General features: G+C 64.4%; 49 protein-coding genes and 3 tRNA genes (1 of these 52 cut by a window edge). 22 read left to right on the top strand and 30 right to left on the bottom strand.

Annotated features, from left to right (window positions below; genetic code table 11):
• A protein-coding gene (locus tag ACI1US_RS10400; protein WP_059060518.1) for a CoA-acylating methylmalonate-semialdehyde dehydrogenase crosses the window boundary here: on the bottom strand, window positions 1-418 show its start. Its footprint begins 1067 nt before the window's first position; only the first 418 of its 1485 coding nucleotides appear in the window; it begins with the start codon at window positions 416-418; the stop codon falls past the left edge of the window.
• 143 nt (window positions 419-561) lie between these two features.
• Between ACI1US_RS10400 and ACI1US_RS10395 the strand changes: the two genes are divergently transcribed.
• Window positions 562-2259 carry a PucR family transcriptional regulator gene (locus ACI1US_RS10395; RefSeq protein ID WP_461640238.1) on the top strand — a complete coding sequence of 566 codons (1698 nt, stop codon included), beginning with the start codon at window positions 562-564 and terminating at the stop codon, window positions 2257-2259.
• A 3-nt stretch (window positions 2260-2262) separates the two neighbouring features.
• Here ACI1US_RS10395 and ACI1US_RS10390 read toward each other — a convergent pair whose 3' ends face one another.
• Window positions 2263-2952 carry a Maf family protein gene (locus ACI1US_RS10390; RefSeq protein WP_461640236.1) on the bottom strand — a complete coding sequence of 230 codons (690 nt, stop codon included), beginning with the start codon at window positions 2950-2952 and terminating at the stop codon, window positions 2263-2265.
• A 67-nt stretch (window positions 2953-3019) separates the two neighbouring features.
• Between ACI1US_RS10390 and ACI1US_RS10385 the strand changes: the two genes are divergently transcribed.
• Both ACI1US_RS10385 and ACI1US_RS10380 read left to right on the top strand, forming a co-directional pair.
• Window positions 3020-3826 (top strand): hypothetical protein, encoded by an 807-nt coding sequence (locus ACI1US_RS10385; RefSeq protein ID WP_461640234.1) that lies wholly within the window; start codon window positions 3020-3022, stop codon window positions 3824-3826.
• 52 nt (window positions 3827-3878) lie between these two features.
• Window positions 3879-5204 (top strand): class I SAM-dependent RNA methyltransferase, encoded by a 1326-nt coding sequence (locus tag ACI1US_RS10380; protein ID WP_461640232.1) that lies wholly within the window; start codon window positions 3879-3881, stop codon window positions 5202-5204.
• 579 nt (window positions 5205-5783) lie between these two features.
• Here ACI1US_RS10380 and ACI1US_RS10375 read toward each other — a convergent pair.
• From ACI1US_RS10375 to ACI1US_RS10365, 3 genes are read right to left on the bottom strand one after another with little or no spacing between them, the layout of a single operon-like run.
• Window positions 5784-6602, bottom strand: a complete 819-nt coding sequence (locus tag ACI1US_RS10375; RefSeq protein ID WP_461640230.1) for a hypothetical protein — start codon at window positions 6600-6602, stop codon at window positions 5784-5786.
• Window positions 6599-7318, bottom strand: coding sequence for an ABC transporter ATP-binding protein (locus tag ACI1US_RS10370; protein WP_461640228.1), 720 nt, complete (start codon window positions 7316-7318; stop codon window positions 6599-6601). The genes ACI1US_RS10375 and ACI1US_RS10370 overlap by 4 nt, the downstream gene beginning before the upstream one ends.
• Window positions 7318-7716, bottom strand: a complete 399-nt coding sequence (locus ACI1US_RS10365; RefSeq protein WP_059060545.1) for a GntR family transcriptional regulator — start codon at window positions 7714-7716, stop codon at window positions 7318-7320. The genes ACI1US_RS10370 and ACI1US_RS10365 overlap by 1 nt, the downstream gene beginning before the upstream one ends.
• Before the next feature lie 104 nt (window positions 7717-7820).
• On the opposite strand from ACI1US_RS10365, the gene ACI1US_RS10360 reads away from it, so the two are divergent.
• Both ACI1US_RS10360 and ACI1US_RS10355 read left to right on the top strand, forming a co-directional pair.
• Window positions 7821-8225: a YchJ family protein gene (locus ACI1US_RS10360; RefSeq protein ID WP_461640225.1), complete on the top strand. Its 405-nt coding sequence runs from the start codon at window positions 7821-7823 to the stop codon at window positions 8223-8225.
• Between the two features lie 68 nt (window positions 8226-8293).
• On the top strand, window positions 8294-9766 hold the full coding sequence (locus ACI1US_RS10355; RefSeq protein ID WP_461640223.1) for an alanine/glycine:cation symporter family protein: 1473 nt from the start codon (window positions 8294-8296) through the stop codon (window positions 9764-9766).
• Window positions 9767-9874: 108 nt separating this feature from the next.
• Here the strand turns inward: ACI1US_RS10355 and ACI1US_RS10350 are convergent, their stop codons facing one another.
• Both ACI1US_RS10350 and ACI1US_RS10345 read right to left on the bottom strand, forming a co-directional pair.
• Window positions 9875-10324, bottom strand: coding sequence for a MarR family winged helix-turn-helix transcriptional regulator (locus ACI1US_RS10350; protein ID WP_461640219.1), 450 nt, complete (start codon window positions 10322-10324; stop codon window positions 9875-9877).
• A 106-nt stretch (window positions 10325-10430) separates the two neighbouring features.
• The gene (locus ACI1US_RS10345) at window positions 10431-12641 is read right to left on the bottom strand and encodes a heavy metal translocating P-type ATPase (RefSeq protein WP_461640217.1); all 2211 of its coding nucleotides are present in this window, start codon (window positions 12639-12641) and stop codon (window positions 10431-10433) included.
• 124 nt (window positions 12642-12765) lie between these two features.
• On the opposite strand from ACI1US_RS10345, the gene ACI1US_RS10340 reads away from it, so the two are divergent.
• Window positions 12766-13434, top strand: a complete 669-nt coding sequence (locus tag ACI1US_RS10340; protein ID WP_461640215.1) for an HAD hydrolase-like protein — start codon at window positions 12766-12768, stop codon at window positions 13432-13434.
• Between the two features lie 90 nt (window positions 13435-13524).
• On the opposite strand, the gene ACI1US_RS10335 is transcribed toward ACI1US_RS10340, so the two are convergent.
• Together ACI1US_RS10335 and ACI1US_RS10330 are read right to left on the bottom strand one after the other, a co-directional pair.
• The gene (locus tag ACI1US_RS10335) at window positions 13525-14184 is read right to left on the bottom strand and encodes a pentapeptide repeat-containing protein (protein WP_461640213.1); all 660 of its coding nucleotides are present in this window, start codon (window positions 14182-14184) and stop codon (window positions 13525-13527) included.
• A 229-nt stretch (window positions 14185-14413) separates the two neighbouring features.
• Window positions 14414-19516: an SdrD B-like domain-containing protein gene (locus ACI1US_RS10330; RefSeq protein ID WP_461640211.1), complete on the bottom strand. Its 5103-nt coding sequence runs from the start codon at window positions 19514-19516 to the stop codon at window positions 14414-14416.
• 364 nt (window positions 19517-19880) lie between these two features.
• On the opposite strand from ACI1US_RS10330, the gene nrdI reads away from it, so the two are divergent.
• The 3 genes from nrdI to nrdF are packed head-to-tail and all read left to right on the top strand — an operon-like array spanning window position 19881 to window position 23649.
• Window positions 19881-20381, top strand: a complete 501-nt coding sequence (gene nrdI, locus ACI1US_RS10325; RefSeq protein ID WP_461640209.1) for a class Ib ribonucleoside-diphosphate reductase assembly flavoprotein NrdI — start codon at window positions 19881-19883, stop codon at window positions 20379-20381.
• Window positions 20378-22552: a class 1b ribonucleoside-diphosphate reductase subunit alpha gene (gene nrdE / locus ACI1US_RS10320; RefSeq protein ID WP_461640207.1), complete on the top strand. Its 2175-nt coding sequence runs from the start codon at window positions 20378-20380 to the stop codon at window positions 22550-22552. Before nrdI ends, nrdE begins: the two co-directional genes overlap by 4 nt.
• Before the next feature lie 56 nt (window positions 22553-22608).
• Window positions 22609-23649 carry a class 1b ribonucleoside-diphosphate reductase subunit beta gene (gene nrdF, locus ACI1US_RS10315; protein WP_416550001.1) on the top strand — a complete coding sequence of 347 codons (1041 nt, stop codon included), beginning with the start codon at window positions 22609-22611 and terminating at the stop codon, window positions 23647-23649.
• A gap of 122 nt (window positions 23650-23771) precedes the next feature.
• Here nrdF and ACI1US_RS10310 read toward each other — a convergent pair.
• A tRNA-Leu gene (locus tag ACI1US_RS10310) sits at window positions 23772-23854 on the bottom strand.
• Window positions 23855-24024: 170 nt separating this feature from the next.
• On the opposite strand from ACI1US_RS10310, the gene ACI1US_RS10305 reads away from it, so the two are divergent.
• The 7 genes from ACI1US_RS10305 to pknB all read left to right on the top strand — a co-directional run bounded on the left by ACI1US_RS10305 (window position 24025) and on the right by pknB (window position 33109).
• Complete coding sequence (locus tag ACI1US_RS10305) at window positions 24025-24774, top strand: FhaA domain-containing protein (protein WP_416550000.1); 750 nt, start codon at window positions 24025-24027, stop codon at window positions 24772-24774.
• The gene (locus ACI1US_RS10300; RefSeq protein ID WP_416549999.1) at window positions 24771-25334 is read left to right on the top strand and encodes an FHA domain-containing protein FhaB/FipA; all 564 of its coding nucleotides are present in this window, start codon (window positions 24771-24773) and stop codon (window positions 25332-25334) included. The genes ACI1US_RS10305 and ACI1US_RS10300 overlap by 4 nt, the downstream gene beginning before the upstream one ends.
• Before the next feature lie 44 nt (window positions 25335-25378).
• Window positions 25379-26710: a PP2C family protein-serine/threonine phosphatase gene (locus ACI1US_RS10295; protein ID WP_416550002.1), complete on the top strand. Its 1332-nt coding sequence runs from the start codon at window positions 25379-25381 to the stop codon at window positions 26708-26710.
• Entirely contained in the window at window positions 26703-28109 is a 1407-nt protein-coding gene (locus ACI1US_RS10290) for an FtsW/RodA/SpoVE family cell cycle protein (RefSeq protein WP_416549998.1), read from the top strand. The genes ACI1US_RS10295 and ACI1US_RS10290 overlap by 8 nt, the downstream gene beginning before the upstream one ends.
• Window positions 28106-29593, top strand: a complete 1488-nt coding sequence (locus ACI1US_RS10285; RefSeq protein ID WP_416549997.1) for a peptidoglycan D,D-transpeptidase FtsI family protein — start codon at window positions 28106-28108, stop codon at window positions 29591-29593. The genes ACI1US_RS10290 and ACI1US_RS10285 overlap by 4 nt, the downstream gene beginning before the upstream one ends.
• Window positions 29590-31326, top strand: a complete 1737-nt coding sequence (locus tag ACI1US_RS10280) for a Stk1 family PASTA domain-containing Ser/Thr kinase (protein WP_461640203.1) — start codon at window positions 29590-29592, stop codon at window positions 31324-31326. The genes ACI1US_RS10285 and ACI1US_RS10280 overlap by 4 nt, the downstream gene beginning before the upstream one ends.
• Window positions 31327-31402: 76 nt before the next feature.
• Entirely contained in the window at window positions 31403-33109 is a 1707-nt protein-coding gene (pknB, locus tag ACI1US_RS10275) for a Stk1 family PASTA domain-containing Ser/Thr kinase (RefSeq protein WP_461640201.1), read from the top strand.
• Window positions 33110-33161: 52 nt separating this feature from the next.
• On the opposite strand, the gene ACI1US_RS10270 is transcribed toward pknB, so the two are convergent.
• From ACI1US_RS10270 to ACI1US_RS10260, 3 genes are read right to left on the bottom strand one after another with little or no spacing between them, the layout of a single operon-like run.
• Window positions 33162-33803, bottom strand: a complete 642-nt coding sequence (locus ACI1US_RS10270; protein WP_461640199.1) for an anthranilate synthase component II — start codon at window positions 33801-33803, stop codon at window positions 33162-33164.
• The gene (locus ACI1US_RS10265; protein WP_461640197.1) at window positions 33800-33958 is read right to left on the bottom strand and encodes a hypothetical protein; all 159 of its coding nucleotides are present in this window, start codon (window positions 33956-33958) and stop codon (window positions 33800-33802) included. Before ACI1US_RS10265 ends, ACI1US_RS10270 begins: the two co-directional genes overlap by 4 nt.
• Window positions 33958-34722, bottom strand: a complete 765-nt coding sequence (locus tag ACI1US_RS10260; RefSeq protein ID WP_461640195.1) for a class E sortase — start codon at window positions 34720-34722, stop codon at window positions 33958-33960. Before ACI1US_RS10260 ends, ACI1US_RS10265 begins: the two co-directional genes overlap by 1 nt.
• 60 nt (window positions 34723-34782) lie before the next feature.
• On the opposite strand from ACI1US_RS10260, the gene ACI1US_RS10255 reads away from it, so the two are divergent.
• Window positions 34783-35058 carry a cell division protein CrgA gene (locus tag ACI1US_RS10255; protein WP_461640193.1) on the top strand — a complete coding sequence of 92 codons (276 nt, stop codon included), beginning with the start codon at window positions 34783-34785 and terminating at the stop codon, window positions 35056-35058.
• Between the two features lie 258 nt (window positions 35059-35316).
• Here the strand turns inward: ACI1US_RS10255 and ACI1US_RS10250 are convergent, their stop codons facing one another.
• Together ACI1US_RS10250 and ACI1US_RS10245 are read right to left on the bottom strand one after the other, a co-directional pair.
• A complete protein-coding gene (locus ACI1US_RS10250) occupies window positions 35317-36126 on the bottom strand; it encodes a rhomboid family intramembrane serine protease (RefSeq protein WP_461640191.1) in 810 nt (269 codons plus the stop codon).
• A 170-nt stretch (window positions 36127-36296) separates the two neighbouring features.
• Window positions 36297-36806 carry a peptidylprolyl isomerase gene (locus ACI1US_RS10245; protein WP_416549994.1) on the bottom strand — a complete coding sequence of 170 codons (510 nt, stop codon included), beginning with the start codon at window positions 36804-36806 and terminating at the stop codon, window positions 36297-36299.
• Window positions 36807-36875: 69 nt separating this feature from the next.
• Here ACI1US_RS10245 and ACI1US_RS10240 point away from each other — a divergent pair, with 69 nt between their 5' ends.
• Window positions 36876-37376: a DUF5324 family protein gene (locus ACI1US_RS10240; RefSeq protein ID WP_416549993.1), complete on the top strand. Its 501-nt coding sequence runs from the start codon at window positions 36876-36878 to the stop codon at window positions 37374-37376.
• Here the strand turns inward: ACI1US_RS10240 and ACI1US_RS10235 are convergent.
• From ACI1US_RS10235 to ACI1US_RS10225, 3 genes are all read right to left on the bottom strand, one after another.
• Window positions 37373-38068 carry an NUDIX hydrolase gene (locus ACI1US_RS10235; RefSeq protein WP_461640188.1) on the bottom strand — a complete coding sequence of 232 codons (696 nt, stop codon included), beginning with the start codon at window positions 38066-38068 and terminating at the stop codon, window positions 37373-37375. The two genes, ACI1US_RS10240 and ACI1US_RS10235, sit on opposite strands and share 4 nt — an antisense overlap.
• A 21-nt stretch (window positions 38069-38089) precedes the next feature.
• The gene (locus ACI1US_RS10230) at window positions 38090-39154 is read right to left on the bottom strand and encodes an alpha/beta hydrolase (protein WP_461640186.1); all 1065 of its coding nucleotides are present in this window, start codon (window positions 39152-39154) and stop codon (window positions 38090-38092) included.
• A gap of 62 nt (window positions 39155-39216) precedes the next feature.
• Window positions 39217-40113 (bottom strand): EamA family transporter, encoded by an 897-nt coding sequence (locus ACI1US_RS10225; RefSeq protein WP_461640184.1) that lies wholly within the window; start codon window positions 40111-40113, stop codon window positions 39217-39219.
• A 68-nt stretch (window positions 40114-40181) separates the two neighbouring features.
• On the opposite strand from ACI1US_RS10225, the gene ACI1US_RS10220 reads away from it, so the two are divergent.
• Entirely contained in the window at window positions 40182-41051 is an 870-nt protein-coding gene (locus tag ACI1US_RS10220; RefSeq protein ID WP_461640182.1) for a LysR family transcriptional regulator, read from the top strand.
• A gap of 16 nt (window positions 41052-41067) precedes the next feature.
• On the opposite strand, the gene mmsB is transcribed toward ACI1US_RS10220, so the two are convergent.
• The 3 genes from mmsB to ACI1US_RS10205 are packed head-to-tail and all read right to left on the bottom strand — an operon-like array spanning window position 41068 to window position 44699.
• Window positions 41068-41973 carry a 3-hydroxyisobutyrate dehydrogenase gene (gene mmsB / locus ACI1US_RS10215; RefSeq protein WP_461640180.1) on the bottom strand — a complete coding sequence of 302 codons (906 nt, stop codon included), beginning with the start codon at window positions 41971-41973 and terminating at the stop codon, window positions 41068-41070.
• Between the two features lie 36 nt (window positions 41974-42009).
• The gene (locus ACI1US_RS10210) at window positions 42010-43161 is read right to left on the bottom strand and encodes an acyl-CoA dehydrogenase family protein (RefSeq protein WP_461640178.1); all 1152 of its coding nucleotides are present in this window, start codon (window positions 43159-43161) and stop codon (window positions 42010-42012) included.
• Between the two features lie 5 nt (window positions 43162-43166).
• Window positions 43167-44699: a CoA-acylating methylmalonate-semialdehyde dehydrogenase gene (locus ACI1US_RS10205; RefSeq protein ID WP_461640176.1), complete on the bottom strand. Its 1533-nt coding sequence runs from the start codon at window positions 44697-44699 to the stop codon at window positions 43167-43169.
• Window positions 44700-44950: 251 nt separating this feature from the next.
• On the opposite strand from ACI1US_RS10205, the gene ACI1US_RS10200 reads away from it, so the two are divergent.
• Window positions 44951-46138 (top strand): thiolase family protein, encoded by a 1188-nt coding sequence (locus ACI1US_RS10200; protein ID WP_461640174.1) that lies wholly within the window; start codon window positions 44951-44953, stop codon window positions 46136-46138.
• Between the two features lie 346 nt (window positions 46139-46484).
• Here ACI1US_RS10200 and ACI1US_RS10195 read toward each other — a convergent pair.
• From ACI1US_RS10195 to dnaA, 9 genes are all read right to left on the bottom strand, one after another.
• A tRNA-Ala gene (locus ACI1US_RS10195) sits at window positions 46485-46557 on the bottom strand.
• Between the two features lie 47 nt (window positions 46558-46604).
• Window positions 46605-46678: transfer RNA gene (locus tag ACI1US_RS10190), tRNA-Ile, on the bottom strand.
• 64 nt (window positions 46679-46742) lie between these two features.
• Window positions 46743-47150 (bottom strand): DUF3566 domain-containing protein, encoded by a 408-nt coding sequence (locus ACI1US_RS10185; RefSeq protein ID WP_416549991.1) that lies wholly within the window; start codon window positions 47148-47150, stop codon window positions 46743-46745.
• The gene (gene gyrA, locus ACI1US_RS10180; RefSeq protein WP_416549992.1) at window positions 47143-49659 is read right to left on the bottom strand and encodes a DNA gyrase subunit A; all 2517 of its coding nucleotides are present in this window, start codon (window positions 49657-49659) and stop codon (window positions 47143-47145) included. The genes ACI1US_RS10185 and gyrA overlap by 8 nt, the downstream gene beginning before the upstream one ends.
• Window positions 49660-49708: 49 nt before the next feature.
• A complete protein-coding gene (gyrB, locus tag ACI1US_RS10175) occupies window positions 49709-51700 on the bottom strand; it encodes a DNA topoisomerase (ATP-hydrolyzing) subunit B (protein WP_416549990.1) in 1992 nt (663 codons plus the stop codon).
• Window positions 51701-51873: 173 nt separating this feature from the next.
• Complete coding sequence (locus tag ACI1US_RS10170) at window positions 51874-52203, bottom strand: DciA family protein (RefSeq protein WP_461640171.1); 330 nt, start codon at window positions 52201-52203, stop codon at window positions 51874-51876.
• A gap of 151 nt (window positions 52204-52354) precedes the next feature.
• Entirely contained in the window at window positions 52355-53536 is a 1182-nt protein-coding gene (gene recF / locus ACI1US_RS10165) for a DNA replication/repair protein RecF (RefSeq protein WP_461640169.1), read from the bottom strand.
• Between the two features lie 3 nt (window positions 53537-53539).
• Window positions 53540-54682 carry a DNA polymerase III subunit beta gene (gene dnaN, locus ACI1US_RS10160; protein ID WP_461640167.1) on the bottom strand — a complete coding sequence of 381 codons (1143 nt, stop codon included), beginning with the start codon at window positions 54680-54682 and terminating at the stop codon, window positions 53540-53542.
• A 346-nt stretch (window positions 54683-55028) separates the two neighbouring features.
• Window positions 55029-56447 (bottom strand): chromosomal replication initiator protein DnaA, encoded by a 1419-nt coding sequence (gene dnaA, locus ACI1US_RS10155; protein ID WP_461640165.1) that lies wholly within the window; start codon window positions 56445-56447, stop codon window positions 55029-55031.
• Window positions 56448-56723: 276 nt separating this feature from the next.
• Between dnaA and rpmH the strand changes: the two genes are divergently transcribed.
• The gene (gene rpmH / locus ACI1US_RS10150; RefSeq protein ID WP_416549988.1) at window positions 56724-56861 is read left to right on the top strand and encodes a 50S ribosomal protein L34; all 138 of its coding nucleotides are present in this window, start codon (window positions 56724-56726) and stop codon (window positions 56859-56861) included.
• Between the two features lie 20 nt (window positions 56862-56881).
• Window positions 56882-57208 (top strand): ribonuclease P protein component (rnpA, locus tag ACI1US_RS10145; RefSeq protein WP_461640163.1); only part of this gene is annotated, 327 nt, incomplete at its 3' end.

Genomic DNA, 57208 nt, shown 5'->3' with positions numbered 1-57208 from the left:
CGACCGGCTGCTTCACCGAGTGCACATCAACGCCGGTCGAGACCTGCTCGTCGCGCTCACCCTTGAGGAGGTGCAGCAGGCCCGAGGCGAACTCGACGTTCTCGAGGCCACGGGCGATCTCGCCTGCCGCGTCCGAGAGCACCTTGCCGTGCTCGCTCGTGACGATTGCCGCGAGCTCGGGGGTGCGCTGCTTGAGCAGCTGACGAAGGTTGAAGAAGACATCCGCACGCTTAGTGAGGCTGGTCTTGCGCCACATCGGCAGCGCGGCCTGGGCCGCGGCTACTGCCCGCTCGACGGTCTCGACCGATGCGATACCGAGTTCGTGCTGCTGCTCGCCGGTCGCCGGGTTGAAGATGGGCTGGGTCCGCTCAGCGGCCTCAATCTTTTCGCCGCCGATGACATGGGGAATGTGCGCCATTGTTGCTCTGCCTCTCGAGTGGTGCGTATTCACGCAATATGTTCGAGCGTTTCAGCCCGTGATGTTCCCAGTATTTCAGCGGAGTTTGATCACAGCACCCGGCAAACTATCGCAACTTGCCGCATTCTCCGTACACTTTGTACGTGACCGAAACCCTCGAGCCGTACCCCAGCGTCAGCGATGTCCTCAGAATCCCAGAGCTCGCTGCCGGCGCCCCAGAACTCGTGACGGGCGACACCGGGCTCGAACGCCGCGTCAGATGGGCACACGTCGTCGCTGGGCGCGAGGCCCCCGGGCTCCTCGACGGCGGCGAGCTCGTGCTCACCACCGGGGCGGGCTGGCCGCCAGGCCACGGCGAGTCAGCCGAACTCGACGCGCTCATGCGTACCCTCGTCGTGGCAGATCCCGCCGGGATCGTGTTTGAACTCGGCACTCACTTCGACGCAACCCCGCCCGCGCTCACCGCGGCCTGCGTCGCTCACGGCATCCCGCTCATCGTGCTGCACCGTGTCGTCCGCTTCGTGCAGATCACCCAGCGGGTGCACCAACGAGTGCTCGCGGCACAAAACGAGGCGCTTGAGGCACGCGCCGAGGTGCACGCGATGCTCACCGAACTCGGGCTGAATCGCAGCCCGGTTGACTACGTGGTGGATCGCATCGCTGCCACCCTCGGATCCCCCGTCGTGCTCGAAGATGCCGGGCACCGCGTCGTCGCGTGGTCAGGCGGAGACGCCGGAGTGCTTAAGCACTGGGCGGCACCCGAGCGCCTGGTTCACGGCGCCGATCCTGATCTGCCTGCCGCCGCAACGCGGGTCCCCGTCGAGGCGCAGGGAACCCGCTGGGGGTGGCTCACCGCGCTGCCCGGCCCGCCGCACGCCGCCGGACGGGAGACGGTGCTCGAGCTCGGGGCCTTCGCGCTCGCGCTCGCGCGGCTCGCGGACGCCGACGGCGAGACGTGGCTGGATCTCGGCTCGAAGCGCCTCTTCGACGCCGTCTTGTCCGGCCGATACTCCGGTGAGCGCGAGCTCGCCAGCCAGCTCGCCGCGGGCGGGCTCCCGCTCGAGCACCGTGTGCTTCTCGGCGCGACGCTCACCGGAACGGGCGACTTCGGCGCCCACGAGTCACTCGAGGCCGCGATCCTCCAGACCGCGCTGCGCAGGGCGGTCGCGCCGGAGGCACGGGTGATCCTCGCACCCGCGCCGGAATCGCTGGGAGCTCCCCGCACCCTCCTTGCGCTCATGTCGTTCCCGCCCGGGGATCCACGGCTTTCACACGCCGCAACGCCGCAACAGCATCCGCTCGCAGCGCGGCTCGCCCACGAAATCGGCATGATGCTGCCCGAGACCACGCCGCCGTCGTGGCGAGCCCACCTGAGCATCGGGGTGACCGCGACTCGGCCGCGCGCGCTCATTTCTTCGCTCGAGCGGGTCGCCGCGGCGGGCTCGCCCGCAGGATCCCCCGCTGGGGTCAGCGCCGCCACACGGGGAGCAACGCCCGCCAGGGTCACCGTGCAGCTGGCGGAAGAACGGCCGCTCGCGTACCTCGTGCGGGGCCTCGCCGCCGCCCCCGAGCTGCAGGAGTTCGCGAGCAGCCTGCTCGACCCCCTGTTCGAGCACGACCGCATGAGCGGCACCGGGCACAGCGGCGACCTCGTGACCGTGCTCGCGGCGTACCTCACGCACCCGACGAACCGCTCACTCGCGGCGCAGCAGGCACGAATGTCGCGGTCGGTCTTCTACCAGCGCATCGCGCTCATCGAGGAGCTCACCGGAGCGGAACTCGCCGACGGGGAGACGATCGCCGCGCTCACCGTCGCGCTGCTCGCGCGGGGCGAGCTGTAACCGCTAGGCGGTCGCGACCGGTGATCCGCCCGTCCACAGCTCCGGATAGTCGTGGCCGAGCTCGCGCACGAGACGGCGCAGCGCAGGCAGCGACAACCCAATCACGCAGCTCGGTGCGCCCTCGATCCGCTCGATGAACGCCCCCGCAAGCCCGTCAATCGCGAAGCCGCCCGCGAGCTGCAGCGGCTCCCCCGTCGCCACGTAGGCAGCGAGTTCGGCATCGGTGACATCCGCCGCAAGGGTGACCTTCGCGGTGTCGACGGATCCCGCTGCGGGGCAGCTTGCTGCGTCAGTCTTGCCGGCGGCGCCGTCCGTGCAGTCAATGAGCCAGTGCCCCGAGTGCAGCACGCCGGTCTTCCCGCGGTGCTGCTTCGAGCGCTCAAGCGCGACATCTGGCAGGTGCGGCTTGCCGAGCACCTCGCCGTCGAGCAGAAACATCGAGTCTCCGCCGAGCACGAGCCCGCCGCCGAGCTCAGCGATGTCGGCAGCGTGGCGACGCACGACGTCCTCGGCCTTCAACCGGCCCAGGTACTCGGTGAGCTCGGGAGCCGTGAGCGCCCGACCGATCTCGGTCTCGCGCGCACGCACCTCCGCATCCTCGTCGACTTCCGGGGCAAAGCACACTGGCTCGATGCCGGCTCCCCTGAGCACTGACAGTCGAGCGGGCGAGGTCGAGGCAAGGATCAAACGCATACTCGCAAGCCTATGCAATTTGTGCCGCGGGCTCGTGCTGTGGGCGCAGGTTCGTTACCGTTAGAGCATGAAGCTTTCACGTACAGCCTCCGTTACCGCCTCCCTTCTCCTCGCAGGTGGGCTCGTGCTCACCGGCTGCAGTTCCCCGGGCGCGACCAGTGAGGGCAACGCTGGCGGCTCATCATCGAACGTCGCAGAGGCGCAGGGACCCCTCACGAAGGACAACTTCGCTGACCGCATGTCCAAGGCACAGCTCGAAGCTGGTTCCGTGCACATCACGATGGACATGGGTGACTCCGTGGAAGGCACGATCGAGGCCGACATGGTCGTGAATGAGGATCCGCAGAAGGTGCAGATGCAGATGCAGATGAACGCGGGCGGCATGGACGCTGACGTTCGTCTCGTCGATGGCAAGATGTTCATGAACATGGGCGAGCTCTCGCAGGGCAAGTTCTTCGATCTCTCTAACATGCCCGGCGGCGCGGGTGACATTAGCGCGATGCTCGACCAGATGAACCCGGGCGCTCAGGTCGCCGGGTTCGGCGATGCGCTCACCGATTTCAAGGCGGATCCCAAGGGGCCGGAGATAGACGGCGTTACGACCACACAGCTCACGCTGACACTCGACACGAAGAAGATGTTCGAAGCCCAGCCGCAGGAGGGTGTCAACATCGACGACATCGTCGCCGCGCTCGGCGAGACCACCGTCTACGACATGTTCGTCGGCCCGGATGACCTGCCACGTCGCATCGTTATGCCGAACGTCGGCGGGGTGGGCACCCTCTCGCAGGAGTTCACTGCGTGGGGCGAACCCGTCACCGTGACGGCACCCGCGGCGGACGAGATCGCCGACGCTTCCACGTTGCAGGGATAACCACAGTCTTTCTCTCACGGCTGCACAGCTCAGCCGTGGGAGAATAGTGGACATGTCTGAACAGCGCGAAAGCACGCCCCTCGAAATCGGCTCCGAGATCGAGCTCGAAATCACCGGTATGGCCCACGGCGGGGTGAGTGTTGCACGCCACGACGGACGTGTGGTGTTCGTCGCCGACGCGATCCCCGGCGAGCGCGTGCTTGCCCGCGTCACCGACCAGAAGAAGAAGTCATTCGCACGCGCAGCGGTCACCCGCGTGCTTGACGCCTCGGCCGACCGCCGCGACCACGTCTGGGACGAGGCGTCGGTCGAGCGCGATCCCGCCGAACGTGCGGGAGGCGCCGAATTCGGCCACATCGACCTGGCACGCCAGCGCGTGCTCAAGGCTGAGGTGCTCGTCGACTCGATGGCACGCTTCGGCGACATCGAGCTCGCAAGCGAGGAGGGCGAGGACTTCGCCGAAACCCTCGCCGAGCTCGTCGAGGCAGCCCCGGGTGACGACGAGGCGAACGGCCTCGGCTACCGCACTCGCGTACGCCTCCACGTCGATCCAGAGACCGGCGCGGCCGGGCCGTACGCTGCGCGCAGCCGCACCGTGATCCCCGTTTCCTCGCTGCCGCTCGCAACCGAGGGCGTGAACCAGATCGCGCCGCTGTTCGAAGCGATGCGCGGCCTGCAGACGATCGATCTCATCGACCCGTCGAACGACGACCCCCGCATGCTGTTCACCGAGGTCGGGGCGAAGGAGCGGCGCGGAGAGAAGGATCTCGTCGGCGAGCTCGTCGAGGATCGTGGCTTCATGGTGCGCGCCGGCGGCTTCTGGCAGGTGCACCGCGAGGCACCCTCGATGCTGTTCGGTGCGGTGCACGACGCGGTCGCAGAGCTCATCGAGGCCGGCCAGTTCGACCCGGCAGCTGCGAACCTCGATCTCTACGGCGGCGCAGGTCTCCTCGCAGCCGCCATGGCTGAGGCCGCGGGCCCCGGCCTGAAGATCACCTCGGTCGAGTCCGACCCGGCAGCGACCGACAATGCTGCTGAGAACCTGTCGGAGATCGTGGGCGCGCGCGCAATCACCGCCCGCGTGGATCGCCACCTGGCCGAGCTGCTCGACGCGGCGGCACCCGTGCGCGACCGACTGCGCCGCGGCACCGTCGTGCTTGATCCGCCCCGCTCGGGCGCTGGCGGAGATGTCACCGCGCAGCTCGCGCAGCTCTCCCCCGCGAACATTGTCTACGTCGCCTGCGACCCGGTGGCGCTCGCGCGCGACACGAAGTCGCTGCTCGACTCGGGCTACGACCTGCTCGAGCTGCGCGCGTTCGACATTTTCCCGCACACGCACCACTTCGAGTCGCTCGCGGTCTTCAGCCGCGGCGAGTAGGCGGCGGGCGGCGGGCGCTCTGCACTGCGCTGCGCACGCTTCACCGACGTATCGCGAATGCCCGTTCAGGATCCCCTGAGCGGGCATTCGCGTTCTCTTGCCCCGCCCTGCCTCCAGCGCCCAGCGCCCCAGTTCTGGCTTCCTCTCCGCCCCGATTAATTCAGACCGACTCTTGCGAGGGCCGAAAACGGGTCGGAATCGATAACACGGGGCGTTGGGATTCACGCGGGGGGTCTTCCGGGCGATTACCTTCGAAGGGGCTGGCGCGGGCGCTTCGCGCCCTTGCCGTCAAGGTCGGCGGGCCCGGGTTGAGCAGATTCCGCGGCTCCCGCGGCCGGATATATGCCTCGGCTGTGCGGGGCTTGCTGGAATTGCTCACTGGGTGCGCACACCGCCAGGCACGAGCTGATTGCTCAGGTGTGCACCCTCAATCATGAGGAGTTTCCCGGGCTCCGCCGTTGGCTCAGGTCATACCTTTTCGGCCAGGTCAGGGGTCTTCCGCGGTGGAAGAACCCTGACCTGGCTGAACACATACTGTTTCGGCGGTGGTGGGGGCGGGGCCGGCCGGGCCGGGCCGGGCTAGCGGAGCGAGGTGTGGCGATCCACCGAGCGCGCGCCCCACCACCAGAGCAGCACCGCCGCGATGAGCGGCATGATGACCACGCCGAGGCCGATCACATTGGGCGTCGCGTTCGGGTCGGCGAGCGCGGCCATGAAGTCCGTGAGCATCCCCTCGGCAACCAGGCTGCCCGCGTCGGGCCCCGTCAGGCGAACACCGAGCGGGATGAACAGCAGCCCCACAACGTTCACGATCTGCATCACGAAGTACAGAATGATGGTGCCGATCACCGGGGCACCGAAGCCCAGGTGGTTGAAGCGCCCCTCGGCTCCGACCGACATCATGGTCGCGCCAGCGATCACCGAGAACACGAGTTGCAGCACGAGCGCCCCGCCGATGAACCAGCCCATCCCCGGATCCAGCGTCGTGAGCGCCTCACGCAAGAAGTCAAAGGCCCCCTGGCCCTTCATGAGCGCGAAGGCGATCGCTGCGAGCGCGGCACAGCCGACGGTGATCGCGAGCGCCGCGAGGCTCACGACGATCCCGTGAAGCACCTTCGCCGCGTAGAGCGTGCGGCCGCGCACCGGCAGCGTCATCGTGAAGTAGCCCTCGGCGCCGTACATCGTGCGCCAGTAGTTTGAGACGAGCACGGCGAGCACGACCGGGGTGAACACGAGCGTCACACCGATCCCGAGTCCGAAGGCGAGGCCGTCAATGAACGGCACGCGGAGCGCCGCGGCGCCGAAGAACACGAGGATTGCGAGCAGCATGATGCCGACCGCGGGCAGCAGGGTGCGCCGGGTGGTGCGGAACTCCTGCGCGAAGAGCGTGCCGATCATGCTGCGTACACCTTTCGGAAGAGGGCATCGAGGCTGACGCCGTGTTCTGCTCGCAGGTCGTCTGCGTCGCCCTGCAGCAGCACCTGGCCGCCGCGGAGGAAGACGACTGAGTCGACGATCGACTCGACGTCTTGGATGAGGTGGGTGGAGACGAACATGAGTGCGTCGTCGGCGAAGTTCGAGATGATCCCGCGGAGGATCACGTCGCGCGATGCCGGGTCGACGCCCGAGATCGGCTCATCGAGGAGGTAGACGTGCGCGCGGCGGCTCATCGCGAGCGACACCTGGAGCTTCTCGCGCATGCCCTTCGACATCTCCTTCAGGCTGCGATCCCACGGCAGGCCAAAGAAGTCGACCATCTCGCGGGCCTTCGCCTCGTCGAAGTCCGTGAAGAACCTCGCGTACTGCGCGATCGAGTCCTGCGGCTTGTGGTAATCCGGCAGGAACGAGGCGTCGGGCAGGAACGACACGAGTGCCTTGGAATCGGCTCCCGGCACGTGGCCCGCGATGCGCGCCTCGCCCTCCCAGTCGGCGAGCACGCCGGCGAGGATCTTCAACAGCGTCGTCTTACCGGAGCCGTTGTCGCCCATGAGGCCGACGATCTGGCCCGCCGCGAGGCTGAGGTTGAGGTTATGCAGGGCCGGGCGGCCGCGATAGGCCTTCGTGAGGCCGCGCACCTCGATGGCTGGTGGCGCCAGCAGTTGCTGCTCGGTCATCAGGTGTCCTTTCGGTCTGCGCCGGGTGCGGTGTGCGCGGTCTGCGCCGCCCAGCGTGCTGCAAGTAGTTGGGTGGTTTCGGTGAGACTCATACCGAGCCCGCTCGCGGTGTCGACGAGAGTGTCGGCGGTGGCTGCGGCGAGCGCGACGCGTGCCGCCTCGATCGCGAGGAGGTCGCTCGTCACGAAGCGGCCGGCGGTGCGCTCGGGCACCGTGAGGCCGAGCCGGTCGACCTCGCCCAGCGCCTTCTGCACGGTGTTCGGGTTCACGCCGAGTTCAAGCGCGAGCTCGCGCACCGACGGCACCTTCAGGCCGCTGAGCCATTCGCCGGACGCGATCCGTCGCCGGAACTCGTCGACGAGCTGCGCCCAGATGGGCCGGGAATCGTCGAGCTGCATAGTGCGGTCCTTTCCTGCGGGGTGTGGATCACGAACCCCGTCATGTATCACTGTATTACGACAGTGATACAGTTTGCAAGTGGCAATGCGGATACGGTGGATCCGTGAGCAGCTCAAACCCCGACGCAACGATCCCCTGCCCCTGCGGGCTCGGGAGCCCCTACGCTGCGTGCTGCGGCCCGATCCACGACGGCAGGCCTGCCCCGACGGCGACCCAGCTCATGCGCTCCCGCTACAGCGCCTTCGCGCTCGGCCTGAGTGACCACCTGCTCCGCAGCTGGCACGCGAGCACGCGCCCGAGCGAACTCGCGCTCGACGCCGACACGAGGTGGCTGCGGCTCATCATCGAGTCCGCCGAGCAGGGCGGCCCGTTCGATACCGCCGGCACGGTCACGTTCGCCGCGATCGGCAGGACACCCGAGGGCAGATTCGAGCAGCGCGAGCGCAGCCGCTTCGTGCGCGAGGGCGGCAATTGGTTCTACGTTGACGGCGACGAGCCGCAGGCATAAGGCCACAAACCCTCAAGAAGCACACTGAGACCCTAGCCAGGCCCCATCGATCCACCTAGGCTCGTTCCATGGAAACGATCAGTGATCTCATTGCGACCTGGGGCGACACGTTCTGGACCTGGCTCGTTCTCCCCGTAGTAGTCCTGCTCGGCCTGTACCTCACCGTGCGCTCGGGAGTCGTGCAGTTCCGGCTCATCCCGGACATGTTCCGCACGCTCACCGACAAGACGCCGAAGGGTGAGGACGGTAAGCCGCAGTCGGTCTCCGCGTTCCAGGCGTTCACGATCTCCGCGGCCTCCCGCGTGGGCGTCGGCAACATCGCCGGCGTCGGCACCGCGATTGCCGTCGGCGGCCCCGGGGCCGTCTTCTGGATGTGGCTCATGGCCTTCATTGGCGGTGCCTCCTCCTTCGTCGAGTCCTCGCTCGCGCAGCTCTACAAGACCAAGGATGCGACGGGCTTCCGCGGCGGCCCCGCGTACTACATGGAGCGCGGCCTCGGCGCCCGCTGGATGGGCGTGCTCTTCTCGGCGGTCCTCATCGTCTGCTTCCCCATCGCGTTCTCCTCGCTCCAGGCCAACACGATCCAGGCGACGCTCTCAGGCAGCTTCGGCGGCGAGACCCCCTCCTGGCTGCCGCTGGTCACGGGCGCAACGCTCGCGATCCTCATGGCAGCCGTGATCTTCGGCGGCGTCAGGCGCATCGCCTCGGTGACCCAGACGCTCGTGCCGCTCATGGCCCTGCTCTACCTGCTGCTCGGCCTCATCATTGTTGGCCTGAACATTCAGGAGATCCCGGCCGTCTTCGCGACCATCTTCACGTCGGCGTTCGGCGCACAGCAGGTGACGGGGGCGGCGCTCGGCTACGTGATCCTCACCGGCATCAAGCGCGGTATGTTCTCGAACGAGGCTGGCCTCGGCTCGGCCCCGAACGCGGGTGCGTCTGCCGCGGTGACGCACCCGGTGAAACAGGGACTCGTGCAGACCCTCGGCGTCTACTTCGACACCTTCTTGATCTGCTCGATCACCGCGTTCATCGTGCTTGTCGGCACCCCCGACCTCGCGGGAGCAGCGAAGGGCATCGCGCTCACGCAGAACGCCATTTCCGGGGCACTCGGGCCGTGGGCGAACGTGCTCCTCACCGTGATTATCTTCCTGCTCGCGTTCTCGTCGATCCTCGGCAACTACTACTACGGCGAGTCAAACATCGAGTTCCTCAGCGCCGGCAAGCGCGTGCTCACCGGGTATCGCGTCTTCGCCGTTGCCGCGGTATTCGCCGGCGCGATCGTCTCGGCCGACATCGTCTGGAACCTCGCGGACGGCATCATGGGGGTCATGGCGCTCATCAACCTGATCGCGATCGCGTTGCTCTCGGGCGTCGCATTCAAACTGCTGCGCGACTACACGCAGCAGCGGCGCGAGGGGAAGGATCCCGTGTTCACCCGCGACAGGCTCCCGGAGCTGCGCGGTGTCGAGCAGTGGGCAGACGAGCGCTCGGTCACGGGCGTGATCAGGGTGCCGCAGGCCCCGGGCTCAACGCGCTAGCAGCGAGTTGGCAGTTGTTGTCGCTTGGCCGCCGGCGAAGCGACAACAACTGCCAACTCGAACCGGGCCGCCGGGGCCAGCAGGGCTGCGGGCCGGCGAGGGAAGCGCTCAGGCGCCGCTCACCGCTGAGCGGAGTTTACCGAGCAGCCCACACAGCTGCCCGAATTCTTCCTCGCTGATTCCCGTCGCGGTCTCGATATCGGAGGGGATCGCCTCGACCCGGGCCCGGAGCTCGCGGCCGGCGTCGGTGCAAAAAATCCGCACCTGGCGCCCGTCAGTTCCGATCCGCTCGCGCTGCAGGAGCCCCGCGGCCTCGAGCCGCGAGAGCAACGGCGAGAGCGTTCCTGAGTCGAGTTCAAGGCTCGCGCAAATCTCGGAGACTGTGCGGCCATCGCCTTCCCACACCGCGCGCAGCGTGAGGTACTGCGGGAAGCTCAGGTTGAAGGCCCGCAGCTCCCGCCGGTACGCACCCGCCATCGCCCGCGATGCCGCATACAGCTGAAAGCTCAGCCGGTCGGCGAGCGCGACACCGCCCTCGCCAAGTTCTCCGTCGGTCACGACGCTTCCCCCTCTTGTGAAGTGCGCGCTGCTCGCAGGTCCCCCGACCGCGCGCGGCACGCTGTGCGTATGCCACCGAGACTACCCGGCGGCATACGCCACAGTGTTACGCCCCCTTCAGCGCGTTCCGGGTCGTCACCTCGGGCCGCAGATCGAGCCGGCGCAGCAGCTGCGCGTTCAGCGCGACCACGACGGTCGATAGCGACATGAGGACGGCTCCCACCGACATCGGCAGCACGAAGCCGACCGGCGCGAGTACGCCCGCGGCCAGCGGCACGGCGAGCAGGTTGTAGCCCGCAGCCCACCACAGGTTCTGCCGCATCTTCCGGTAGGTCGCCTTCGAGAGTTCGATGACAGACACCACCGAGCGCGGGTCGTCGCTCGCGAGGATCACGCCCGCCGAGGCGATCGCCACGTCGGTTCCGGCGCCGATCGCAAGGCCCACATCCGCCTGCGCGAGCGCCGGGGCGTCGTTCACGCCGTCGCCGACCATCGCGACGCGTCGCCCCTCGGTCTGCAGCTTGAGCACCTCGGCTGCCTTGTCCTCAGGGCGCACGCCCGCGAGCACCCGGTCGATCCCGAGTTCTGCGGCCACGGTCTGCGCGACGGCCTCGGCGTCACCGGTGATCATGACGACCTCGACGCCAAGCGCGTGCAGCGCGCGGATCGAGTCTCGCGACTCCTCGCGGATCTCGTCGCTCAGGGCGAGCGCCCCGATAACCTCTCCGCTACGCAGCACGTGGAGGATGATGGCGCCGCGATCCCGCCACGCATCGGCAACGGCCAGCTCGGCGGCGCCCTCTTCCTCGAGCAGGTACGGGCCGCCGACGCGTACAATCGCGCCGCCAACGGTCGCCGTCACGCCCACGGCGGGTGACGAACTGAAATCGGTCGATGAGGGCACCGTCAGCCCGCGGTCGCCCGCGGCGCGCACGATGGCCTGCGCGAGCGGGTGTTCACTGTCCTGCTCAGCGGCCGCCGCGAGGGCGAGCACCTCGCCCTCCGTGTAATCGCCCGCGACGTCGACGTGCGTGACCACCGGCTCGCCCTTGGTGAGCGTTCCGGTCTTGTCAAAGAGCACCGAATCGACGAGGCGCATGCTCTCGAGCGCGAGGCGATCCTTCACGAGGATTCCTGCGCGCGCGGCGCGCTCCGTCGCAATCGAGACGACGAGCGGGATCGCGAGCCCCAGGGCGTGGGGGCAGGCGATGACGAGCACGGTGATGGTGCGCACGATCGCGTCATCCGGGTTGCCGATGAGCGTCCACACGACCGCGGTGATGGCGGCCGCACCGAGCGCGAACCAGAACAGCCAGCCGGCCGCGGTGTCTGCGAGCCGCTGCGCACGCGAGGAGGAGTTCTGGGCCTCGGTGACGAGGCGTTGGATGCCTGCCAGCGCCGTATCGTCGCCGATCGCCGTGACCTCGATGCGCACGCCCGAATCGGTCGCGACCGTGCCCGCCGAGACGGTGTCGCCCACCTCGCGGCCGACCGTGCGCGACTCTCCGGTCACCATGGATTCGTCGAAGGACGCGCGGCCGTCAACGACGCGACCGTCCGCGGGGACGCTACCACCCGGGCGCACGACGACGACGTCGCCAACGCGCAGCTCACTCAGGGAGACCTTCACGATCTCGCCGTGCTCCACACGCTCGGCCTCGTCGGGCAGCAGGGCCGCGAGTGAGTCGAGCGCCGAGGTGGTCTGCGCGAGCGAGCGCATCTCGATCCAGTGCCCGAGCAGCATGATCACAACGAGGAGCGCGAGCTCCCACCAGAAGTCGAGCTCGTGGGCGATCAGCCCGAGCGTCGCGGCCCACGACGCGAGAAACGCGACCGTGATCGCGAGCGCGATGAGCAGCATCATGCCCGGCTTGCGGGCCTTAATCTCGTCGACGGCGCCCTCAAGGAACGGCTTGCCGCCCCAGACGTACATGACCGTGCCGAGCACCGGAGAGACCCACTTCAGCCAGTCGATGTCGGGCAGCTGGTAACCAACGATCGAGGCGAACATGCCGGAGAGCAGCACGGTCGGGATCGCGAGCACGAGCATGATCCAGAACATTCGGCGGTACAGAGCGACGTGGCCCTCGTGGCCGCCGTGCCCCGTATGGTCGTCGTGGCCGCCACCGCCGTGGCCGGCATGAGCGTCGTGACCGGCATGCGCGTCGTGACCAGCGTGCGCGTCGTGACCGGCATGCGCGTCGTGACCAGCGTGCGCGTCGTGACCGGCGTGCGGATCGTGCGCAGCGTGGTCCGTATGATCAGTGTGCGCGTCCGGCGCCTCGTGATCAGAGTGCCGCCCGTGTTCGTTCGTCATACTTCCCCCTCGCAGTGAATCTGGGACACCTTCACAGTACCCCCTGGGGGTATCATTTGCCACAACCAGATCTCCCCCGAGGCTATTCCCATGTCACCGCTGCGGCTAGCCCTAGGATCGAAGTATGGAAACTTCTGCCTTTAGCTGCATTCTGTGGGACGTCGACGGCACGATCGCGAACGCCACCCGCGGCATGTCCGAACGACTCGCGACCGTACTTGAGTCGTTCGGCCGCACAGCACCTCCGGCGGATGAGCTCGCACTCTGGATGGGCCCGCCCCTGCTCGAGTCGTTCCAGGTTCGCGCGGGCATGGCGCCCGCAGAGGCCCAGGAGGCCATCATCGCCTACCGCAAGCTCTCCTCAGGGCCCGGCTACGCGAGCTCAGTCGACCTCTATCCCGACGTGCCCGAGGTTGTTCACGCGGTCGCCGCCGCAGGCCTACCGCAGGCCACCGCAAGCACGAAGCCCGAGGTCCAGGTGCACGCGATCCTCGAGCACTACGGCCTGCTTCCCGCATTCACCGCACTCTCCGGGGCGCGGTCGGGCCCGGAGGGCCAGCTCGACAACAAGACCTTCGTCGTCGCACGCGCGCTCGAGCGTCTCGAGGCTGCCGGGGTCGACATTTCGAGGCCAGTGCTCATCGGCGACCGCTACCACGACGTCGAGGGTGGCGACGCGCACGGGATCCCAGTGATCTTCGTCGACTGGGGCTTCGGCCACACCGACGAGGCCCAGGGTGCCGCCCACCACGTGATGACTCCCGCGGAGCTGCAGGCCCTGATCCTCGCCTAGCCAGCGGCGCCTGGCCCGCGCCTACCGCTCGCGTTCGAGGCGCCGGGCGGGAGCGGCCAGCGCAGGCGGCCGGACCGGCTAGCGGGCCAGTTAGTCCTGGATCGTCGCACCAAAGTGCCGCGCGAATGTCTCGGCGAGCAACGCTACCTGCTCGTGGCCGAGGATCGACCCCCGCAATCCCTCAAAGCCCTCGATTGCGCTGAACTCGAGCCCGCGCAGATCGAGGTGCTCCGATTTCGCGTGCGTCAGGGTGAGTTTCTCGGTGACGCAGTTCTCGAACGACACCCTGGCGACCTTCGCCCCGCCGAAATCGAGTTCGTCGAACGAGCAGTTGCGAAAGACGACGTCTTGAATGTTGGATCCCCGCAGGTTCACCCAGCCAAGCTTTGAACCGTCGATGACGACCCGACGCAGCTCCGCGTCGCTGAGCTCGATGGCGCCGATACGCGACTCGAGCAATTCAGCGTCGCGCCAGGTGCTGCCGTGGGCGGAGACTGTCGGGGCCGAGCATCGTGAAAGCCTGGTTTCCAGCATCCGCGCGCCGCGGAGCTCGAGGCGGTCGGTCACGAGCTCGGCGACTTCGCACTCAAGCAGCGTGATCCCCGCGAGCGAACGGGGAACCTCCGGCCGCTCGAAGCGCAGGCCGTCAAGATCGGCGCCGGCGACCAGATCTCCCGGCTCACCATCAATAAGGTTGTGCAGGTTCAGCGGATCGATTCTGGGGGCATTCTTGAGCTGTCGTGTCGCCATGCACTCACGCTAGCGGCTACCGCTGACACCCCAGGCGACGGGGGCGGAGCGCGCTCTGCTACCCGCTGCCTCGTGCGCCCCGGCCAGGGTGCGGCGTGGCTTGCGCGTCCCGCCACTGCTCCCGGCCAGGAGCCGCGCCCCGGGGACGCAAGAGGGGCCTGGCTCGGCTTGTTGGCCGGGCCAGGCCCCTCAGTGCGTTACGCGTTCACAGCGTTACGCAGTCACAGCGCTACGCGGTGCGGCGGCGCCAGAGCATCAGCGATGCGCCAGCAACGAGGAGCGCAAGCGCGATCCCCCCGACGACCAGCGGGAGCGATCCGCCGGTGGCCGGCAGCTCGTTCACACCCGGAGTACCCGGGTTCGCAGGGTTCGGGCCAGTCACCTTCGGATCCGTGACCTCCGGGTCCGTGACGTTCGGCACGGCCTGGTCGAGGACGATTACACCGGCATCCCACGTCGGGTCAATGCCCTGCGTAGCCAACACGGTACCGAACTCGTAGTCCAGCGTGAGGTTCGCGTTGTCGTCGCCGAGCACAATCTTCACGGTGAAGCCGGTCTTCGGGTCAGCGTTCGAGTCCGCCGCGTCGCTGTTGCCAGCGTGCTGCTTCGTGAACGCATAGACCTTCTGCTGCTCCTTGGTGAGCGTGAACTTCACTTCGTACTCGCCAGCGGCGAGCTGATCGAAGATGTAGCGGCCGTTCGCATCGGTCGTGGTGGTCTTCACGACCTTGCCGTCCTGGAACAGCTCCACGGTGACACCGGGCAGCACCTTCTCTGAGTTATCCTGCACGCCGTCCTTGTTTGCGTCGATCCAGACAACGTCGCCGATTGCGTAGGACTTGTGCTGGAACCCGAAGTCCAGCGAGTAGTCACGATCGCCATTGTTGACGAGATCGTCACGCGACTCAGCAGTCCACTCCGAGGAGTCGAGCTCGCGGTCGTCGGTGCCGCCGGTCTTGGTCGGAACCAAGCCCGCAAGCGCCTCCTGCGTGCCCGAGTCTTCGCGGTCGATCGAAACCGTGTAGGTCTCGCCAGCCTTGAGCACGGGCAGATCGGTGAACTCGTAGAAGCCGTCGTCGTTCGTCACAGCAGGCTCTACAACCTTGCCGAACACGTCGGTCACGGGCTTGCCGTCAGGACCGGTGAGCACGAGCTTCACGCCCGGAATCGGCTTCTCGTCGGGGCTGGTGCCCTGCATGCCATCGCGGTCGGTGTCGAGCCACACATAGTCACCCACGGAGACAGACTTCGAGTGGAACCCGAAGTCCAGCGAGTAGTCACGATCGCCATTGTTGACGAGATCGTCACGCGACTCAGCAGTCCACTCCGAGGAGTCGAGCTCGCGGTCGTCGGTGCCGCCGGTCTTGGTCGGAACCAAGCCCGCAAGCGCCTCCTGCGTGCCCGAGTCTTCGCGGTCGATCGAAACCGTGTAGGTCTCGCCAGCCTTGAGCACGGGCAGATCGGTGAACTCGTAGAAGCCGTCGTCGTTCGTCACAGCAGGCTCTACAACCTTGCCGAACACGTCGGTCACGGGCTTGCCGTCAGGACCGGTGAGCACGAGCTTCACGCCCGGAATCGGCTTCTCGTCGGGGCTGGTGCCCTGCACGCCATCGCGGTCGTAGTCGAGCCACACGTAGTCACCCACAGAGACCGACTTCATCACAACGCCTGCGTCCCACGTCGGGTCGATGCCCTCGGTGGCGGTTACGATGCCGTACTTGTAGTCACGAGTCAGGTTCTTGTTCGAGTCGCCGAGCACGATCGTCGTGGTGAGGCCGGTTTCGGGGTTCGCGTCCGAGTCGGCGGCAGCCGACTCGCCCTTGCCCTGGTCGGTGAACTGGTAGACCCGCTGCTGCTCTTCCGTCAGCGTGAACTTCACCTCGTACTCGCCAGCTTCGAGGTTGTCGAAGAGGTAGCGGCCGTTCTCGTCGGTTGTGGTCGTCGAGACAGTCACGCCGCCCTTGAGCAGCTCGACCGTGACGCCCGCGAGAATTTCTTCGTCATCGTTCTGAACGCCGTCGCGGTTTGTGTCGATCCAGGTGTAGTCACCGATCGCGTAGGTCTTCAGCACAACGCCAGCGTCCCACGTCGGGTCGATGCCGTCGGTCGCCTTGACCTTGCCGAACTCGTAGTCCTTCGTGAGGTTCGGGTTATCCTCGCCGAGCACGATCGTGGCCGTGAGGCCGGTTGCGCGGTCTGCGTCCGAATCCACAGCGGTGTTGCCACCGACGGTCTGCGACGTGAAGGTGTAGATCTTCTGCTGTTCCTCGGTGAGGGTGAACTTCACCTGGTACTCGCCTGCGGGGAGCAGATCGAAGAGGTAGCGGCCGTTCTCATCGGTCTTGGTCGTCGCGATGACGTCCTTGCCCTGCATGAGCTCCACGGTGACGCCGGGGAGCACTGCTTCGCCCTCGTCCTGGATGCCGTCGCGGTTCGCGTCGATCCAGGTGTAGTCGCCGATCGCGAAGTTCTGGCGGTCGTTGTAGAAGACGACCTCCTTTGCCGAGTCATCAGCCTTGAAACCGATCTCGAGCAGCTCGTCCGACTTCTTGTAGCCGGCGGGTGCCGTGTCCTCGCGGAGCCAGTACTTGCCCGGCTGCTTCACGACGGGGGTGCCGCCGCTCGCGGTGACGATCTTGCCGTCCTTGATCTGGAGGTCCTCGAGCACAGCAGTCTGCTTGTCCTCGGTCAGCACCGAGAAGCGAGCGCCCGAGTCCGTGATGAGCTTCGTAGCGTCAGCGCTGTCGCGCTTCAGCAGGCTCAGCGGGTAGTCGTTCGTCGGCGTGATCGTGGCACCCGAGGTGCCGATGATGTTCGTGACGCCGATGTTCTCCTTGGCATCGACGAGCTTCACCTTGAAGAACAGGCTTACCGTCTTTCCGCTCTCGAGCTTGCCCTTCTCGAGCGTGACGGTGTTCGCAGCCGCGTCGAAGTTGGCGGTGAGCTTCGACCCTGGGACCTGGTAGCTCAGGTTTGAGTCGACCCGCTCACCCTTCACGTCCTCTGGCGCAACGAATCCGATGAACTCGACACCGTCAGGGAGCACGTCAGTGACGGGCTCAACCATGTTCGAGAAGGTACCGTGCGGCATGAGCTCAACGCGGTACACGAACGTGTCGTTGAGGAGCTTACCGTCGGCGTCCGTTGCGGCGCGGAGGTTCGTGGTGAAGGCATCATTCTTTGCGTCATAGACCCGCTTCTGAACCTCCATCTCGTTACCGAAGCTCGTTGCCTTCGTCTGCGAGCTCGAGGTGAAGGTGTATTCGAGATCCGATCCCTCGTAGCTCGCAGAGTTCTTGATATCGATCGTCTGCTTGCCCTTGAGCACGTGGGTGGGGAGCTTGAACTCGATCTCCCACGCCTTATTCATTGGCGCAGCTGCTGCACCCCAACTCGCCTCCTTCGGGAAGGCCGCGTTGGGAGCAATGACGAGGTTGCCGTCCTTGTCGAGTGTGACGTCGAAGGTGTCACCGTCAAGTGGGAAGTTCCAGTCGTACTTGCCCGAAATCGATGCCTTGATCTGCGGCAGCGTCTCCTCGGTCACGTTGAAGATCTCGTGATCGACCGCGTCGATGATACGCGAGGTGAGCGCGTTGCCCAGCCCATCGCCAACCTTGAACCGGTATGGGACCTCGACCGAGGTGCCCTCGACCGCAGTGAGCGTACCGCCGGTTGCCGTCTTGTTGAACTTGTCCCTATCGTCAACACCACCCGAAAGATCCTTCGGGGTTGTAACAACGGTGTCCGCGTGCGTCCCGTGGTACTTGTTGTCACCGTAGACGAAGTTCGCCGTGTTGCGCGCCAGGAAGCGGTCGATGTAGAGGCCGCCCGTGTCGAACGCTTCTGCTGGCAGCTCGAGGAGCGTCGCCTTGACGGTGAGGGTGTACTTCTCCTTCACGTCTTTCCCGACGTTCACGAAGAGCTGCTGCCCGTCGACGACGTAGTGGAACTTGTAGTCGTCGGAGGCGATCTGCTTCTCGACGTCGCCCTTGAGCGTCTCAATTGGAGTCAGTGCGATCACGCCGCCGGCCGCATCGGTGAGCGAGAGGAAGGTACCCTTCGCGCTAATGTCCCAAGCCACCTCATCCGGGAGCACGTCCTTGATGACAACGTTGTTCTTGAGCTTGTACTTCTCGTTGTTCGCAAAGTCAGCAAACTTCGTGAGGTCTGCGGTCAGCGTGTAGGTGAGGTCGATTGGCTCAGCGAGGGCTTCGCCGCCCTTGAGGTGCTTCTCGAGCGCTACGTCCCTTGGCTCAACCGACTTCGCAAATGCTTTGTCAACGCCCGGACGATCTTCCGCAGCTGCCGTGCCGCCGATGGAGATAGCGGCGTTCACCTTCGTGCCGGATACATCTGCACCGTTGGTGAGCTTGACCGAGTAGTCGCCACCGTTCTCGGTGCCAGCGACCTTGTCGTATGCAACCTGGAGCTCGTCACGAATCGCGGCAAGTGCAGCAGCGTCTGCGATCGTGGCTTCATAGGTGAAGGTGTAGACCGAGTTTGCCTCGGCCGTAAACGCATGCTCAAAGCTTCCGCCGGAAATATTGGTGGAGATCTCCACGTCGGTGGCCTCTGGGTTGAGATCGTTGCTGTCACGCACAACCTTCTTGCCCTTGAGGGATCCCTCCACAAACGCAAGGTGCTTTCCGAGCGTGTCCGTGACGACTACGTCACGTGCTTCCTTGCTCTTGACCGTGAGTGTGTAGGGAATCTTCGTCCCAAGAACAGCCTTGTCGATGTCGACCTTGCCACCTACGACGGTGTGCGGGATGTTCGGCCGGTTGACGCTCTTGTCAGCACCGTCTGTCGTAGCACTCGGCTTGTCACCGGGCTTCGTGACGATGATCTGCTGCGAAGTCGGAACTCCGTCGACGTCCCAGTTAAGTTCGCGCACATCTGAGTGCTCAACCTTTTCGAGGGTGAACTTTAGGTCGAGCACGCCCTGGTTGACGTCGCCGGGAAACTTTGGAACAAACGTGACGACCAACTGGCCGGCTTCGTTGATCTCGAGCGACTTTACGGCGGTGTTCCCCGCAGGCACGACGAGCGCCTCACGGGGAATCTTGACCCCCTCCGGCAGCGTGATGGTCGAGACCGCACCGTCGTCCATGGAGCCGTAGCCCAGCTGGAACGCGAACGTATCACCGCTCGGCAGGACGGGAATGCCGCCGTGCTCCTGGCCGTTCGAGTCTGCCGGGAAGACGGTGACCTTCCCCCCGGCTGCCATCGCCGGCGAGCTGAAGCCCCCGACGACCAGCAGCGCGACCAAAGCGCCAGCGAGCCAATTCATGAAAATGCGCGCGCGCGAACGCGGCGCGATGTACTCAGACATCGTTGCTTCCCCCCAGAAACCAAAAAATAGGGACACGTGTGAATCAACGCGTCCCTGCGTCGGTGCCGCGATCGCGGCACCGAAATTCGAAACAGGCCTACCCCAAATAGGCCCGAATACCCCGGTCGATACTACCCCCAGCACCCACGCCGCGCGAACCGGGCGGGAAAGTTTCGCCAGGAGCACAGACAGTCGCTCGCCCAAACCCTCACTCTCAATCCAAGTTCGTCTTGTCGAACTTATAAGTACGGCGTGTCGTAGCGCAGTGCGCATTATTCGTGTTACTACTAGATGTAGTTATGAACCAAGCGCACCCCACTACATGTAGTGCACGGGCTCGCGGCGCGAACGAAACGGAAGAAGCATGCACCGGCACAATCATCCAGCCCGCACCCTGGTGCCGCCCCTGGAACTCGCACCACACGAGTCTCCAGACCTTGTCTATTTTTCGAGCGTCTCCGAGAACACACGCCGCTTCGTCGAGCGGCTCGACCGCGAGGCGGTACGGATCCCGCTCCGACCCCGCCTCGAGGCGATGATTCGGGTAACACGCCCCTTCGTGCTCGTACTGCCGACCTACGGGGGTGGGGAGCGGTCCGGGGCTGTGCCCCGCCAAGTCGCTACCTTTCTCAACGATCCCGCGAACCGTTCGCTACTACGAGGCGTCATCACCGCGGGCAACACCAACTTTGGCGAGCACTACTGCATCGCCGGCCCAATCATCGCGCGCAAGTGCGGCATCCCCGAGCTCTACCGCTTCGAGCTGCTCGGCACCGCGCGCGACGTCGAACAGGTCACCTCCGGGCTCGACCTGTTCTGGGAGAACAGGCCACATTTACCGCACGACACGAGGAGATCAGCATGACCATGACCGCACCACTCACGCAGCCCGCACCCGCTGCAACAGTTCGAGCCGGGATCGGCGAGCGCAAGGACTACCACGCGCTCAACGCGCAGCTCAATCTCTTCGCGAGCGACGGCACGATCCAATTCGCGAAGGATCGCGAGGCCGCGCGCGAATACTTCCGCCAGCACGTGCTTCCCCGCACGAAGCACTTCGCCTCCACGGAGGAGCGGCTGAGCTGGCTCGTGGCGCACGAGTACTATGAGGCGGCGTTTCTCCGCGGCTACCGGCGCGAGTTCCTCGCGGAACTCCACCGGCACGCCGACGCCGCAAATCACCGCTTCGCGACGTTCCTCGGTGCCTTCAAGTTCTTCTCCTCGTACGCCCTGAAGAGTTTCGACGGAACCGAATACCTTGAGACGTTCGCAGAACGGGTCGTCGCGACCGCGCTGTTCCTCGCTCGCGGCGACGAGGGCCTCGCCGAGCGACTCACTGACGACATGCTTGCCGGCCGCTTTCAGCCGGCGACGCCGACGTTTCTCAACGCGGGCAAGGCGCAGCGCGGCGAGCTTGTGTCGTGCTTCCTGCTCAGGCTCGAGGACAACCTCGAGTCGATCGGCCGCAGCGTAAACTCGGCGCTGCAGCTCTCCAAGCGGGGTGGCGGGGTCGCCCTGTTGCTCACGAATCTGCGCGAGGCGGGCGCACCGATCAAGCAGGTGCGGGATCAGGCCTCGGGCGTCGTACCGGTCATGAAGATCCTTGAGGACTCCTTCTCGTATGCGAACCAGCTCGGCGCACGCCAGGGCGCTGGTGCCGTGTACCTCCACGCGCACCACCCCGACATCCTGCGTTTCCTCGACACGAAGCGTGAGAACGCCGACGAGAAGACCCGCATCAAGACACTCTCGCTCGGCGTCGTCATCCCCGACGTCACGTTCCAACTGGCAAAAGACAACCGCGAGATGCACCTCTTCAGCCCCTACGACATCGAACGCGAGTACGGAGTGCCCCTGTCGGACCTCTCAGTGAACGAGCGCTACGAGGAGCTCGTCGCGAACCCACGGATCGGCAAGACCCAGATCAGCGCACGCGACTTCTTTAAGACGCTCGCCGAACTGCAGTTCGAGTCCGGCTACCCCTATGTCTTGTTCGAGGACACTGTGAACCGCGCGAATCCGCTCGCCGGCCGCATTAACATGTCGAACCTGTGCAGCGAGATCCTGCAGGTGAACAGTCCGTCGCGCTTCGACGCTGCGATCGGCTACGAGACCGTTGGGCACGACATCTCGTGCAACCTCGGCTCGCTCAACATCGCGCAGGCGATGGCTTCGCCTGATTTCGGGGCGACCGTGGAGACCGCGGTGCGCGCGCTCACGAGCGTGTCAGAGCAGACCGACGTTGCGGCGGTGCCCTCGGTTGCCGCGGGCAATGACGCATCGCACGCGATCGGGCTCGGCCAGATGAACCTGCATGGCTATCTGGCGTCGGAGCGGATCCGATACGGCAGCGCGGAGGGGATCGACTTTACAGACCTGTATTTCCTCACCGTCACCTATCACGCGCTCCGCACCTCAAATCTGCTTGCGATCGAGCGCGGCGAGACCTTCGCGGGTTTCAGCACCTCGCAGTACGCCGACGGCAGCTTCTTCGCGAAGTACACGGGGCGCGAACGGCTGCCAGCGACGGCCCGGGTGAGCGAGCTCTTCGCGGCCGCGGGGGTAGCGATCCCGACGCGCGCCGAGTGGATCGCGCTGCGTGACTCCGTGATGCAGCACGGGATCTTCAACGCGTATCTGCAGGCGGTGCCACCGACCGGATCCATCTCATACGTGAACAACTCGACGGCGTCGATCCACCCGATCGCCGCGAAGGTGGAGATTCGCAAGGAGGGCAAGCTCGGCCGCGTCTACTACCCCGCCCCCTTCATGACGAACGACAACGTCGAGTTCTTCGAGGACGCCTACGAGATCGGCTACGAAAAGATCATCGACACCTACGCGGCGGCAACCGAACACGTCGATCAGGGCCTCTCGCTCACGCTGTTCTTCCCTGATTCGGCAACCACCCGTGACATCAACCGGGCGCAGATCTACGCGTGGCGGAAGGGCATTAAGACGCTGTACTACATCCGCCTTCGCCAGCCCGCGCTCGAGGGCACCGAGATCGAGGGCTGCGTCTCCTGCGCGCTCTGAGCGCGCTCCGCTTCTGCAGCTGGCGCCCGCCATCCACCACTCACGAAGGAATCACCATGCCGCACCCGCTCCCCGCACACCTCGACCTCAGCCGCCCCGTCACCGAGGTCTCGGTGACGCCCCCTGGCTACCGCCGCGACCCGGCCGCCAGGCTCAGGCCGATCAACTGGAACCGCATCGCCGACGATAAGGACCTGGAGGTGTGGAACCGCCTCACCGCGAACTTTTGGCTCCCCGAGAAGGTGCCGCTCTCGAACGATCAGCCCTCGTGGAACACCCTCACCCAGGAGGAGCGCACCCTCACCATGCGGGTGTTCACGGGCCTCACGATGCTCGACACCGTGCAGGCGACGGTCGGCGAGATCTGCCAGATCCAAGACGCCCGCACAGAACACGAGGAGGCCGTCTATACGAACATCGCATTCATGCAGGCCGTGCACGCCCGCTCCTACTCCTCGGTGTTCTCGACGCTCACGAGCACGCCGGAGATAGACGACGCCTACCGCTGGGCCGTCGGCAATGACCTGCTCCAGCAGCGATCGAAGACGGTGCTGGAGCACTACTTCGGCGACGACCCGCTCAAGCGCAAGGTCTCGTCGACGCTGCTGTCCTCGCTCCTGCTGTACGCGGGCTTCTATCTCCCGCTGCACTTCTCAGTGCACGCGACGCTCACGAACACCGCCGACATGATCCGGCTGATTCTCCGCGATAAGGCGGTGCACGGCTATTACTCGGGCTACAAGTATCAGCGCGGCCTCGAGACGCAATCTGCCGCAACGCAGGAACACATGCGGGCCTTCACTCTCGAACTGCTCGAGGAGCTCTACGAGCTTGAGCTCGCGTACTCGGGCGAGCTCTACGAACCGCTCGGCCTCATGGACGACGTCGCCGTGTTCGTGCGGTACAACGCGAACAAGGCCCTTATGAACCTCGGCTACCCCGCGAGGTTTACACCCGAGGAGACGGCGGTGAACCCCGAGATCCTCGCAGCGCTCGCGCCAGGCTCCGATGAGAACCATGATTTCTTCTCGGGATCTGGCTCCTCCTACGTCATCGGCAAGGCCGAGGACACGAGCGACGCCGACTGGGACTTCTAACAGCTCCCCCGATCGCGCAGCGCGGGAGGGCGAGCTGCGCTCCCACGGCTGACAACCTCCCACGGCTGACAACGCAGAAGGGCCCGGATCTATTGATCCGGGCCCTTCTGTCTATCTACTCGTGCGCAAGGGGGGACTTGAACCCCCACGCCCTTGCGGGCACTGGCACCTGAAGCCAGCGCGTCTACCATTCCGCCACTTGCGCGAGTCTGCCGCCTGCGCAGACTTCACGCGGACAACTCGTATAGCTTAGCAGCACACAGCAATCCAAGACAAAGTGGTTAAACTTATCCACGATTACCCGCGTGGCGGATCCTTCGTGTGCAGCACATAGGCAAGCCTCTCGATAGACGAAGAACAGAAAGGAGTTGGGACATGGGATTTCTTGACAGCGTTGAACGCTCCCTCGAGCGCGCCGTCAATGGCGCTTTCGCTCGCACGTTCCGCTCCGGGGTGCAGCCGGTCGAAATCGGTGCGGCGCTGAAGCGTGAGCTCGATATCGGCGCCGTTGTTGTTGACCGCGACCGCGTGCTTGCGCCCAACAGATTTGTCGTTCGGATCTCTCCCCAGGATGCGGATCGCCTCCACAAGCTGGGAGAAACCCTTGAAAATGAGCTCCGGGATATCGTGCGGAAGCACGCCGCCCGGCAGAGCTACCAGTTCTTGGGAGAGCCCGACGTCGAGATTCGCGCTGACGACTCGCTCACGGGCGGGGTGCTTCAGGTCGACGCGACGCAGGTCGAGGGCGGAGTTGACTGGGTCGCCGCGATTGACGTTGACGGACAGCGGCACGAGCTTTCTCGCGGCGTCACCGTCGTCGGCCGCGGCTCAGACTGCAGTATCCGCATCACCGACAACGCCGCGTCTCGCAAGCATCTTGAGATCATCTGGGACGGATCCAACGCTCTCGCCCGCGACCTCGGGTCAACGAACGGCTCGAAGATCGAGGGGCAGCGCTTCCGTGAGGCCCGCCTGCAAAGCGGCAGCGTCATCATGATCGGGCAGACTGCGCTACGCTTCCAACTGGTGCCGGGCAGGGCCCGTGCACCGAGGCAGAACTTCTCAGCGGAGTCGTCGACACGCGGTTCCGCCGACATAGACCAAGACTTCTGGGGGGCCCAATGACCAGCGAGCTCACGCTGGCCATCATGCGCATCGGGTTTCTGTTGCTGCTGTGGTTCTTTATCTTCGCAATCGTGTACGCGCTGCGGAGCGACCTCTTCGGCGCTCCGGTGCGCAAACTCCGGGCTGACGGGCAGCAGGGCCATCCGGCAGCAGTGCCACCAACGGCCACACCGCAGTCACCCGCTGCTTCAACGCAGGTCCCGAGCCCCGCGAGGCCACCGGTCATCACCCCGTCGGGTGGTGCGCTGCCCTCGGCCGGCTCCTCTGGGCCAGCGCGCTCGCTCGTCATCACCTCGGGTGTGGCCACGGGCACAGCGATCCCGCTCGACGAGGAGTTCGTCACGATCGGCCGCTCCTCTGACTCGACGCTCGTCATCGTTGACGAATACACCTCGACCTACCACGCCCGCCTCGCGCGGTCCGGCGACGAGTGGTTGCTCACCGATCTTGATTCGACCAACGGCACCCTCCTCAACGGCGAGAAGGTGCGCAAGCCGGTCACTGTTCCTCATTTCACTCCGGTCACGATCGGCACCACCACGTTTGAGCTGAGGCCCTAGCCGTGTCATACGGGTACGCGAGCGCCGTCGCATCTCACGTCGGTATGGTTCGCGCGAACAACCAGGATTCCGGGTACGCCGGGGATCATCTGTTCCTGGTTGCCGACGGTATGGGCGGCCATGCCGGCGGCGACGTGGCATCTGCGCTCGTGACGCGCGACCTCGCGAAGCTTGATGAGTCGCCACGCGGCACCCCAGAGCAGTCTGCTGAACGGCTGCGCCGGGCGCTCCTCACCGCGAACACGATGCTTCGCGACACGGTCAAGGAGCACCACGAGCTTGCCGGCCTTGGCACCACGTTCGTCGGTTTCCTCACCGTCGGTGAACAGCTCGCGCTCGCCCACATCGGCGACTCCCGTCTCTATCTGTTCCGCGACGGCGAGCTGCGGCAGATCACGAAGGATCACACCTTCGTACAGCGCCTCGTCGACAGTGGCAGGATCACCGAGGAGGAGGCGCAGTACCACCCGCGCCGCTCGGTGCTCATGCGCGTGCTCGGAGACGTCGAGTCCTCACCCGAGATCGACACGATGGTGCTCGATACTCGCCCAGACGACATCTGGCTGCTCTGCTCCGACGGTCTCTGCGGCTACGTCGGCGACGACGACATCGAGAAGATTCTGCGCCGCCGCCGCTCGCTGCAGGGAGCCGTCGACGACCTCATCGATAAGAGCCTCTCGCACGGCGCACCCGACAACGTGACGGTCGTGCTCGTCGAGCGCACGCCAACGGCCGAACTTGAGCACGAAGACCTCTATGCGCCGGCCTCGGCGCAGCGCCCGGGTGACACCCTCGAAATCGGTGGTCGACTGTTCGAAGACGACGACCCCGTTGCGGTGCCGGCCGACGATGAGGCCGAAGTTCAGGGCGCCAAGAACCCGCGCTTCGTCGGCTCCGCGGCGAACGCGCCGCAGCTGCGCGACGGCACGACGAACACCGGGCGCACCCGCCTGGCCAACCGCCGCCGCATCCGACGTCTCCCGGCAGTCGAAGAGAGCCACTTTGAGGCCCGCGCAGACGAGTACCTCGCCGAGCTGCTCGCCGAGACGCGTCGCGCTAACCGCCGCCGCAGGGCGATGTGGTTGCTCGGAGTGGTTGCGGTGCTCGCCGCGCTGGGTGGCGCGCTGTTGTTTGGCTACCAGTGGACCCAGACTCGATATTTTGTGGGCACCGACGGCGACACCGTGATTATTTATCAGGGCGTGAACCAAGACCTTGGCTCGCTCTCGCTCTACTCCGTCGCGGAAGACACCGGTATCCCGCTCGACGCGCTTGACGGTCTAGAGCGGCGCACGATCCAACGCACCCTTGGCGCGAGCTCGCTCCAGGAGGCGCGTGAGATCGTTGTCAGACTCGGGAGCGTGCCAGATGCCTAACCGGTCGAAGAAGACAGAGCCTCGCTCGTTCGAGAAAAACCGTACGAGCGAGACGGTGCTGCAGCGGATCACTGCGATCCGGGCGCCGCGGAAGCTGCGCACGCTCGAGACTGCGCTGCTGATTTTTGCGCTTGCGGTCGGCATTGCTGCGGTCGTCATTATCGACCTCACGCTGAACCAGAAGCTCACCTCCACGCTGCTTCCCACCGCGATCCCGTTCATGATCGCGGTTTTCGGCCTGCACTTCTTGGTCAGGCGGATCGCCCCGGATGCTGACCCGCTGATCATGCCGATCGCGGTGATGCTCAACTCCATTGGCGTCGCGATGATCTATCGGATCGACCTCGCATACGGGTACACCGGCTGGAACGCGACGAGCGTCAGGCAGCTGCTCTGGTCGACGATCGCGATCGCTGTCGCGGCTGCGGTGCTGCTCGTCGTGAAGAACCACCTCGTGCTGTACCGCTACACGTACCTCTTCGGGCTCGGCGCACTTGTGTTGCTGCTGCTGCCGATGCTGCCGTTCATCGGGCACGAGGAGTGGGGCGCACGGGTCTGGATCAAGCTCGGCAGCTTCTCGTTCCAGCCCGGTGAGATTGCAAAGATCTTCCTGGCGATCTTCTTCGCCGGCTATCTCGTGCGCAACCGCGACGCGTTGTCGATGGTGGGCAAGAAGTTCATGGGGATCCGATTCCCGCGAGGCCGCGACCTCGGCCCGCTGCTCGCCTTCTGGCTCGTGGCAATGGCGGTGCTCGTCTTCCAGCGCGATCTCGGCACCTCGCTGCTCTACTTCGGGCTGTTCCTGTCGATGCTGTATCTCGCGACCGGCCGCATCGGCTGGGTCATCCTCGGTGTCGGGCTGTTCCTCGTCGGCGGGATCGCCGCGAGCCAGACGCTGTCGTACGTGCAGCGCCGCTTCGCGAACTGGCTCGATCCGTTCGCTGACCCCTTCGATACGGGGCAGCAAATGGTGCAGGGGCTCTTCGGAATGGCGAACGGCGGCATGACGGGCACTGGCCTCGGCCAGGGCTACCCGCAAGACACCCCGGTCGCCCAGAGTGACTACATTTTCCCGAGCATCGGTGAGGAGCTGGGCCTCATCGGCCTGTTCGTGGTTCTTGCGGCCTACCTGCTGCTCGTGGGGCGCGCACTGCGCATCGGCTTCGCCGGGCAGGACGACTTCGGCAAGCTGCTCGCGTCGGGCCTCGGATTCGCAATCGCACTGCAGGTGTTCGTCGTGGTCGGTGGCGTCACGCGGGTGATCCCGCTCACTGGCCTCACCGCGCCGTTCCTCGCCGCGGGTGGCTCGTCGCTGGTCTCGAACTGGATCATCGTCGTGCTCCTGCTCTTGCTGTCGAACTCGGTGCGCAACCGTCCGAAGTTGGTGATCCGCTCATGAACAAACAACTGAAGTTCCTGTCACGCACGGTGTTCGCGATGTTCCTACTGCTGTTCTTCTCGGTCACGATGATCCAGTTCGTGAGCGCTGACGAGTTGCGCGCGAACCCGCTCAACCAGCGCACCATCAAGAACGGCTACAAGGTCGAGCGTGGCTCGATCCTCGTGGGCGGCGACCCGATCGCCTTCTCCACACCGACTAACGACACCTTCCGCTACCTGCGCAGCTACGACCCCGGGGCACTCTACGCACCAGTCACCGGGTACTACTCGCGCCAGCAGGGCATGACCGGGCTCGAATCGGCGATGAACAAGGAGCTGTCTGGCAGCGCCGACGCGCAGTTCTTCACGCGGATCATGAACACCATCAACGGCGTGAAGCCGCAGGGCAGCTCGATCGATACGACGATTGACGCCTCCGTTCAGCAGGCCGCGTACGACGCGATGCAGGAGTTCGCCTTCGAGGGCGCGGTCGTCGCGATCGAGCCCAAGACCGGCAGGATCCTCGCGCTCGTATCGACCCCAAGCTACGATCCAAACCTGCTCTCCTCGAACGACGACAGCGAGATCATCGCGAACTACGAGGCGCTCGGTGCCGAGGAGATGCAGCCGCTCGTGAACCGGGCTATCGGAGGCGACCTCTACCACCCGGGGTCGGTCTACAAGCTCGTGACCGCGTCTGCCGCTATCGAGAGTGGGGCAGCAACGCCCACCACCGAGTTCGATAACCCCGCGAGCATGACCCTGCCGCAGTCGAGCACGGTCATGCGAAACTCTGACAAGCAGACCTGTGGGTCGGGGGCCAAGGCAACGCTGGAGACCTCGATTATCTACTCCTGCAACATCCCGATCGCTGAGATGGCGATGGGGATGGATGACGACGCCGTACCGAAGATGGCGCGCGCGTTCGGCTTCGAGCAGGATCTTGGGATTCCAGTGGAGGTCACCCCGAGCGTCGCCCCGGCGCCACTCGATAAGGCGCAGGTCGCGATGTCATCAATCGGTCAGCTCGACGTCCGCACCACCCCGCTGCAGGTCGCCATGGTGTCGGCGGCAATCGCAAACGGCGGCAAGCTGATGTCACCGCAACTGGTGGACCGCGTCATTACCCCGGATCTGCGAGTCGAGCAGGAGGTCAAGCCGGAGCTTATGAATGAGCCCATTTCGGCGAAGACCGCTGAGGCCGTTGCTGGGATGATGGAGAAGGGCGTGTCCGACCCAACTGGCTTCGCACGCCTCTCGGCGATCGACGGGGTCCGTGTCGCAGGAAAGACCGGAACGGCACAAACCGGTCTTGACGCCAACGGGAATGATCTTCCCTATACGCTTTGGTATACAGGCTTTGCGCCAGTTGACGATCCGAAGGTGTCCGTCGCTGTCGTCATCGCCAACGGGGGCGGATCAAATTTTGATTTTCAGGGCGGGTCGTACGACCTCCCTACAGTTGTAGGAAAACGAGTCATGGAAGCGGTGTTGAACGGATGAGACCAGCAGCAGGGATCACATTCGGCGGGCGCTACGAGCTGAGCTCCCGCATCGCCGTCGGCGGCATGGGTGAGGTCTGGAAGGCGAGCGACAGCATTATCGGTCGCACCGTCGCCATCAAGATCCTCAAAGACGAGTACATGGGCGACCCGGGCTTCCTCGAGCGGTTCCGAGCCGAGGCTCGGCACGCAGCGCTCGTGAACCATGAGGGCATTGCCAACGTCTTTGATTACGGCGAAGAGCAGGGCTCTGCCTACATCGTGATGGAGCTCGTGCCCGGAGAGCCGCTGTCAGCGATTGTCGACCGCGAGGGCCGGCTTCCGGCAAACCGCGTGCTCGGCATTGTCGCGCAGACCGCGACCTCGCTGCAGGCGGCACACGACGCGGGTCTCGTGCACCGCGACATCAAGCCGGGCAACCTCCTCATCACCCCCGAGGGTCGCGTGAAGATCACCGACTTCGGCATCGCGCGCATTGCCGACCAGGTTCCGCTCACCGCCACCGGGCAGGTTATGGGCACCGTCCAGTACCTCGCGCCTGAGCAGGCGAGCGGTCATGCGGCGACGCCGTCGACCGACATCTACTCGCTCGGAATCGTTGCCTACGAGTGCCTTGCAGGCAAGCGTCCGTTCACCGGTGAGTCGCAGGTCGCGATCGCGATGGCGCAGATCAACGATTCCCCGCCCGAGCTTCCGGCCGACGTGCCGGAGGCAGTGCGCAACCTCGTCATGTCGTGCCTCTCGAAGGATGCCGCTGGCCGGCCTGAATCGGCTGTGAAGCTTGCGCAGGCAGCAGCGGCGCTGCACCGCGGCAACGTCGAACTTGCCGCGAGCTACGTCCCGCAGGTGCGGGGTGAAGCAGCCGATCCGACCGCGACGGTCGTCATGCCGCAAACGCCGGGCTCAGATGCCGCCACCACCGCGCTCCCGCGCACCGTGGCGACGGCGCCCGCCGTGACCGCACCGGGTGACGGCGCCGATGACGCGCTGCCCCCCGAGGACGAGAAGAAGCGAAACCGCTGGAAGTGGCCGCTGATCACTCTCCTCGCGCTGCTGCTGCTCATCGGCGGCGGCACCGCGTTCGCTCTGCTCAGCAACAACGACAAGGCACCCGTCGAGACCGCGACGACACCCCCGAAGCCGAAGCCGAGCACGACGAAGCCTTCGACTGAAAAGCCGACGCCACCACCGCCAGTCACCACCGCGACGATTGAAGAGGGCCAGGTCGTCGGCCGCAGCTTCGACGAAGCAGTGGCATACCTGAATGGTCTCGGTTTCTCGAACATCACTCCGAAGGACGGCTCCGCCGTTCCAGACGATCAGGTCGGCCTCGTGTCCGCCGTCTCCCCGTCGGGGAAGGCCGAGTTCAACGAGCTCGTCACACTCACCGTGAACGTCGCCTACGGGTCGGCTGCGGCACCGTCAGCGCCCACAGCGTCGAACGCGACGGTGAAGGTGGGCGACCCAATCGTGCTCCAGGGCTTCCACGGGCAGTGCCCGGCCGGTATGACCATCGGCGCCTTCGAGGTGCAGCTCAGCGATTCCTCGCTCGCGCAGCTCACGACGAACGCGAGTGCGAGCGGCGTGACGCTGAAGGCAACGGCCGAGGGCAAGCTCGACGTGACCTACAGCTACCGGTGTGAAGCACCGCAGCAAACGCGGGATTCCGAGGTATCTGCACCCGTCAGCATCACGATTCAGCCACAAGCTCCCGTGGAAGAAGAAGAAAGCTAGTCATGTGAGCCTTTGGTCAGGGGCCTAGGCAATAGACTTTGTGACAGTTGTGTCGGTAGGTGCGGAAGAGGTGAACATGTCGGAAGCCACTGGCGAGTCGAACTCGCGAGTGCTTGGCGGTCGATACGCCATTGGCGAGTTCATTGGTCAGGGCGGCATGGCCACCGTGTACCGCGGAACCGATATCAAGCTTGGCCGCCAGGTCGCGATCAAGGTGATGAAGTCCGAGCTTTCGGGCGACGAGCAGTTTCGCGCGCGTTTCCGCCAGGAGGCCCAGTCTGCCTCCCGCATGGCGCACCCGACGATCGTGCGGGTCTTCGATGCCGGAGACGACCTCATCCAGACCGCAGAGGGCGCAAAGCGACTCCCGTTCATCGTGATGGAGTACGTCGAGGGCACCAACCTGCGACAGTTCATCGAGGAAAACGAGCTTTCGCAGGCCGAGGCCGCGCGAATCGTCGCCTCAGTGCTCACCGCGCTTGAGTACTCGCACCGCGCAGGAGTTGTGCACCGCGACATCAAGCCCGCGAACATCATGATCACCAAGTCTGGCCAGGTGAAGGTCATGGACTTCGGAATCGCCCGCGCGGTCTCCGAAACCTCCTCCACCCTGCAGCAGACCACCGCCATCCTCGGCACCGCCGCGTACTTCTCACCGGAGCAGGCCAAGGGCGAGACCGTCGACGCGCGTACCGACCTGTACTCGACAGCGGTGCTGCTCTACGAACTCCTCGCACGCGACGTGCCGTTCCGCGGGGACACCGCGGTTGCGGTCGCGTACCAGCATGTGAGCGAGCGCCCGCAGCCACCGAGCGAGCGCAACCCCGAGGTTTCGCCTGAGCTCGACAGGGTCGTGCTCTACGGGCTCGGGAAGGACCGCGCACGCAGGTTTCAGACCGCCGCTGAATTCCGTGACGCCCTCGGCGTTGCGGCGAGCGGCACGATGCCAGATCTGCCCCGCTACGAAGCGCAGAACACCGTCTTGTTCTCGGCCGGCGAAGAGGTCTCAGAGTCCGACCTCGCCCTCCGCCAGCTCGCAGAGGGCGGCGGCAGTCGCACTCAGAGCCGTCCACCAGTCATGTGGACCTGGGCGGCGATTCTGACAATTGCGGCGATCGTCATTGCCGTGGTCTTCTGGCTCATGAACATGGTGCCGCAAGAGATTTCACCTTCGGGCACCCGCGAGGTTCCCGACTTTGAGAACACGACCCGTGCTGAGGCGCTGAAGACCCTCGATGAGCTCGACCTCACCGCGATCCAGGTCGAACAGACCGATGGCAAGGTGGAGAATGACCACGTCATCTCCTCTGACCCCGAGGCCGGCACCAGCGTGGCCGTCGGTGACGAGGTCACGCTGTACATTTCTACCGGCCCCGCGCCGGTGATTGTCCCTGAGTTTGCCGGGAAGTCACAGAACGCCTACACGGAGGCGCTCGAAGAGCTCGGCCTCTCCGTCGGCAAGGTGAACTCGAAAGACGACCCGGTAGCGCCCGACGGTCGCGTGCTTGGAATCTCGCCCGAGGCTGGCTCCAAGATCGCGCCGGGCGAGTCGGTCACCCTCACGGTGGCAACCGGCAAGGTCGACATCCCCGATGTTCTCAACCAGCCCCTCGACATGGCGCAGAACGCGCTCAGCGGCCTCGGTCTTGATCTCAAGATTGACGCGCAGCTCGTGTCTGCAACGGGCTGTGTCTATAACGAGCAACACCTCGTGACCAGCCAGTCGCTGGTTGGGCCGAACCCCCAGGGCTCGCAGCTCTGGATCAGTTTCTGCACCGGCTAGCGAGCCCGCCGTGCTGCGGTGAGCTGCGGTGCCGCGACACCGCAGGTCACCGCTACGAGTCGGTCGTGATGAGCGGCGACAGCGTTGCGGCGATCTCCGCTGCGTTTTCGAGACCCGCGACCCGCAGCCAGTTGCCGAGCTGCCGGTAGCCGCCCTCGGTGAGCACCGACTCTGGGTGGTACTGCACGCCGAAGATGGGGAGCTCGCGGTGCTTCAACGCCATGACGATCCCGCTATCGGTCTCCGCCGTGACGACGAGGCTCTCAGGGATGGTGCTGCGCACCACCGCAAGTGAGTGGTACCGCGTCGCGGCGAAGTCCTGGGCCACGCCGGCGAAGAACACATCGTCAGAGTGGCGCACACGCGAGATCTTCCCGTGCATCAGCTCGGGCGCGTGGGTGACCGTTGCCCCCAGGGCCTCAGCGATTGCCTGGTGACCGAGGCAGACGCCGAGCAGTGGAACACCCTGCCTGAGCGCAATTCCCACCATGGCGATTGAGAGTCCCGCGTCTGCTGGCGTGCCGGGCCCGGGCGAAATGAGCACAGCGTCGAACTCCCGCACGAGCTGCTCGAGTTCACCGGCCGTGACCGCGTCGTTGCGAATCACGCGTGTTTCGGCACCGAGCTGCTGCAGATAGCCGTTCAGCGTGTAGACAAAGCTGTCGTAGTTGTCGATGACTAAGACCCGGGTCATGATCCCACCGTCGATTCCTGCTCGGGGAGCACCTCAAGTACCCATGGATAGACGTAGGTGATGAGCGCCCAGACAAGCGCGACAGCGGCTGCGAGCAGCACAATCACCCGGAACCATGCGGGGCCCGGGAAGAATCTCCAAATGAGAGAGAACACTAGGCCTGACCCCCCGTAATCGCCGGATTCAGTTCGATGAGCTCCGCGGGCGGGCCGTCGGAGCGTGGTTGGAAGTCTTCGAAGAGCGCGTACGCGATCGCGCGTTCGTCGGTTCCCCAGTTCTTCGGGTGGCACGTGGTGAGCGTGAGCACCTGGTCGGTCGGGAGTATCCCCTCCATGCGGGGGAACGAGTTGAGCACTTCGCCCTCGGTCGGCCAAACATACTCGAGCGAGCGGAAGCGGTAGGTGTACCAGCCGTCTGCCGTCTCGAAGAACAGGGGATCGCCCACGCGGAGATTCATGACCTCCTTGAACGGGGTGATGTACCCGCCGGAGCGGTGCGCTGCGATCGCGAAGTTTCCGGCCTCGCCAGGCATCGCACTATCTGGGTATCTGCCGATGCCCTTGTCGTCGTAGTTCAGCGTCTCCCACCAGCCCGTGCCCTCGCCAACGCGGTTGGCAAACGTGGTGCCGAAGGCGGGCACGTGGAGCGTACCGAAGACCTCACCGATCGCGGGGCGCTCGGGCACCGGCACCGTTCCGTCAAAGGGAGGGCGCTCGGCTGCCTGCGCATCCCATGCGGCAGAGTCAGTCTGCGTGAGCTCGACCTGCTTGCCGGTAACAACGAAGCCTGTGTGCCAGGGCTGCCACACGATATACCCGAACACGGCGAGGCCGCCGACGATGAGTAGCTCACCCAGAACAGTGAGTGGACTCAGTCGCGCACGGCGCCGACGGCGGCGGGGTGAGGATGCATCGTTCATTTGTAGCCATTCTAGGACGATCACACTGGGCACGGGCTACGAACTAGGTAGACTGTGAGCATGGCAGCAGCTGGAAAAGAAGTGAGCAAGCGCAACGCGGCAGAAGTCGCGGCACGACGCGAGCAGAAGGAAGCCGCCCGGAAGGACGCACCCAACCCGGTGTGGTTCAAGCCGGTGATGTTTGGCTTCATGCTCCTCGGACTCGTTTGGATTGTCCTGTTCTACATCACGAGCTCGAACCTGCAGCTCCCGATCCCGCAGTTGGGTCAGGCGAACATCTTCGTCGGCTTCGGGTTCGTGCTCATCGGGTTCCTGATGACGCCGTGGTGGAAGTAATCCACAGGCAGAGGCGAACTACACCGGTGTAACTCTCCCCAGGTGTGCACAACCCTGTGGATAACTTTTCACAGGCAGACACCTTGGTTTTCGGTGTCGTGAGGCGGCTTGACTGCGCAATTTTGGCCGTGCCGTTGAGCAGAAACGCAGCGCAGCGACGCAGCATACACAAATGGCGCGGGTGGCAATCGCCACCCGCGCCATTTGTGCTGCCGCCTCACAGTCAGAGCCCACAGGCTCCGCCACCGGGTACTCGCGCTAGAGCGGGGACATCACCAGGAAGGCGCAGGAGAGCACGATGAGGAGCACACCGAGCACGGTGAGCCCGATGATCTGTCGTGTCTTCAGGCGTGGTCCACGGGTCTGCACGATGATCCACATTGCGAGTGCGCCGACGATCATGCCGCCGAGATGCGCTTGCCACGAGATGTTCGCTCCGGGCATGAAGCCAATGCCGAAGTTAATGGCGAGCAACACCAGGAGCGATGAGACGTTGACGTTCATCGACCGGAACGCGACGACGGTTGCCGCGAGCACACCGAAGATCGCGCCCGAGGCGCCAACCGTCGGCGTGAAGAGGCCCGTCGTATCTGCGTAGCCCCAGAGCATGACGCCCAGCGAACCGCCAATGCCGGCGAAGATGTACAGCACCAAGAAGCGCCACTTACCGATCATCTGTTCAAGATTGCGCCCAAACATATACAGGGCAAGCATGTTGAACAGAATGTGTGGCAAGAACCCCACCGAGTGCGTGAACATCACCGTGAGCATGCGCCACGGCTGGAACTCGGCGTTGAGATAGGCGCCGTCCGGGTAGCCGGGCAGCACGCCCGGGCCGACCTGGTGGACGCCGTCTGCGAGCGAGTAGCTTGGCACGTACCAGAGCGAGGTGGTGACCCCGTCAGAGCCAAAGTGCCGGCTCAGCAGCTGCAGCACAAACACGACGACGTTGATCGCGATGATCGACATCGTCACCGGGTAATCCAGCGCGGCGAGGCGCCGGCCAGCGACCCGAGCTGAGCGACCTACGCGCGCGGCCCCCTTGGGGCCCTTGCTCGTCTGCTTCACACAGTCTCGGCACAGCACACCGACGGGCGACTCAATCTGGCATTCCGCACAGATAGTTCGCCCGCAGCGCTGGCACAGCGTGAAACTCTGTCGCCCGGGGTGGCGGTAGCAGACATCGCTCTCGCCATACTCTGCCCGCTCCCCAAAGCTCGGGCCACTCGACACCAAGGTTAGACCGTAACGATGTCGACGCCAGTCATCACGACGTCTTCGACGGGGCGATCAGCTGCGCCGGTCTGCACTGCAGAGATGATGTCAACGACGGCCTTCGACTCGTCGTTTGCAACCTCACCGAAGATGGTGTGCTTGCCGTTGAGCCAGTCCGGAGCGATCGTGGTGATGAAGAACTGCGAGCCGTTCGTGCCAGCCATGCGACCGGTCATGTCCGGGCGCTTGCCAGCGTTTGCCATAGCGAGCTGGTAGGGAGCGTTGAAGGTGAGCTCCGGGTGGATCTCATCGTCGAAGTTGTAGCCGGGGCCGCCGGTGCCGGTGCCGGTGGGGTCGCCACCCTGAATCATGAAGTTCGGGATGATGCGGTGGAAGATCACACCGTCGTAGAATCCCTTCTCTGCGAGGTCAACGAAGTTCTTCACCGTCTTCGGGGCATGGTCACCAAAGAGGTTGATAACGATGTCGCCGTGGTTGGTGTGGATGGTCGCTACTGCGGTGTGAATGGTCATGTCATAAGTGTACGGTGTAGCGTGGGAAGCCAAGTGGGCGCGTCCCGTGCTACTTGAAGGAGGATCCGAATGAAACTCTCACGCAAGCGGCGTCGCGAGCTCCGTGGCCTGCGCTCTGACGCTCAGGAACTGCTGGATCAGCAGTTGTTTGTGCTCGGAAATGCAGGCGCGGTAATCAAGGACGCCGGACACCAGGCCAGGCTGCTGAGCGACGAGCACGTCGCTCCCCGCGTGGATCAGGCCGTCGACCGTGTGCGTCCAGTGGTGGATCGTGGCGTCGCCTCGGCCCGCAATGCCGCACGCACGGTGAAGCGGGCAACCGCGCCCGCCGTTGCGAGCGCTCTCGCGTCGACGATCCGCACGCTCGATGAGATCGAGAACCCGAAGGCTGCCGCTCAGGTGCGCGACTTCGGTGTGCGCACCGGGTACCTCGAGCCTGTGAAGAAGAAGCGCAACGTCGGTGGCATCATCGCCATCACCCTCGGTGCCGTCGCCGCTGTCGGCGTTGGCTACGCCCTGTGGCAGGCGTTCCGCACCGACGACGAACTCTGGGTCGCGCCAGAAGGCTAAGCGTCTCCGGGCTTTGTCCCGGAACGGCTAGCGCCGCGAGACCTTGAGCGACCAGAGCTTGAGCGCGCGGCGCTAGCCTTTGGCGTGCCGCCGCCCGGCGTTGCGCCGCCCTGCGAGTCATCGCCCTTCGGCGTCTCGCGTCTCGGGGCCTCACGCTTTGGCGCCTCACGTTTCGGTGCGCCGCCAGATTTCGCGCTGCCCGATTTTGCCGCGCCAGAGCCCTTGCCGCCGCCGGAACGCCCCTGGCCGCCCCGCCCCGATCCGCCGCCCCGCCGTGAAATTCCGGCCAGGCGCAGCCCGGTCTGCACGAGCGACAGCGTCTTCAGCGAACCCACGTCCTTGAGTGACACCCAGCGCGCCTCGTCGGAAGAACCGTCGATCTCGTGCTGCAGCGGACCATCTTGCACGGTTGCCCGGTAGACGATCCGAATAGTGTGCAGTTCGGGGTCGCTCCCCTCGGGTACTTCTTCGCGCACCATCACGCGAGAATCCACCCCGAGCAGCCTGCCGACGCGCGCGTTCAGCCCGGTTTCCTCGAGCACCTCACGAACGACCGCGTCCTTCGGATCCTCGCCGGCATCAAGCCCGCCTCCGGGGAGCGTCCAGCCGTGCAGGTGCCCGCGTCGCCAGTGAGTGAGCAGGATCTTGCCGCGGCGCTCAATGACCGCGTATGCGGCTACCCGTAGATCCATACAGTGAGCCTACCGCGCAGCTCAGTCGAGCGCCCTGCGCCACCCCCGGCTCCAGCGCTCGAGCCGCGCATACGCGTCTGCACGCGGCTCGGGGGCAGACATGAAGATGTCGTGCAGGGCACCGTCGATGCGTTCCAGCGTCACCGAGGGGCCCAGGCGGAGTGCGGCCCGTGAAATATCGTCGACGTCGAGCACCGAATCTGCGCGTGTGAGCTCGTCGCTCCAGCGCGCCGGCAACGCCGAGCGTTGTGAGAGCAGCACGCACACGGGCACGTCGATGTGGAGGCCGCGGTAGACGAGGTCGTGGCCGGCGAGGATCGCACGCAGCCAGCCATTGTGCACCGGATGGCTCTTCTCAGGCTTCCACTCGGTGTTAATGCGCGCGACGTCGGCCTTCGGCCCGACCTCCTGCAGCGCGCGCGCATAGAAACCGTAATCAAGTTGCGGAATGCCCTCGAGTGGGCTGTATCGTGCCCCCAGGTTCACAATTGGGGCGATGACCTGGCGCCCGCGTGACGACAGCTGCAGCTCAAGCCACGGACTGTTCAGCACGAGCGCATCAGCAACTCCCGGGTTGCGGTTCGCCCAAAGACAGAGCACGAGGCCGCCAGTGGAATGCCCGAGCAGCACAAGCTTGCGCTCGGTCTTGCTTGCGGGTGCGGAGGCGCGCATCTCGGCAAGCGCGAACTCGATCTCGTCGTCGTACTCGCCGAGGTCCCCGATGTATCCGGGGGTCTGCCCCGGCCGGAGGCTTCTGCCGTACCGCCTGAGATCGAGCGCAAAGAACCTGGCGCCCCGATCGGTCCAGAATTTGGCGAGGTCGGTCTGAAAGAAGTAGTCGGACCAGCCGTGCACGTACAGCACGTCGACGTCTTCGAAGTCGCGGTCTCTCCCAGAGATGCGCTCCCAGAGCGAGCGCGAACTGGGCAGCGAGCGCACGAGCGTCGCGACGAGCTGCCTGGCGTGCAACGGGCCCTCGGCTTGCTCGGCAGAGGGATCCCCGAAGCCCGGGTCGTCGTCGGCTCCGAGTTCGAATGTCAGGCATTCGAAGCCGTCCCCAAGCACATCGGGCCCCCACTGCATCATGCAGCTAGTCTATGAGCGCGCGGCGACTTTGGCACGGAATACGCCAGGTCGTAACGGGCCACTCACCGCCTCGAGCGCACCGCGGTCGTCGAGGTCACGAGCACGTTACTCAGGACCACGAGGGCGATTCCGAGGATCTCGTTCAGCGCAAGCTGCTGGCCCAGGATGATGAGCCCCACGAGGGCTGCCCAGACCGGGTGCATACTCTGCAGCGTGCTGAATAGGCCCTGCGGGAGCAGCCGGAGGGCGATGATGTCGATGGAGAACGGCAAGACGGACGAGGCAAGCCCGCAGAGCACTGCGAGGCCAAGCGCCCAGAGGGGCGGCGGGTGCTGCGCGAACCAGGCGAGAGAGATCGGGATCCAGATGACGCCCGAGATGAGGCTCGCAATCGCCGTGCCTTGCACGCCGGGCAACCGCTGGCCGATGCGTCGGTTCAGCAGGATGTACGCCGCCCAGGCCCCCGCAGAGACGAGGCCGATCGCTACCCCGAGCAGGTCTGACGTCGGGCCGGGGTTCACGAGCACCACGACTCCGACCACGGCGAGCAGCCCGCCGACGAGATCGACCAGTCGACGCGCGCTGAGGATCACGAGCGCGAGCGGCCCCAGGAATTCGAGCGTGATAGCGAGGCCAAGCCCGAGGCGGTCGATCGCGATGTAGACCGTCGTGTTCATGATGCTGAAGACGAGCGCGAGCGCCGTGACCATGATCCAGTCCGCGCGGCGGAGCGTGCGGAACTTCGGTCGCCCGAGCGGCACGAGCACCGCGGCCGCCACGAGCTGGCGCACCGCGACAACTCCGATCGGGCCGATGGCTGGGAACGCGAGCGCGCCCGTGGCCGCTCCGAGCTGGTTACCGAGCGATGCGACCTGGGTGAGCCCCACTCCGCGGCCGAACGAGGCGCGCGCCGGCGCTCCCGCTATGGCGGGCTGCGTGGGGATGCTCTGGGTGGTCACGGCTCCACCCTAAGACCAAATCTGGGATTCGTATTGTGCAAGTGACGCGCCTTCCATACGATTTAGGTATGGAATGGTCGCTTCGGGAAATGCGGTGTTTCGTGGCCGCCGCCACGCTCGGCACCATCACCGATGCTGCTCTTGAACTCCATGTCTCGCAGGCCTCCGCGTCGCGCTCCATAGCGAGCCTCGAACGTGCTCTGGGGCAGCGTGTTCTCCGGCGCGGCCGCCACGGCTGCGAGCCCACGGCGTTCGGAGAGGCGCTACTCCCCCAGGCCCGCCGGTTACTCGCCCAGGTGGACACCGTAAATACCCTCGCCGAACGCGAGCACGACCGGTTACGACTCGGATACGCCTGGTCTGCGCTGGGCTCCCACACCACCGCGCTACTGCGAGCTTGGCGCGAAGAGCACCCCGACATCGAGCTGCACTTCGAACAGCACGGCACCCAAACCTCCGGGCTCGCTGAGGGGCGCTGCGACGTCGCCATCATGCGCAGCCCTCCCGATGCCGCGCGGTTCTCAAGCGCTGTCATCGGCCTCGAGCGACGGTACGCCGTGTTCTCAGCAGACGACGCGCTCTGGGCAAGGCGTCGTACGCTCCGAATGCGCGAGTTCGCCGGGCGTACGGTCGCTGCCGAACCCCGCTCGGGCACGACGAAGCGGGAGCTCTGGGACGGCGGCCCGGCCCCCGCGGATTTTATCGCCGTCGCCGACACCGAGGACTGGCTGAATACGCTCTCCACCGGAGAGGCCGTTGGAGTATCAGCGGAGGCAACGGCCGTGCATCACGCCCGCAGCGGCATCAGGTTTATCCCCATCACCGATGCCCCGCGGATCGCGGTACGCCTCGTGTGGTGGCGCGACGAAGCGCCCACGGGGATCGAGGCACTCGTCGCGCTCGCGACCCGGCTCTACGCGCGCACCGAACGAGGCTAGGCGGCACCGCCACCGGCTACTGGGCGGCGCTGTCCTCGCGAATGGTGTTGATGATGCCTGAGAAGTCGCGCTGCGCACCCTCGCCCGCCGCGTACTCCGCGTAGCGGCGCTGCGCGAGCAGCCCCAGCTGCGCATCAACCCCGGTGAGTGCGATCATCTGCTCGGCAAGGCCAAGATCCTTCGCCATGAGCGCACCCGCGAAGCCCGGCTCGTAAGCGTTGTTCGCGGGGCTCGTGGGCACGGGGCCCGGCACCGGGCAGTTTGTCGTGAGTGCCCAGCACTGCCCCGAGGCGTTGCTGGCGACGTCAAAGAGCGCCTGGTGGGAGAGGCCGAGGCGCTCGCCGAGCACGAATGCCTCGGCGACGGCAATTTGGGTGACCCCCAGGATCATGTTGTTGCACACCTTTGCTGCCTGCCCAAGCCCTGCGCCACCGCAGTGCACAATCCGGCCGCCCATTGCTTCGAGCGCGTGCAGCGCAGCGTCGAAGTCTGTTGCCTCGCCGCCGACCATGAACGCGAGGGTGCCATTCTCGGCGCCGACGACGCCTCCCGAAACCGGGGCATCAAGCGCACGATGCCCAGCTGCCACCGCGAGCTGCGCTGCGCTGCGCGCCTCATCGACGGCGATTGTCGAGCAGTCAAGGAAGAGGGTGCCAGGCGCTGCCGCCGCTAACAACCCTGAGCCGTCGGCTCCCTCGTAGAGGGCGAGCACGTGCTTGCCAGCCGGCAGCATCGTGATTACGATCTCAGCCTCGGCCGCCGCCGCTGCCGCGGAGGCCGCTATCGGCACCCCCGCCGCACGCGCAGCCTCGCACAGCTCAGGCACGAGGTCGAAGCCTCGCACCGTGAAGCCGGCGCGCGCAAGATTCACCGCCATAGGGCGCCCCATGTGTCCGAGGCCAATGAACGCGATCGTGGTCATGCTCTACTCCTTCGTTTGGTGCGGCAGTTCTGGGTGTTAGCGTTCGCGCTTGGCACCCTGCAGCAGGTCACGCCCGACGATCGTGCGCATGATCTCATTGGTTCCCTCGAGAATCTGGTGCACACGGAGGTCTCGGACCACGCGCTCAAGCCCATACTCATGGAGGTAGCCGTAGCCGCCGTGAAGCTGCAGGGCCTGATTCGCGGCGGTAAACGCAGCGTCCGTGGCGAATCGCTTCGCGAGCGCACACGCAACCGCAGTGTCCGGTGCTCCGGCGTCCATTTTTGCCGCTGCCCGTTCGAGCAGCGCACGCGCGGCCTGCAGCTCAGTCTCGATATCGGCGAGCGTAAACACGATCGACTGGTTCGCGGCGAGCGGCGCGCCAAACGCGTGCCGCTCCTGCACATAGGCGGTCGCTCGCTCCATGGCCCACTGCGCCCCGCCCAGCGAGCACGCGCCCATATTCACGCGTCCACCGTTCAGGCCGTGCATCGCGATGCGGAAACCCTGGCCCTCCTCGCTGAGGAGATTCCCGACGGGCACGCGAACATCCTCGAAAACGACCTGGCGCGTCGGCTGTGCGTTCCAGCCCATCTTGTGCTCATTCGGGCCGAAGCTCAGCCCAGGAGTGTCTTTCTCGACCACCACGGCGCTAATGCCGCCGGCGCCTGCTGCACCCGTGCGCACCATCACGATGTACACGGCAGCCGCACCCGCACCCGAGATGAACTGCTTGGTTCCGTTGATCACATACTCGTCGCCGTCGCGGCGGGCGCTCGTGGTGATCGCCGCCGCGTCAGATCCGGCACCGGGCTCAGTGAGACAGTAGGCTCCCAGATCCCGCATCGCGGTCATCTCTGGCAGCCAACGCGCCCGCTGCTCATCGCTGCCATAGGTGTCGATCATCCACGCCGTCATGTTGTGGATCGAGATGTACGCGGCGATTGCCGTGTCACCCTTGGCGAGCTCCTCGAAGATCGCGACAGCGTCGAGCCGCGACAGCCCTGACCCGTATTCTTCTCCGACGTAGATCCCGCCCAAGCCCAATTCGCCGGCCGCAGCGAGGGTCTCGACGGGGAATATCCTCCCCGCATCGCGCTCTGCGGCAAAGGGTGCGAGCTCTGACGCCGCAAAGTCTCGGACGATCGCGACGAGTTCGCCGCGCTCCTGGCTAGCTGTATCGTTCATGCGTGCTACTCCATCGTCGGGATAACGAAGCTCGCTCCCTCTTTCGTGCCTGATGGCCAACGGCTCGTGACCGTCTTGGTCTTCGTGTAGAAGCGGAACGCATCTGGCCCGTGCTGGTTCAGGTCGCCAAAGCCCGAGCGCTTCCAGCCACCGAAGGTGTGGTACGCGATGGGAACGGGGATCGGCACGTTCACGCCGACCATGCCCACGTTGACCCGGGCCGTGAAATCGCGCGCGGTGTCGCCGTCGCGGGTGAAGATCGCGACGCCGTTGCCGTACTCGTGATCGCTCGCGAGCGCGAGCGCCTCCTCGTAGGTGTCCGCTCGGGTCATGACGAGTACCGGGCCGAAAATCTCCTCGAGATAGATCTGCATGCTGGGGGTGACGTGGTCAAACAGCGTCGGCCCCAAGAAGAAACCGTTCTCGTAGCCAGGCACGACGTGGCCGCGCCCATCCGCGAGCAACGTGGCCCCCTCGTCGATTCCGACCTGAATGAAGTGTTCGACCCGAGCCTTCGCCTCGGCAGAGACGAGCGGGCCGTAGTCAGCGGTCTCGTCGAGCGCCGGCCCGATCCGGAGCTCCTTCACGCGTTCGGTGAGTTTCTCGGCGAGTGCGTCAGCGGTTTCCTTACCAACGGGAACCGCGACCGAGATCGCCATGCAGCGCTCGCCCGCTGAGCCGTAACCGGCTCCGATCAGCGCGTCGGCAACCTGGTCAAGGTCAGCGTCGGGCATGACGATCATGTGGTTCTTCGCGCCGCCGAAGCACTGGGCACGCTTGCCCTGCATCGCGGCGGTCTCGTAGATGTACTGGGCGATAGGCGTGGATCCGACAAACCCGATCGCGCGCACGCGGTCGTCGTGCAACAGCGCGTCGACCGCTTCCTTGTCACCATTGACCACGTTGAACACCCCTGGCGGCAGCCCCGCCTCGAGCAGGAGCTCAGCGATGCGCAGCGGCACCGAGGGGTCGCGCTCAGATGGCTTGAGAATGAAGGAGTTGCCTGCTGCAAGCGCGGGGCCCGCCTTCCACAGCGGAATCATCGCTGGGAAATTAAACGGTGTGATGCCCGCGACGACACCGAGCGGCTGCCGCATCGAATACACATCGACGCCGGTGCCAACGCCCGTGGAATAGTCGCCCTTCAGCAGGTGCGGCCCGCCGACGGCGAACTCGATGACCTCGACGCCTCGCTGGATGTCCCCGATTGCGTCGGGAACCGTCTTGCCGTGCTCCCGCGACAGCATCTTCGCAAGCTCGGGGGTGTCACGTGCGATGAGATCGAGGAACCGGAGCAGTACGCGCGCGCGACGCTGAGGATTGAGCGCCGCCCACTCGAGTTGCGCGGCAGCGGCGTTGTCGATCGCCGCAGTAACCTCAGCGGTGCTCGCGAGCGGCACGCGCGCCTGGACCAGACCAACGCTCGGGTCGTAGACATCGCCGAATCGGCCGGAGGTGCCGGCAACGTGCGCCCCACCGATGAAGTGGGTGAGCAGACGCGGCTCGCCTGGATCCTGTGGGTGTAGGACAGCAGTCATATTGGGCACTCCTTCGGGCCTGCGTAAGTGAAACGCGAGGGGCCGAATGGGGTCCTCCGCGAATGCCTTGAGCCTAAACGAACGATCGTTCAAACACAACCACTGCCCCTCCGACAGTAGGGAGCGTGTGCAGTATTGGCCACTGCCAAGTTTGCTGAGGATCTGCAATGCTAGAGCCACCATCGATCTCGCACTGGCGCGCTTGAGTTCTCGCGCATCAGCTGCACACGTCCGCGAGGAGCCACACAGCCGTGAACACCACCGAGAGAATCGCCATCGTTGCCGGAGCACGCACCCCCATTGGGAGCTTCGGCAAGGCATTTCGCGACACCGAAGCCCACGAGCTCGGCGCCATCGCTGTACGCGAGGCGCTAACGCGCGCCGGCATCGGCGCCGAAGAGGTCGGCGAGGTCGTGATGGGCAACATCGGACAGATCGGCGCGGATGCCTACAACGCGAGGCGGGTCGCCCTCGGCGCGGGCCTCCACACCCGCGTGCCGGCCTTCACCGTGAACCGGTTGTGCGGCTCAGGCCTTCAGGCGATCTGGTCAGGCGCACAGCAGCTGCTGTGGGGCGGCGTTGACGTCGTTGTTGCCGGCGGCGACGAGAACATGACGAGGCTCCCCTTCTACGACTACAACGCGCGCTTTAACGACCGCCTGGGCGACCGCAAGCTCGTTGACGGCACCCTTCAAATGCTCAGCGACCCGTTTACTGGGCAGCACATGGGAACGACGGCCGAGAACGTCGCAGAGCGGTACGGGGTGAGCCGCGAAGAGCAGGATGCCTTCGCCGTCGAAAGCCAGCGACGCGCAGCGTTGCCCGAGTCGCAGGCCGTATTTGCCGAGGAGATCGTGCCGGTCACCACCTCCGGCCGAAAGCCTGTCACCGTATCGGTCGATGAGCACCCCAAGCCCGACACGACCGCGGAAGTACTCGCGGGGCTTCGCCCAGCCTTCCGGGAGGGTGGGTCTGTGACGGCTGGCAACGCCTCCGGCATCAACGACGGCGCCGCCGCCGTAGTGCTCATGCGCGAATCCGACGTACGTGAGCGCGGTCTGACTGCGCTTGCGACGATCGAAGCGGTCACGACCGCCGGCATCGAGCCCGAGATCATGGGCTACGCGCCCACGCTTGCGCTCGCGAAGCTGTTCGAGCAGACCGGTCTCACCCCCGCCGATATCGGCCACACCGAAATGAACGAGGCCTTCGCCTCGCAGGCGATCGCTGTGATCCGCGATTCGGGCCTCGACCCGGCACGCACCAACCCCTACGGCGGCGCCATCGCGCTCGGGCACCCGGTCGGGGCAACGGGAGCGATTCTTACGCTTCGAACCGCGATGGATCTGCAGCGCCGCGGCCACGACCACGCCATCGTGTCGATGTGCATCGGCGGCGGCCAAGCACTCGCCGCGCTGCTGCGTCGCTGGGAGGCGTAGCGGGCCCGTTCGGGGCACTCTGTGGGCGCTGAGTGCCCTGAGGGCGCTGACTGCCGTGAGTGCCGTGAGTGCCGTGAGTGCCCCAGCATTGGTGCCGCGCCTGCACCCTATGGCCCCCGTTTAATCTATTCCGACCTGTTTTCGGCCCTCGCAAGGGTCGGAATGAATGAATAGGGTCAGTGAGGGTGCCCGGGGTGGCTCCCCCGCAAGGCACCATGCCGCAAGGCACCAGGCCGCAAGGCACCAGGCCGCAAGGCACCAGGCCGCAAGGCACCAGGCCGCAAGGCACCAGGCCGCGTGAAGCAGAAAAGCCCCGCTCATCGCGGGGCTTTTCTGTATTTTGTTGTGGATCCTGGGAGAATCGAACTCCCGACATCCTGCTTGCAAAGCAGGCACTCTACCAACTGAGTTAAGGACCCGTTATGGCTTTCAGTCTATCGCCTTTGGCGATTTTCATGAAATCCAGTGGGGCTACCAGGACTTGAACCTGGGACCTCTTCATTATCAGTGAAGCGCTCTAACCACCTGAGCTATAGCCCCTTGACCAAGAAATAACATTACCGGTTCCGATGAAGAATACGAAATCGAAATGCCAGTTTCTAGCCTAATTGCTCGAAAAACCTAGCTGGAAGCCTCCGAGCACCCGCACAAGCAGGTTGTAAATGAGCGAAGCAATTGCCCCGAGCGCAGTTCCAACGATGGTGTTGAGCACGCCAACAACGACCGAGAAGAACGCGACCTGCGGGAAGCCGATGTAGTTCATCAGGCTGGCCTCGTCGCCGACGATGTCCATGAAGAGCGCATCGATTCGCCCGAATACGCCGGTTGTCTGCAGTACGACGTAGACGAGAATCGACGTAACGATCCCAATAATCGCAAGACAGATCGACACCAGGAAGGAGAACTTCACTGCCGACCAGAAGTCAACGTATACGAGCTTCAGGCGAACCTGTTTCGCCGGAGCTTTCTTCCGGGTCTTCTTCGCGAGCCTATCTGCGACTGTGTTACTCATTCACGTCTTCCTTGTCTACGGAGTTCTCCGCGTCGGACTCCTCCGAGTCCCCATCGTCGATACCGCGTTCGGCGTTTCGGGCGATCCCAATAATACGATCCCCTTCTGGGAAGCGAGCGAACACCACTCCCATGGTGTTTCGTCCCTTCGCCGGCACCTCTGCGACACCGGATCGAACTACCTTACCGCTCGCAAGCACAACAAGAACCTCGTCGCCCTCGTCGACGATGAATCCGCCGGCGAGATCGCCACGGTTTTCATCGAGCTTGGCAACCTTGATGCCGTAGCCGCCGCGCTGCTGCACGCGGTACTCATTCACCGCAGTGCGCTTCGCGTAGCCGCCCTCAGTGACGACGAAGACATAGCCCTCATCGTCGCTCAAGCGTGACGCTGCGAGCAGGGCATCGCCCTCGCGGAAGTTCATGCCGCGCACGCCACTGGTGGATCGGCCCATCGGTCGAAGTGCCTGATCAGTGGCGGTAAATCGGATCGACATACCCTGCCTCGAAATGAGCAGGATGTCATCTTCGGCTCCGGCGATCAGTGCCTGTACAAGCTCGTCACCCTCGCGCAGCTTGATCGCGATGATGCCACCCGTACGGTTCGTGTCGTACTCGGTGAGCGGAGTCTTCTTTACGAGGCCGTCACGCGTAGCGAGCAGCAGATAACTCGCATCATCGTACTGCTTGATGTCGAGGATCTGTGTGACCTGCTCGTCCGGCGCGAGCGCGAGAAGGTTTGCGAGGTGCTGGCCCTTCGCATCGCGGCCGCCCTCGGCAACTTCGTAGGTTTTTGCCCGGTACACGCGCCCGGTGTTCGTGAAGAACAGCAGCCAGTGGTGTGTCGTAGTGACAAAGAAGTGCTCGACAATGTCATCGGCGCGCAGCTGAGCCCCGCGCACTCCCTTACCTCCGCGATGCTGTGAGCGGTAGTTGTCGATTCGCGTCCGCTTGACGTAGCCGCCGCGGGTCACGGTGATGACCATTTCCTCTTCGGGAATGAGGTCTTCCATCGACATGTCGCCGTCGTAGCCGTGCATGATCGTGGTGCGACGATCGTCGCCGTAGCGGCCAACGACCTCGTCCAGCTCTTCGATAATGATGCCGCGCTGGAGTTCGGGCGATGCGAGGATCCCCTCGTACTCCTTGATCTGGGCTTCGAGCTTTGCTGCGAGATCCAGAATCTTCTGGCGCTCGAGCGCAGCGAGTCGTCGCAGCTGCATTGCGAGGATCGCGTCTGCCTGAATCTGGTCGACGTCGAGCAGGGTCATAAGACCCTCGCGAGCGTCCTCGACCGTTGAAGAACGCCTGATCAGGGCGATAACCTCGTCGAGCGCGTCGAGCGCCTTGAGGTAGCCACGCTGAATATGTGCCTCGGCTTCGGCCTTCTGCAGCCGGAACTGCGTGCGGCGCACAATGACCTCAACCTGGTGCTTCACCCAGTACGTGATGAAGCCGTCGATGGCGAGCGTGCGGGGCACACCGTCAACGATCGCAAGCATGTTGGCGCCGAAGTTTTCCTGCAGCTGTGTGTGCTTGTACAGGTTGTTCAGCACGACCTTCGGAATGGCGTCGCGCTTGAGCACAACGACAAGACGCTGGCCCGTGCGGCCACTCGTCTCATCGCGGATATCCGCAATCCCCTGGACTTTGCCGTCCTTCACCAGTTCGGCAATCTTCATCGCCAGGTTGTCGGGGTTCACCTGATAGGGCAACTCGGTGACGACGAGGCAGGTGCGTCCCTGAATCTCCTCGATCGTGACGACTGCGCGCATCTTGATCGATCCGCGACCTGTGCGGTACGCGTCACGAATGCCGCTCGTGCCGAGGATCTGGGCCCCTGTGGGGAAATCTGGGCCGGAAATACGCTCCATGAGCGCCTCAAACAGCTCTTCACGGCTCGCATCAGGGTTTTCGAGGTGCCATTTTGCACCAGCGGCAACCTCCCGGAGGTTGTGCGGCGGAATGTTCGTCGCCATACCTACGGCAATACCGACCGAGCCATTCACCAGGAGGTTCGGGAACCGCGCTGTAAGCACGGTCGGCTCCTGAGTTCGGCCGTCATAGTTGTCCTGGAAATCGACGGTGTCTTCGTCAATGTCGCGTACCATTTCCATGGCCAGCGGGGACATTTTCGTCTCGGTGTAACGGTGCGCAGCGGCGCCGTCGTTACCGGGGGAACCGAAGTTTCCCTGTCCAAGCGCGAGCGGGTACCGCAGTGACCATGGCTGCACGAGTCGCACGAGCGAGTCGTAGACCGCCGTGTCACCGTGCGGGTGGAACTGCCCCATCACGTCGCCGATCACACGGGTGCACTTCGAGAACGCCTTGTCCGGGCGGTATCCCCCGTCGTACATCGTGTAAATCACGCGCCGGTGCACGGGCTTCAGCCCGTCACGCACGTCGGGCAGCGCACGGCCCACGATCACACTCATGGCGTAATCGAGGTACGAACGCTGCATCTCAACGTTCAGCTCAACCTGGTCGATACGACCGTGGTTCGCAACCAAGCCCGAGTCGAAGTCGGTCTCTTCGTTTGCGTCTTCTGGGGTGTTGTTCTCAGATGTCAAGGAAGCGCACGTCCTTCGCGTTCTGCTGAATAAAGCTGCGGCGTGCCTCGACGTCTTCGCCCATCAGGGTGGAGAAAACCTCGTCGGCTACGGCCGCATCGTCCATGGTCACTTGCAACAGCGTGCGGGTGTCCGGGTTCATCGTCGTGTCCCACAATTCCTCGTGGTTCATCTCGCCCAGGCCCTTGTAGCGCTGTACACCGCTCTCCTTCTGGAGGCGGCGGCCCGCTGAGGCACCTGCCTGCAGCTGCTGATCTCGCTCAGCGTCGCTGTACACATACTCGTGCTCAGCGTTTGTCCACTTGATGCGGTAGAGCGGGGGCTGCGCGAGGTACACGTAGCCCAGATCGATAAGGGGTCGCATGTACCGGAAGAGCAGGGTGAGGAGCAGGGTAGTGATGTGCTGGCCGTCGACGTCGGCGTCGGCCATGAGCACGATCTTGTGGTACCGAACCTTCTCGGGATCGAAGTCTTCGCCAATGCCGGCGCCGAACGCCGTGATCATTGCCTGGACTTCAGCGTTGCCGAGAGCACGGTCGAGACGGGCCTTCTCCACGTTGAGGATCTTGCCTCTGAGCGGGAGAATTGCCTGCGTTTCAGGGTTTCTACCCGTCTTCGCCGAGCCGCCTGCCGAGTCGCCCTCCACGATGAAAATTTCTGAGACTACGGGATCTTTGCTCGTGCAGTCAGAGAGCTTTCCGGGCATGCCGCCCGACTCGAGCAACCCCTTGCGCCTGGCCGTCTCGCGCGCTTTGCGCGCCGCAAGCCTTGCGGTGGCTGCCTGAATGGACTTCCGGATAATGTCCTTGGCGGGCCCTGGGTTGCGCTCGAACCAATCCCCCAGCTGGTCGCCAACAACCTTCTGGACAAATGCCTTTGCCTCGGTGTTTCCGAGCTTCGTCTTGGTCTGACCCTCGAACTGCGGTTCGCCGAGCTTCACCGAGACGACAGCCGTCAGCCCCTCGCGCACGTCCTCGCCGGAGAGGTTGTCGTCCTTTTCGCGAATAATGTTCTTTTCACGGGCGTAGCGGTTGACGAGCGTCGTGAGTGCGGCCCGGAACCCCTCTTCGTGGGTGCCGCCCTCATGCGTGTTGATCGTGTTCGCGTAGGTGTGAACGCTTTCGGAGTACGACGTCGTCCACTGCATCGCGATTTCCGCCGAGATCTTTCGCTCAGTGTCCTCGAGTTCGAAGGAGATGATCTCTTCGTTGACGAGCTCCGCGCGCTTTGCCTTGTTCAGATACTCAACGTAGTCCTGAATGCCTCGCTCATACATGAACTCATCGCTCAGTGGCTTCGGCTGGACGAGCTCTCCGCTCTCGTTCTCGACGGGCTCCTGCGGGCGCTCGTCCGAGAGGGTGATCTTCAGGCCCTTATTCAGGAACGCCATCTGCTGAAAGCGCGTGCGCAGTGTGCCGTAATCGAAGTCGACGGTCTCGAAGATCTCGTCGCTCGGCCAGAACGTAATTGTCGTCCCGGTCTCGTCGGTGGGCTCCCCCTTCGCGAGCGGAGCATCAGGCACGGAGTTCGTGAACGACATGTTCCACGTGAAACCTTGGCGCTTCACCGAAACATCAAACTTGCTCGAGAGCGCGTTCACGACGGATGAGCCGACACCGTGGAGTCCACCAGACACGGCATATCCCCCGCCGCCGAACTTGCCGCCGGCGTGGAGGACGGTGAGCACGACTTCGACGGTCGAGCGCCCCTCAGTGGGGTGCATGTCTACCGGAATGCCACGCCCGTTATCGACAACACGGACGGCGCCGTCCTGCAGAATCGTAATGTTGATCGTGTCGCAGTGCCCCGCGAGGGCTTCATCGACTGAGTTGTCGACAATCTCGTACACCAGGTGGTGTAGACCGCGTGGACCTGTTGAGCCGATGTACATGCCGGGACGCTTGCGAACGGCGTCGAGCCCCTCAAGGACCTGGATCTCTCCGGCGCCGTATTCTTCCGCCGCAGTCTGTTCTAAAGTCATATTGTGATGCACACTCTCCCGGTTTACCGCGGGCCATTTTTAGCCTAGGCACACTTCTACACAAGTCTATCAAGAATCGGCCCGCAGAACGGCTTTTGCGGGCGCTGGCATGCGATTTTTTTGATGGATCGTCCCCAGATAAATACGAGATCACAGCCAGATTGGAATTCGGGCTACCCGTAGGTGTCGCGGGGGCCTCTTCCGCGCACAACGCGCGGGCCGTGACGCCAGCTCGGCGCCCCCGGAGCGCGAAATCGTAGATCACGAATCTCGGCATCTGGGTATTCAGTGAGGAGACGGGTGAGCATTTCGGCTCTGAGCCGACGCAGCTCGGTCGCCCAGGTCGTCGAATCACATTGAATCTCAAGGACGCCGTCACGGATACCAATGACCGTTGTGTGCTCGGCGGTCGCCTCGCCCACAAATACCGGCCAATCCTCAATGATTTTGGCCTGCTCGAGCTCGCTCGACCACCCCATGTCCGCAACAATCGAGTCGAGCACGGTGCCCAGGGCCCTCGGATCTCGCCCTCCCCCGAAGGGTTTGGACAGTCCCCCCGCCTCATCGTCTCGCCGGCGTTTGCGCCGTTGGATCTTTCCGCGCCATACCGTCTTCGCCCGGAGGTATGCTGCCGTCGCGAAACTATCGCCAGGTTCAGCCATCGTCGCCCCGCTGCGTCAACTCACCGGCAGCAACCTCGATACGGTTCCACGAAAGCCCCTCGGGCACGTCCCCCTCGACTGCGGCTGTCACGATGACCTGCTCAAACTCGCTGACAACCGCCATGAGCCGCTCACGCCTCCCCCGGTCGAGCTCCGCGAACACGTCATCGAGGATAATGACCGGATCCCCCGCGGGGGACTCCTCGCGGATTACCGTGGCAAGAGCAATCTTCAACGCCAGGGCGAAAGACCACGACTCTCCGTGACTTGCGTACCCACGCACGGGGAGGCGATTCAGCTCAAGCTCCAAGTCATCGCGATGCGGCCCCACGAGGGTCACCCCACGCTCGAGCTCCTTACCCCGCACCTGCAGCAGTGCATCACGGAACTGGTCAGTGAGTGTTTCACGTGAAACGATCGGCGCCCCGGGAGCGGATCCCCGGACTGTTTCACGTGAAACTTCCCGTTGGGCCTCGTGCACTGACTCATTGAGAGAAAGCCGTGGGCCGTGATCCTCCCCCACGAGCGCGGTATACGCCGCAGCAAGTGGCGCCTCGAGGTCACGCACAAGCTCCTGCCGCGCAAGCATGATCCTGACACCGTGCTCAATAAGCTGATCATCCCAGACCTCAAGTGTCGCGAGCACTGCAGCACTCCCCCGACCGGCGCTACGCGCGGACTTCAACAGAGAAGTTCGCTGGCGCACGACACGCTCGTAGTCCGCGATCACTCCGGAAGCTACGGGCAAGCGCGCAATCAGTGCGTCATCGAGAAACCGACGGCGTCCGGCAGGATCCCCACGAACAATGCTGAGGTCTTCAGGCGCAAACATCACCGAGGTGAACCACCGTGTGAGCTCGCGAGCGCGCACCTGGTTGCCGTTGACCTGAGACCTATTCGCTCCCACCCTGTTGAGCTGAGTTTCAAGCACAACATCACGCTCCCCCGCAGCAACTCGCATGCGGAGGATAGCAGCGGGCGAACCCGCGCGAATCATTGCTGAGTCTGCTGACACCCGGTGGGAACGCAGCGTCGCAAAGTAGGAAATTGCCTCAACGAGGTTCGTCTTCCCCTGGCCGTTTCGCCCGACTATGAGGTTGGCGCCGGCATGCAGTTCAAGCTCGGCCGCCTTGTAGTTACGGAAGTCGCCAAGCGAAAGGTGAGCGACCCGCATCGACTACCGCAGCAGCAGGTTGGGCTGCAGCAAGTAGCGGAAACTGGCGTCGTCTGCTTCGTCCTTGCTGCGCTGGCTCGTGATGAGAACGGGCCCGGGCTTTCCTGGGTTGTCCGTGCGCGTGAAGGCGATCCGGGCAAACTCAGAGTGTGTCGACCGAAGCCCGTCAAGCAGGAACTGTGGCTTCAGGGAAACCACCATCTCGTCACCGAGGAGGTGCACATCCACGCTCTCGACTGCCTGGGCAGACTCAGTGCCGGCAGCTTCAAGCATGACGGCGCCTTCAGCGAAGGAGAAGCGGAGCGCTGCTTCGCGCTCAAGCACGAGTCCTACTCGGCCAACGGCTTCAATGAGCTCTGCAGTGTTCACGACCGCGTAGTTATCTACGTTTTCGGGGAAGAGGCGTCCGACCGGAGGGTAATTTCCCTTGATCAGGAGCGACGTGACCGTCTTGTTTCCGCCAGTGAACGCGATGAGCTCCCGCTCGCCGTCCTTCACAATCGTGATGCGTACCTCGCCGTCGTGAGCGAAGGTCTTTCCAACCTCGGTCACGATCTTGGAGGGTACGAGCGCGCTAAGGTGCTCTCCGGCGCCACGATCTTCCCAGTCGATGCCGCGGGTTGCTACGCGGTAGCGGTCAGTGGCGGTGAGCGTGAGCGAATTCTCGCTCACTTCGAACTGGACACCGGTGATTACCGGGGTGACGTCATCCTTCGAAGCGGCGAGGGAGACCTGCGAAACTGCATCTGAGAAGTCCTGCGCAGGGACGGCGCCAGAGATCGCGTCGACGACGGGAACCTGTGGGTACTCCTCGACTGGCATTGCCGGCAAGCTGAACGAAGCACTGCCGCAGCGCACCTCGACACGGCTCTCGAGCAACGACACCTGCACGTCTGAGTGCGGCAGGCGCTGAGCAATTTCGCCGAGCAGTCTTCCAGAGACCAGAGCACGGCCGGCATCGCTGACTTCTGCGACAACGCCGGTGCGGGCCGAAACTTCGTAGTCAAACGAAGAAATTGTGAGTTCGGAATCTTCAGCGTGAAGCAGCACACCGCTGAGCAGTGGTTGTGTCGGGCGCTGAGGAAGCAACTTCACCGCAAACGACACAGCGTCGCTGAACACGTCCCGGTTAACGGTGAATCGCATGTCTCATCCCTTCATTGACGCTTGTGGCGTCAGCTCCACAATCTTTGCACACCTTGGGGTTTGGTGAAACCGGGGCGCGGAGCGGAGCGTGATTGAGTGGCTTACAAGAATTAAGAAAACTTGTAATAGTAATAAGCCCTGTGGAAACTGTGGATAACTCGCAACATTCCATACGGCGTATGAAAACTACACCGGTGTGACTTGTTTGCAAGCGGTGGATAGCTGTAGATCGGCATGATGACGGGGATCTGTCAATTTCACCTGATTCCACAGGGTGCCCCCTCCTCGTCCACATATTTTGGAAGTTATCCCCAGTTATCCACAGACGCCTGTGGGCTGTGGATGATTATCGGCCGTGTTGCCTTACTCTCGTGGTGAGTTCACTGACCTGGTTGTACACCGAACGGCGCTCCGTGATGAGCTGCGCGATCTTCTTGTGCGCGTACATGACGGTCGTGTGATCGCGCCCACCGAAGAGCTGGCCGATCTTTGGGAGCGACAGCTGGGTGAGTTCGCGGCAGAGGTACATCGCGATCTGTCGGGCAAGGGCGATCTGCTGTGCGCGCGAGGGGCCGTAGAGCTCGTCGATCGACAGATCGAAGTACTCAGCGGTTCGGTTGATGATGTCCGTTGGCTGCACCTCATTGTCACTGTCGATCGAAATGAGGTCTTTAAGCACCGTCTTGACGAGCGGCATATCAATTCGCTGACGGTTGAGGTTTGCGTAGGCGGTCACGCGAATGAGGGTGCCCTCAAGCTCGCGGATATTCGATGAGAACTTTGAGGCAATGAACTCGAGAATTGCGTCGTCGACGTCAAGGTGTTCGCGCTGCGCCTTCTTTCGGAGGATCGCGATACGCGTCTCAAGGTCAGGCGCCTGGATATCCGTCAGCAGCCCCCACTCGAATCGGGAGGTGATGCGCTCCTCAAAGCCGCGAAGCTGCTTCGGCTGCACATCACTGGTGATGACGACCTGCTTGTTGTGGCTGTGCAGCGTGTTGAAGGTGTGGAAGAAGGCTTCCTGTGTCTCTGCCTTGCCCTCAAGGAACTGAATATCGTCAACCAGCAGCACATCGACGTTGCGGTAACGATCTTGAAACTGTGCGCCCTGGTTGTTCGCAATCGAGTTGATGAAGTCGTTGGTGAAGTCTTCAGAGCTCACGTACCGTACCCGAATCTCGGGAAACAGCTCACGCGAATAGTGCCCGATGGCGTGCAACAGGTGCGTCTTGCCGAGCCCGGAATCGCCGTAGATAAACAGCGGATTATAGGACTGAGCAGGAGATTCAGACACAGCGAGAGCCGCAGCGTGCGCGAGCCTGTTGGACTGGCCGATGACGAAGGAGTCGAAATCGTACTTCTCGTTAAGATGCGGATCCTCAAAGGGAGCGGCCGCCGCGTGTCGGCTGCGCGGCTCCTGGATCGGCCGCTCGGGGCGGGACACCGAGGGGATCGAGAAATCGTGGCGTTCCGAGGCTTCTGGCTCTGGGGCCGGCACCGCATCCTCATCGACGATCACCACGAAGTTATTGATGCTCTCGGCGGTCGTTATGCCCGCGAGCGCGGCCATGATCGGTGGGCGCAGGCGCCCGTCAAGCAGCTTTAGGGTGAAATCTGTTTGCACAGCGAGATACAGGGTGCCCGCTGCGACGCCGCGTGGGGTCGCGAGCAGTAACTGCGCCCCATAGACGGGCCCAACGGAGAGATCAGCGTTCACATGGCGCTTAATCTCTTCCCAGAGTTCGTTCAGTTCTTCGTCAGACATCTACTTCTTCTTGTGCGTCACGATTGTCATTCGGGCGAGGTTATCCACAGCTAAGTGTAACCATTGGCGCGGATTCTCTGCGCTTACACGCACATTATCCACAGGCAAGAAGGTCGTCATAAGCAACTCTGGGAAGTCCGGCTTTGACTGGTGACAAATATCGGCGTAAAGTAAGTACCTTGTATGGGCAGCAGCTCCTTTCTCGCTTGCCCAAAAGCCGACTTTCCCGGGGCATGACTCTGGGGATTCACACCATAAAGTCACGGAGTCTGAACTATGAGCAAGCGTACCTTCCAGCCCAATAACCGCCGTCGCGCGAAGGTCCACGGTTTCCGTGCCCGCATGCGCACCCGCGCAGGCCGCGCCATCATCACGGCTCGCCGTGGCAAGGGCCGCACCAAGCTTTCCGCTTAGTTTCTGGCCAGCGAGTCATCATGCCGGCAAGGCATCATCGTGTGACTCGTGGCGAGGACTATCGCCGAGTTGTGAGAACCGGGAACCGCGTAGGTGGTGCAATGTGCATTACCTACGCGGTTCGTCGTTCCAGCGATGATCCTCGTCAGGAGGCACCTCGTTTCGGGTACATCATCTCGAAGGCAGTCGGCAACGCAGTAACGAGAAACCTCGTGCGGCGCCGAATGAAGAGCATCTCAGATGAGTTCATCCGCGACGGAGTGACCGGCGTGGATGTCGTATTTCGTGCGCTGCCAAGAGCCGCGGAGGCTTCTTTCGCGGAGCTCCGCAGAGAAATGCTGCGGGCA

The sequence above is a fragment of the Leucobacter sp. BZR 635 genome, assembly GCF_048061935.2.
Lineage (GTDB): Bacteria > Actinomycetota > Actinomycetes > Actinomycetales > Microbacteriaceae > Leucobacter.
The sequence above is the reverse complement of the archived record's forward strand: the minus strand, read 5'-3'. Positions and strand labels throughout refer to the sequence as shown.

Excerpts from the sequence above, each read along its gene's own strand:
- ACI1US_RS10390 (WP_461640236.1), bottom strand. The coding sequence starts at position 2,952 with ATGCGTTTGATCCTTGCCTCGACCTCGCCCGCTCGACTGTCAGTGCTC.
- ACI1US_RS10385 (WP_461640234.1), top strand. The coding sequence starts at position 3,020 with ATGAAGCTTTCACGTACAGCCTCCGTTACCGCCTCCCTTCTCCTCGCA.
- ACI1US_RS10380 (WP_461640232.1), top strand. The coding sequence starts at position 3,879 with ATGTCTGAACAGCGCGAAAGCACGCCCCTCGAAATCGGCTCCGAGATC.
- ACI1US_RS10375 (WP_461640230.1), bottom strand. The coding sequence starts at position 6,602 with ATGATCGGCACGCTCTTCGCGCAGGAGTTCCGCACCACCCGGCGCACC.
- ACI1US_RS10370 (WP_461640228.1), bottom strand. The coding sequence starts at position 7,318 with ATGACCGAGCAGCAACTGCTGGCGCCACCAGCCATCGAGGTGCGCGGC.
- ACI1US_RS10365 (WP_059060545.1), bottom strand. The coding sequence starts at position 7,716 with ATGCAGCTCGACGATTCCCGGCCCATCTGGGCGCAGCTCGTCGACGAG.
- ACI1US_RS10355 (WP_461640223.1), top strand. The coding sequence starts at position 8,294 with ATGGAAACGATCAGTGATCTCATTGCGACCTGGGGCGACACGTTCTGG.
- ACI1US_RS10345 (WP_461640217.1), bottom strand. The coding sequence starts at position 12,641 with ATGACGAACGAACACGGGCGGCACTCTGATCACGAGGCGCCGGACGCG.
- ACI1US_RS10340 (WP_461640215.1), top strand. The coding sequence starts at position 12,766 with ATGGAAACTTCTGCCTTTAGCTGCATTCTGTGGGACGTCGACGGCACG.
- ACI1US_RS10335 (WP_461640213.1), bottom strand. The coding sequence starts at position 14,184 with ATGGCGACACGACAGCTCAAGAATGCCCCCAGAATCGATCCGCTGAAC.
- ACI1US_RS10330 (WP_461640211.1), bottom strand. The coding sequence starts at position 19,516 with ATGTCTGAGTACATCGCGCCGCGTTCGCGCGCGCGCATTTTCATGAAT.
- nrdI (WP_461640209.1), top strand. The coding sequence starts at position 19,881 with ATGCACCGGCACAATCATCCAGCCCGCACCCTGGTGCCGCCCCTGGAA.
- nrdE (WP_461640207.1), top strand. The coding sequence starts at position 20,378 with ATGACCATGACCGCACCACTCACGCAGCCCGCACCCGCTGCAACAGTT.
- nrdF (WP_416550001.1), top strand. The coding sequence starts at position 22,609 with ATGCCGCACCCGCTCCCCGCACACCTCGACCTCAGCCGCCCCGTCACC.
- ACI1US_RS10305 (WP_416550000.1), top strand. The coding sequence starts at position 24,025 with ATGGGATTTCTTGACAGCGTTGAACGCTCCCTCGAGCGCGCCGTCAAT.
- ACI1US_RS10300 (WP_416549999.1), top strand. The coding sequence starts at position 24,771 with ATGACCAGCGAGCTCACGCTGGCCATCATGCGCATCGGGTTTCTGTTG.
- ACI1US_RS10295 (WP_416550002.1), top strand. The coding sequence starts at position 25,379 with ATGGTTCGCGCGAACAACCAGGATTCCGGGTACGCCGGGGATCATCTG.
- ACI1US_RS10290 (WP_416549998.1), top strand. The coding sequence starts at position 26,703 with ATGCCTAACCGGTCGAAGAAGACAGAGCCTCGCTCGTTCGAGAAAAAC.
- ACI1US_RS10285 (WP_416549997.1), top strand. The coding sequence starts at position 28,106 with ATGAACAAACAACTGAAGTTCCTGTCACGCACGGTGTTCGCGATGTTC.
- ACI1US_RS10280 (WP_461640203.1), top strand. The coding sequence starts at position 29,590 with ATGAGACCAGCAGCAGGGATCACATTCGGCGGGCGCTACGAGCTGAGC.
- pknB (WP_461640201.1), top strand. The coding sequence starts at position 31,403 with ATGTCGGAAGCCACTGGCGAGTCGAACTCGCGAGTGCTTGGCGGTCGA.
- ACI1US_RS10270 (WP_461640199.1), bottom strand. The coding sequence starts at position 33,803 with ATGACCCGGGTCTTAGTCATCGACAACTACGACAGCTTTGTCTACACG.
- ACI1US_RS10260 (WP_461640195.1), bottom strand. The coding sequence starts at position 34,722 with ATGAACGATGCATCCTCACCCCGCCGCCGTCGGCGCCGTGCGCGACTG.
- ACI1US_RS10255 (WP_461640193.1), top strand. The coding sequence starts at position 34,783 with ATGGCAGCAGCTGGAAAAGAAGTGAGCAAGCGCAACGCGGCAGAAGTC.
- ACI1US_RS10245 (WP_416549994.1), bottom strand. The coding sequence starts at position 36,806 with ATGACCATTCACACCGCAGTAGCGACCATCCACACCAACCACGGCGAC.
- ACI1US_RS10240 (WP_416549993.1), top strand. The coding sequence starts at position 36,876 with ATGAAACTCTCACGCAAGCGGCGTCGCGAGCTCCGTGGCCTGCGCTCT.
- ACI1US_RS10235 (WP_461640188.1), bottom strand. The coding sequence starts at position 38,068 with ATGGATCTACGGGTAGCCGCATACGCGGTCATTGAGCGCCGCGGCAAG.
- ACI1US_RS10230 (WP_461640186.1), bottom strand. The coding sequence starts at position 39,154 with ATGATGCAGTGGGGGCCCGATGTGCTTGGGGACGGCTTCGAATGCCTG.
- ACI1US_RS10220 (WP_461640182.1), top strand. The coding sequence starts at position 40,182 with ATGGAATGGTCGCTTCGGGAAATGCGGTGTTTCGTGGCCGCCGCCACG.
- mmsB (WP_461640180.1), bottom strand. The coding sequence starts at position 41,973 with ATGACCACGATCGCGTTCATTGGCCTCGGACACATGGGGCGCCCTATG.
- ACI1US_RS10210 (WP_461640178.1), bottom strand. The coding sequence starts at position 43,161 with ATGAACGATACAGCTAGCCAGGAGCGCGGCGAACTCGTCGCGATCGTC.
- ACI1US_RS10205 (WP_461640176.1), bottom strand. The coding sequence starts at position 44,699 with ATGACTGCTGTCCTACACCCACAGGATCCAGGCGAGCCGCGTCTGCTC.
- ACI1US_RS10185 (WP_416549991.1), bottom strand. The coding sequence starts at position 47,150 with ATGAGTAACACAGTCGCAGATAGGCTCGCGAAGAAGACCCGGAAGAAA.
- gyrB (WP_416549990.1), bottom strand. The coding sequence starts at position 51,700 with ATGACTTTAGAACAGACTGCGGCGGAAGAATACGGCGCCGGAGAGATC.
- recF (WP_461640169.1), bottom strand. The coding sequence starts at position 53,536 with ATGCGGGTCGCTCACCTTTCGCTTGGCGACTTCCGTAACTACAAGGCG.
- dnaN (WP_461640167.1), bottom strand. The coding sequence starts at position 54,682 with ATGCGATTCACCGTTAACCGGGACGTGTTCAGCGACGCTGTGTCGTTT.
- dnaA (WP_461640165.1), bottom strand. The coding sequence starts at position 56,447 with ATGTCTGACGAAGAACTGAACGAACTCTGGGAAGAGATTAAGCGCCAT.
- rpmH (WP_416549988.1), top strand. The coding sequence starts at position 56,724 with ATGAGCAAGCGTACCTTCCAGCCCAATAACCGCCGTCGCGCGAAGGTC.